The 57,538-nt window shown below is 67.9% G+C and carries 53 protein-coding genes and 1 tRNA gene (2 of these 54 cut by a window edge); 24 read left to right on the top strand and 30 right to left on the bottom strand.

Annotated features, from left to right (window positions below; genetic code table 11):
* Positions 1 to 293 carry the 3' end of an N-formylglutamate amidohydrolase gene (locus tag MF610_RS16180; RefSeq protein ID WP_242200307.1) on the top strand. The gene continues 526 nt to the left of window position 1, outside the view, so the window shows 293 of its 819 coding nt (coding positions 527–819); its start codon lies beyond the left edge, outside the window; its stop codon occupies positions 291 to 293.
* A 188-nt stretch (positions 294 to 481) separates the two neighbouring features.
* On the opposite strand, the gene MF610_RS16175 is transcribed toward MF610_RS16180, so the two are convergent.
* The 3 genes from MF610_RS16175 to MF610_RS16165 form a co-directional block, all read right to left on the bottom strand.
* Positions 482 to 1,015: a cytochrome b gene (locus MF610_RS16175; RefSeq protein ID WP_242200306.1), complete on the bottom strand. Its 534-nt coding sequence runs from the start codon at positions 1,013 to 1,015 to the stop codon at positions 482 to 484.
* A gap of 156 nt (positions 1,016 to 1,171) precedes the next feature.
* Positions 1,172 to 1,957, bottom strand: coding sequence for a SapC family protein (locus MF610_RS16170; RefSeq protein WP_242200305.1), 786 nt, complete (start codon positions 1,955 to 1,957; stop codon positions 1,172 to 1,174).
* Between the two features lie 81 nt (positions 1,958 to 2,038).
* Complete coding sequence (locus MF610_RS16165; protein WP_380870603.1) at positions 2,039 to 3,481, bottom strand: FAD-binding oxidoreductase; 1,443 nt, start codon at positions 3,479 to 3,481, stop codon at positions 2,039 to 2,041.
* A gap of 76 nt (positions 3,482 to 3,557) precedes the next feature.
* On the opposite strand from MF610_RS16165, the gene MF610_RS16160 reads away from it, so the two are divergent.
* The 4 genes from MF610_RS16160 (at position 3,558) to MF610_RS16145 (ending at position 7,303) form a co-directional block, all read left to right on the top strand.
* Positions 3,558 to 4,034, top strand: coding sequence for a hypothetical protein (locus MF610_RS16160; protein WP_242200304.1), 477 nt, complete (start codon positions 3,558 to 3,560; stop codon positions 4,032 to 4,034).
* A 135-nt stretch (positions 4,035 to 4,169) separates the two neighbouring features.
* The gene (locus MF610_RS16155; protein WP_242200303.1) at positions 4,170 to 5,624 is read left to right on the top strand and encodes a DEAD/DEAH box helicase; all 1,455 of its coding nucleotides are present in this window, start codon (positions 4,170 to 4,172) and stop codon (positions 5,622 to 5,624) included.
* 4 nt (positions 5,625 to 5,628) lie between these two features.
* A complete protein-coding gene (locus MF610_RS16150) occupies positions 5,629 to 5,835 on the top strand; it encodes a DUF1289 domain-containing protein (RefSeq protein WP_242200302.1) in 207 nt (68 codons plus the stop codon).
* Positions 5,836 to 6,088: 253 nt separating this feature from the next.
* Complete coding sequence (locus tag MF610_RS16145) at positions 6,089 to 7,303, top strand: SDR family oxidoreductase (protein ID WP_242200300.1); 1,215 nt, start codon at positions 6,089 to 6,091, stop codon at positions 7,301 to 7,303.
* A gap of 91 nt (positions 7,304 to 7,394) precedes the next feature.
* Here the strand turns inward: MF610_RS16145 and galA are convergent, their stop codons facing one another.
* Both galA and MF610_RS16135 read right to left on the bottom strand, forming a co-directional pair.
* Complete coding sequence (galA, locus tag MF610_RS16140; protein WP_242200298.1) at positions 7,395 to 10,292, bottom strand: beta-galactosidase GalA; 2,898 nt, start codon at positions 10,290 to 10,292, stop codon at positions 7,395 to 7,397.
* Complete coding sequence (locus MF610_RS16135) at positions 10,289 to 11,047, bottom strand: copper homeostasis protein CutC (RefSeq protein WP_242200295.1); 759 nt, start codon at positions 11,045 to 11,047, stop codon at positions 10,289 to 10,291. Before MF610_RS16135 ends, galA begins: the two co-directional genes overlap by 4 nt.
* 386 nt (positions 11,048 to 11,433) lie before the next feature.
* Here MF610_RS16135 and rplJ point away from each other — a divergent pair, with 386 nt between their 5' ends.
* Both rplJ and rplL read left to right on the top strand, forming a co-directional pair.
* The gene (rplJ, locus tag MF610_RS16130) at positions 11,434 to 11,949 is read left to right on the top strand and encodes a 50S ribosomal protein L10 (protein WP_242200418.1); all 516 of its coding nucleotides are present in this window, start codon (positions 11,434 to 11,436) and stop codon (positions 11,947 to 11,949) included.
* 48 nt (positions 11,950 to 11,997) lie between these two features.
* Positions 11,998 to 12,375 (top strand): 50S ribosomal protein L7/L12, encoded by a 378-nt coding sequence (rplL, locus tag MF610_RS16125; protein ID WP_055758810.1) that lies wholly within the window; start codon positions 11,998 to 12,000, stop codon positions 12,373 to 12,375.
* A 182-nt stretch (positions 12,376 to 12,557) separates the two neighbouring features.
* On the opposite strand, the gene MF610_RS16120 is transcribed toward rplL, so the two are convergent.
* The 3 genes from MF610_RS16120 to MF610_RS16110 all read right to left on the bottom strand — a co-directional run bounded on the left by MF610_RS16120 (position 12,558) and on the right by MF610_RS16110 (position 14,527).
* A complete protein-coding gene (locus MF610_RS16120) occupies positions 12,558 to 12,785 on the bottom strand; it encodes a helix-turn-helix domain-containing protein (RefSeq protein ID WP_242200291.1) in 228 nt (75 codons plus the stop codon).
* Complete coding sequence (locus tag MF610_RS16115; RefSeq protein ID WP_242200289.1) at positions 12,785 to 13,306, bottom strand: DUF2975 domain-containing protein; 522 nt, start codon at positions 13,304 to 13,306, stop codon at positions 12,785 to 12,787. Before MF610_RS16115 ends, MF610_RS16120 begins: the two co-directional genes overlap by 1 nt.
* Positions 13,307 to 13,378: 72 nt before the next feature.
* The gene (locus MF610_RS16110) at positions 13,379 to 14,527 is read right to left on the bottom strand and encodes a hypothetical protein (RefSeq protein WP_242200286.1); all 1,149 of its coding nucleotides are present in this window, start codon (positions 14,525 to 14,527) and stop codon (positions 13,379 to 13,381) included.
* A gap of 325 nt (positions 14,528 to 14,852) precedes the next feature.
* Here MF610_RS16110 and rpoB point away from each other — a divergent pair, with 325 nt between their 5' ends.
* The 4 genes from rpoB (at position 14,853) to MF610_RS16090 (ending at position 24,681) form a co-directional block, all read left to right on the top strand.
* The gene (gene rpoB / locus MF610_RS16105; RefSeq protein ID WP_242200284.1) at positions 14,853 to 18,998 is read left to right on the top strand and encodes a DNA-directed RNA polymerase subunit beta; all 4,146 of its coding nucleotides are present in this window, start codon (positions 14,853 to 14,855) and stop codon (positions 18,996 to 18,998) included.
* A 6-nt stretch (positions 18,999 to 19,004) separates the two neighbouring features.
* On the top strand, positions 19,005 to 19,244 hold the full coding sequence (locus MF610_RS16100) for a hypothetical protein (RefSeq protein ID WP_242200279.1): 240 nt from the start codon (positions 19,005 to 19,007) through the stop codon (positions 19,242 to 19,244).
* Between the two features lie 25 nt (positions 19,245 to 19,269).
* Complete coding sequence (gene rpoC, locus MF610_RS16095; RefSeq protein WP_242200277.1) at positions 19,270 to 23,550, top strand: DNA-directed RNA polymerase subunit beta'; 4,281 nt, start codon at positions 19,270 to 19,272, stop codon at positions 23,548 to 23,550.
* 354 nt (positions 23,551 to 23,904) lie between these two features.
* A complete protein-coding gene (locus tag MF610_RS16090; RefSeq protein ID WP_242200266.1) occupies positions 23,905 to 24,681 on the top strand; it encodes a formate/nitrite transporter family protein in 777 nt (258 codons plus the stop codon).
* A 494-nt stretch (positions 24,682 to 25,175) separates the two neighbouring features.
* On the opposite strand, the gene MF610_RS16085 is transcribed toward MF610_RS16090, so the two are convergent.
* The 3 genes from MF610_RS16085 to uvrB form a co-directional block, all read right to left on the bottom strand.
* Positions 25,176 to 25,691: a hypothetical protein gene (locus MF610_RS16085; RefSeq protein WP_242200264.1), complete on the bottom strand. Its 516-nt coding sequence runs from the start codon at positions 25,689 to 25,691 to the stop codon at positions 25,176 to 25,178.
* Positions 25,691 to 26,218 carry a hypothetical protein gene (locus MF610_RS16080; protein WP_242200262.1) on the bottom strand — a complete coding sequence of 176 codons (528 nt, stop codon included), beginning with the start codon at positions 26,216 to 26,218 and terminating at the stop codon, positions 25,691 to 25,693. The genes MF610_RS16085 and MF610_RS16080 overlap by 1 nt, the downstream gene beginning before the upstream one ends.
* A 214-nt stretch (positions 26,219 to 26,432) precedes the next feature.
* Positions 26,433 to 28,640 carry an excinuclease ABC subunit UvrB gene (gene uvrB / locus MF610_RS16075; protein ID WP_242200259.1) on the bottom strand — a complete coding sequence of 736 codons (2,208 nt, stop codon included), beginning with the start codon at positions 28,638 to 28,640 and terminating at the stop codon, positions 26,433 to 26,435.
* Between the two features lie 94 nt (positions 28,641 to 28,734).
* Here uvrB and MF610_RS16070 point away from each other — a divergent pair, with 94 nt between their 5' ends.
* Entirely contained in the window at positions 28,735 to 30,063 is a 1,329-nt protein-coding gene (locus tag MF610_RS16070; RefSeq protein WP_242200249.1) for an amidohydrolase, read from the top strand.
* A 314-nt stretch (positions 30,064 to 30,377) separates the two neighbouring features.
* Here MF610_RS16070 and glsA read toward each other — a convergent pair whose 3' ends face one another.
* From glsA to gspL, 5 genes are all read right to left on the bottom strand, one after another.
* Positions 30,378 to 31,295: a glutaminase A gene (gene glsA / locus MF610_RS16065; protein ID WP_242200238.1), complete on the bottom strand. Its 918-nt coding sequence runs from the start codon at positions 31,293 to 31,295 to the stop codon at positions 30,378 to 30,380.
* 90 nt (positions 31,296 to 31,385) lie between these two features.
* Positions 31,386 to 32,612 (bottom strand): type II secretion system F family protein, encoded by a 1,227-nt coding sequence (locus MF610_RS16060; protein WP_242200215.1) that lies wholly within the window; start codon positions 32,610 to 32,612, stop codon positions 31,386 to 31,388.
* 172 nt (positions 32,613 to 32,784) lie between these two features.
* Complete coding sequence (locus tag MF610_RS16055; RefSeq protein WP_380870601.1) at positions 32,785 to 34,266, bottom strand: GspE/PulE family protein; 1,482 nt, start codon at positions 34,264 to 34,266, stop codon at positions 32,785 to 32,787.
* Complete coding sequence (gene gspM, locus MF610_RS16050) at positions 34,263 to 34,760, bottom strand: type II secretion system protein GspM (protein ID WP_242200212.1); 498 nt, start codon at positions 34,758 to 34,760, stop codon at positions 34,263 to 34,265. Before gspM ends, MF610_RS16055 begins: the two co-directional genes overlap by 4 nt.
* On the bottom strand, positions 34,757 to 35,803 hold the full coding sequence (gene gspL, locus MF610_RS16045; RefSeq protein ID WP_339328542.1) for a type II secretion system protein GspL: 1,047 nt from the start codon (positions 35,801 to 35,803) through the stop codon (positions 34,757 to 34,759). Before gspL ends, gspM begins: the two co-directional genes overlap by 4 nt.
* A gap of 106 nt (positions 35,804 to 35,909) precedes the next feature.
* On the opposite strand from gspL, the gene gspG reads away from it, so the two are divergent.
* The 5 genes from gspG (at position 35,910) to gspD (ending at position 40,249) form a co-directional block, all read left to right on the top strand.
* Positions 35,910 to 36,362, top strand: coding sequence for a type II secretion system major pseudopilin GspG (gene gspG / locus MF610_RS16040; RefSeq protein WP_277924160.1), 453 nt, complete (start codon positions 35,910 to 35,912; stop codon positions 36,360 to 36,362).
* 104 nt (positions 36,363 to 36,466) lie between these two features.
* Positions 36,467 to 36,922: a prepilin-type N-terminal cleavage/methylation domain-containing protein gene (locus MF610_RS16035; RefSeq protein WP_277924159.1), complete on the top strand. Its 456-nt coding sequence runs from the start codon at positions 36,467 to 36,469 to the stop codon at positions 36,920 to 36,922.
* 95 nt (positions 36,923 to 37,017) lie between these two features.
* A complete protein-coding gene (gspI, locus tag MF610_RS16030; RefSeq protein ID WP_339328541.1) occupies positions 37,018 to 37,413 on the top strand; it encodes a type II secretion system minor pseudopilin GspI in 396 nt (131 codons plus the stop codon).
* Positions 37,410 to 38,186, top strand: coding sequence for a type II secretion system protein N (locus MF610_RS16025; RefSeq protein WP_242200176.1), 777 nt, complete (start codon positions 37,410 to 37,412; stop codon positions 38,184 to 38,186). The genes gspI and MF610_RS16025 overlap by 4 nt, the downstream gene beginning before the upstream one ends.
* An 11-nt stretch (positions 38,187 to 38,197) precedes the next feature.
* A complete protein-coding gene (gene gspD / locus MF610_RS16020; RefSeq protein WP_242200174.1) occupies positions 38,198 to 40,249 on the top strand; it encodes a type II secretion system secretin GspD in 2,052 nt (683 codons plus the stop codon).
* Between the two features lie 47 nt (positions 40,250 to 40,296).
* Here the strand turns inward: gspD and MF610_RS16015 are convergent, their stop codons facing one another.
* The 4 genes from MF610_RS16015 to MF610_RS16000 form a co-directional block, all read right to left on the bottom strand.
* On the bottom strand, positions 40,297 to 41,358 hold the full coding sequence (locus MF610_RS16015) for an alpha/beta hydrolase (RefSeq protein ID WP_242200161.1): 1,062 nt from the start codon (positions 41,356 to 41,358) through the stop codon (positions 40,297 to 40,299).
* 70 nt (positions 41,359 to 41,428) lie between these two features.
* The gene (locus MF610_RS16010) at positions 41,429 to 42,052 is read right to left on the bottom strand and encodes a hypothetical protein (protein WP_242200158.1); all 624 of its coding nucleotides are present in this window, start codon (positions 42,050 to 42,052) and stop codon (positions 41,429 to 41,431) included.
* Entirely contained in the window at positions 42,049 to 42,315 is a 267-nt protein-coding gene (locus MF610_RS16005; RefSeq protein ID WP_242200156.1) for a PadR family transcriptional regulator, read from the bottom strand. The genes MF610_RS16010 and MF610_RS16005 overlap by 4 nt, the downstream gene beginning before the upstream one ends.
* A gap of 340 nt (positions 42,316 to 42,655) precedes the next feature.
* Positions 42,656 to 45,127 (bottom strand): PhoX family protein, encoded by a 2,472-nt coding sequence (locus MF610_RS16000; RefSeq protein WP_242200146.1) that lies wholly within the window; start codon positions 45,125 to 45,127, stop codon positions 42,656 to 42,658.
* 170 nt (positions 45,128 to 45,297) lie between these two features.
* On the opposite strand from MF610_RS16000, the gene MF610_RS15995 reads away from it, so the two are divergent.
* From MF610_RS15995 to MF610_RS15985, 3 genes are read left to right on the top strand one after another with little or no spacing between them, the layout of a single operon-like run.
* Positions 45,298 to 45,843, top strand: coding sequence for a hypothetical protein (locus MF610_RS15995; protein ID WP_242200144.1), 546 nt, complete (start codon positions 45,298 to 45,300; stop codon positions 45,841 to 45,843).
* Positions 45,840 to 46,289, top strand: coding sequence for a hypothetical protein (locus tag MF610_RS15990; protein ID WP_242200142.1), 450 nt, complete (start codon positions 45,840 to 45,842; stop codon positions 46,287 to 46,289). The genes MF610_RS15995 and MF610_RS15990 overlap by 4 nt, the downstream gene beginning before the upstream one ends.
* On the top strand, positions 46,277 to 46,687 hold the full coding sequence (locus MF610_RS15985) for a hypothetical protein (protein WP_242200134.1): 411 nt from the start codon (positions 46,277 to 46,279) through the stop codon (positions 46,685 to 46,687). The genes MF610_RS15990 and MF610_RS15985 overlap by 13 nt, the downstream gene beginning before the upstream one ends.
* A gap of 3 nt (positions 46,688 to 46,690) precedes the next feature.
* Here the strand turns inward: MF610_RS15985 and MF610_RS15980 are convergent, their stop codons facing one another.
* The 7 genes from MF610_RS15980 to lepA all read right to left on the bottom strand — a co-directional run bounded on the left by MF610_RS15980 (position 46,691) and on the right by lepA (position 52,295).
* Entirely contained in the window at positions 46,691 to 47,401 is a 711-nt protein-coding gene (locus MF610_RS15980; protein WP_242200130.1) for a hypothetical protein, read from the bottom strand.
* Between the two features lie 32 nt (positions 47,402 to 47,433).
* Positions 47,434 to 48,054: an ATP-binding cassette domain-containing protein gene (locus MF610_RS15975; protein WP_242200126.1), complete on the bottom strand. Its 621-nt coding sequence runs from the start codon at positions 48,052 to 48,054 to the stop codon at positions 47,434 to 47,436.
* Positions 48,044 to 48,733: a molybdate ABC transporter permease subunit gene (modB, locus tag MF610_RS15970; protein ID WP_242200116.1), complete on the bottom strand. Its 690-nt coding sequence runs from the start codon at positions 48,731 to 48,733 to the stop codon at positions 48,044 to 48,046. The genes MF610_RS15975 and modB overlap by 11 nt, the downstream gene beginning before the upstream one ends.
* The gene (modA, locus tag MF610_RS15965) at positions 48,733 to 49,491 is read right to left on the bottom strand and encodes a molybdate ABC transporter substrate-binding protein (RefSeq protein WP_242200107.1); all 759 of its coding nucleotides are present in this window, start codon (positions 49,489 to 49,491) and stop codon (positions 48,733 to 48,735) included. The genes modB and modA overlap by 1 nt, the downstream gene beginning before the upstream one ends.
* A gap of 82 nt (positions 49,492 to 49,573) precedes the next feature.
* Positions 49,574 to 49,882, bottom strand: coding sequence for a phasin family protein (locus MF610_RS15960; RefSeq protein WP_242200101.1), 309 nt, complete (start codon positions 49,880 to 49,882; stop codon positions 49,574 to 49,576).
* A gap of 136 nt (positions 49,883 to 50,018) precedes the next feature.
* Positions 50,019 to 50,294, bottom strand: a complete 276-nt coding sequence (locus MF610_RS15955; RefSeq protein ID WP_242200099.1) for a hypothetical protein — start codon at positions 50,292 to 50,294, stop codon at positions 50,019 to 50,021.
* Between the two features lie 192 nt (positions 50,295 to 50,486).
* The gene (lepA, locus tag MF610_RS15950; RefSeq protein ID WP_242200097.1) at positions 50,487 to 52,295 is read right to left on the bottom strand and encodes a translation elongation factor 4; all 1,809 of its coding nucleotides are present in this window, start codon (positions 52,293 to 52,295) and stop codon (positions 50,487 to 50,489) included.
* 165 nt (positions 52,296 to 52,460) lie between these two features.
* Here lepA and MF610_RS15945 point away from each other — a divergent pair.
* From MF610_RS15945 to MF610_RS15930, 4 genes are all read left to right on the top strand, one after another.
* Positions 52,461 to 52,537: transfer RNA gene (locus MF610_RS15945), tRNA-Pro, on the top strand.
* 449 nt (positions 52,538 to 52,986) lie between these two features.
* On the top strand, positions 52,987 to 54,060 hold the full coding sequence (locus MF610_RS15940) for an extracellular catalytic domain type 1 short-chain-length polyhydroxyalkanoate depolymerase (RefSeq protein WP_242200094.1): 1,074 nt from the start codon (positions 52,987 to 52,989) through the stop codon (positions 54,058 to 54,060).
* A gap of 39 nt (positions 54,061 to 54,099) precedes the next feature.
* On the top strand, positions 54,100 to 54,483 hold the full coding sequence (locus MF610_RS15935) for a YraN family protein (RefSeq protein ID WP_242200092.1): 384 nt from the start codon (positions 54,100 to 54,102) through the stop codon (positions 54,481 to 54,483).
* Positions 54,484 to 54,602: 119 nt separating this feature from the next.
* Positions 54,603 to 54,827, top strand: coding sequence for a hypothetical protein (locus MF610_RS15930; protein WP_242200089.1), 225 nt, complete (start codon positions 54,603 to 54,605; stop codon positions 54,825 to 54,827).
* A 300-nt stretch (positions 54,828 to 55,127) separates the two neighbouring features.
* Here MF610_RS15930 and MF610_RS15925 read toward each other — a convergent pair whose 3' ends face one another.
* The 3 genes in view from MF610_RS15925 to MF610_RS15915 are tightly spaced (each overlapping or abutting the next) and all read right to left on the bottom strand, a layout consistent with a single transcriptional unit that may run on beyond the window.
* A complete protein-coding gene (locus tag MF610_RS15925) occupies positions 55,128 to 56,006 on the bottom strand; it encodes a type II secretion system minor pseudopilin (protein WP_242200085.1) in 879 nt (292 codons plus the stop codon).
* Entirely contained in the window at positions 56,003 to 56,536 is a 534-nt protein-coding gene (locus tag MF610_RS15920; protein ID WP_242200081.1) for a type II secretion system protein GspJ, read from the bottom strand. Before MF610_RS15920 ends, MF610_RS15925 begins: the two co-directional genes overlap by 4 nt.
* Positions 56,533 to 57,538, bottom strand: the 3' portion of a protein-coding gene (locus MF610_RS15915) for an ABC transporter substrate-binding protein (protein WP_242200078.1). The gene runs 14 nt beyond the window's last position; only the last 1,006 of its 1,020 coding nucleotides appear in the window; its start codon lies off the right edge, out of view; the stop codon is at positions 56,533 to 56,535. The genes MF610_RS15920 and MF610_RS15915 overlap by 4 nt, the downstream gene beginning before the upstream one ends.

Here is a 57,538-nt window from a genome sequence, read left to right as displayed (position 1 = left end):
GCCATAGCTGCGGTGCGCGCTTTACCGATCTGGCGGCACGGGTGCTGCGCGACACCGGCCTGCCGCTGGCGGTCAACCACCCCTATGCCGGCGGCCATATCCTGAACGCCCATGCGCGCCCCCGCGCCGGCATCCACGGCTTGCAGGTCGAGATCGATCGCAGCCTGTATCTCGACGCCGCGCTCGATCGTCCCGGACCGGGGCTCGATGCGACGATCCGGCGGGTCCGCACCCTGCTCGACGCGCTGACCGACGCAGTGCTGGGCGATACGCGCCGCATCGCAGCGGAATAGCCCCAAGAAAAAAGCCACCCCGTACGGATCGCACGGAGTGGCCAAGGTTCAGGGAGGAGGCGCGTGAAACGCGCCGCACGGTCCAACGAAAGGGGGGACATCGAACCGTGTAAGCATGATTTAGGGTGGGGGTCGGAGCCGTTCAAGGCCCATTTTGCATTTGACCGTGGCTTTATCGTCACGGCACTTCAGCGTACCGAACGGGCGCCCGGCAGCATGCGCGACAACACCCCGTCGCGCAGGATCAAATGATGCCGCAGCGCGGCGGCAACGTGCAGCGCGACCAGCCCCGCCATCGCGAAACCGACCACTTCGTGCACCTCGTGCCCCAGCCCGGCGACCGCGGGCGGGATCGGGAGATAGGGGATCGGAAACAGCCCGAACCATTCGAGCGGACGACGCGTCGTGCCCGACACCATCGCCCAGCCGCTGAGCGGTACAATCAGCAACAGTGCGTAGAACAGCAGATGCGTCGCCTTCGCGATCATCCGTTCCCATGCGGGCACCCCGGCCGGCAGCGGCGGCGGCGCATGGCCGATCCGCCAGCCGATCCGGCCGAGCGTCAGCACCAGGACGGTGACGCCGATCGCCTTGTGCGCCGCCATCGAACCGCCGACCAAACCGATCCACAGATTGACCAGCACGCACGCCGCGATCGTCCAGTGGAACAGGATCGCGCCGCGCGAATAACGCCGGGCGTGGATCGGCCGGGTGGCGTTCATGGGAAAGACTTCCTGAAAACTCGCGGAAGAGCGAGTTTTAGTACGGTGCCAGCCCGCTCCCCCACCCGGCCACCCACACGGTATCCTTGATGGGTGGTCGGGTGGGGGAGCGGGCTGGCACCGCAAAATGCGTGTTCACGCATTTTCAAACAACGATCAAAACGTCGGCACCGCGACCGGCTGCGGCTGGACCTTGCCCTGCTGCATCTGGCGCGCGAACACGTCGCGCATCAGCGACAGCGAGAACAGGTGGGCGAAGATCAGCGGCAGCATGCCCGACTGCTGCATCTTGCGCAGCTGGTCGCCGCGCAGTTCGTTCAGCTTTTCCTCGGACACCATCTGGAACCCGCGATAGATGAACGGCTGGTCGTTGCCTTCCTGCTGGATCGCGACTTCGCCATCCATCAGCAGGCCGAGGTCCTTGATCTCCTTCATGAACATGCCGGTGCGCTGGCCGGCCTGCTCGAACTGCTCGTTGAAGGCGAGGATCTGCTTGGTCACTTCGCTCGGCTGGTCGCCGTCGAACAGCGCCTCGCCATCCTCGAACGGGCCGATGACTTCCGACGTCGGGTCGAAGCACAGCGACAGGTCTTCCGAATCGGGACGCAGCCGGGCGAGCAGGTAGGGATAGCGGCGGATATAGGCCGGGATATAAAGCTCCGGCTCGATCAGCCGCCCTTCGTCGTCGAGGAAGGTGTTGGCACCTTCATTCAGGCCCATCAGCGCCAGCGGCACGGGATCGTCGCCGACCGAGAACACGATCGGCATGCGCCGCTGCACCAGCGGAAATTCCTCGACGGTGACGGGGATCGCATGCTGTCCGGTCAGGAACGGCGCACGATCGGTCGCGCGGACCTTCCAGTTCGCATGGGTCTGGCTCGAAAGCGGTTCGAGCTGGTTGTAGAACAACGGAAGCGATTGATTCTGCGGCGCGCTGGCCATTTCAGGGTCTCCAAATACTCATATTCGGCCCGGCCAACCTTGCCGGACGGCCGCCCCCCCGGGCGAACCTCGTGCCAACGTCTATGGATTGGCGCTGCGGGGTGCAAGCGCTACCAGCTTGCCCGGATTGAACAGGCCCAGCGGGTCGAGCCCGGCCTTCACCCCGCGCAACGCCGCCAGCCGCGCACGCGGGCCGAGCCGTTCGAGTTCGCCGAGCTTCATCTGGCCGATGCCATGTTCGGCGGAGATCGACCCGCCCGCCGCCGCCACCGCGTCGTGGACGAAGCGGGTGATGCCCGGCGCGTCGTCGGCATACCAGCGCGCCGGATCGGCACCCACGGGCGCGCGGACGTGGAAATGGACGTTGCCGTCGCCCAAATGGCCGAAGGCGGTGGCATGGGTGCCGGCAAAGCGCGCTTCGGCCGCCGCCGCCGCCTCCACCATGAAGCGCGGCATCGCCTCGACCGGCACCGAAATATCATGCTGCACCGCCGGCCCGGTCGATTTCTCCGCCGCCGACAGCGTGTCGCGCAGCCGCCAGAACGCCTCGGCCTGCGCCTCGCTGACCGCGATCACCGCGTCGGCGACCTGCCCCGCAGCGACACCCGCGCCCAGCAATTCCTCCAGCAGCTTGGGCGGCGACGATTCGCCGGGCCCCGCCACCGCCTCGATCAGCAAATGCCATGGGTGATCACCCGACAAGGGCGCGCGCGCACCGGGCAGATGCGCCACCGCCAGCGCCAGCGTATCGGCGGGGATGATCTCGAAACTCTCGATTCGGTCGGTCGCCGCCTGCATCGCGCGCAGCAGGTCGAGCCCCGCCTGCGGATCGGCGATCCCCGCCCATGCCACCGCGCGCTCGGCGATAGCGGGCACCAGCTTCAGCGTCGCGGCGGTGACGATGCCCAGCGTCCCCTCCGCTCCCACCAGCAGCTGCGTCAGGTCGTAGCCACGATTGTCCTTGGGCAGCACGGTCAGCCCGTCATGCACCGACCCGTCGGGCAGCACCGCTTCCACGCCCAGCACCAGCCGCCGCATATTGCCCCAGCGCAGCACCTGCGTACCGCCGGCGTTGGTCGACACCAGCCCGCCGATCGTGGCACTGCCCCGCGCGCCCAGCGTCAATGGGAAGCGCTGCCCGGCCTCCGCCGCCGCTTCATGCAGATGCTGCAGGATCACGCCGGCCTCGGCCACCGCCTGCCCCTCGTCCAGGTGCCGGATACGGTCCATCCGCCGCAGCGACAGCAGTACCGCCGATCCGTCAGCCGGCGGCGTCGCTCCGCCGACCATCGACGTATTGCCCCCCTGCGGCACCACGGCCACGCCATGCTCGCCCGCCAGCGCGACCAGCCCCGCCACCTGCGCGGTATCGCCCGGCTCGAACAGCGCCGCGCTGGCGCCGTGATAGCGGCCGCGCCAGTCGGTCAGCCACGGCGCGATCCGTTCGGCATCGGTGGTGACGATCCGGTCGCCCCATGCCCGGCGGGCATCGGCGACCATGGCGGCGACGGGGGGCGGCATCATCGGTTGCGGTTAGCATCGCGTGCCCCCTTGCCGCCAGTTCATCTGCGGTTAAATTTCACTCGAGGATGATGACCGCGTGACCGCCTTGCCGCTTTCCGCAACGACCATGGTGTTGCTCCTGCTCGCGCTGCCCGGCGCGGCGCAGCGGCGCGTGGCGGAGTCGCCGCCGGTCGCCACCGTCCGGACCGAAGTCCGCGTCCAGCGCGTCATCATCCGCGTGCCCCGCGCGCCGTTCGCCCCCGTCGCCTACAGCGCCCCGCGCGCGCTGCCGCCGATCCAGTGGGTCGAAAAACATACCGATCGCTGCCTGCCGGTCGAAAGTCTCGCCGCCGTCACCATCAACCGCACCGACAGCGTCGACCTGCTGCTCAACAGCGGCGGCCGGGTCCGCGCCCGGCTGGCCGACGATTGCGCCGCGCTCGATTTCTATGGCGGGCTCTATATCAAGCCCAGCAGCGATGGCCGGATGTGCGCCTCGCGCGACGTCATCCGCTCGCGCTCGGGCGGGCAGTGCCGCATCTCCGCGTTCCGCGCGCTCGTGCCCGCGCGCTAGATTCGATCCGCTCGCCTGGGAACGGTGCCGGCCCGCTCGTCCCCACGAAACCTTGACTTTTCCGGCATTTTTGGCGAGGGGGCGTCCGATATATCGGAGCGCGGGCCTGTTGCGTTCCTCAGCCATGGAATCGCAATGACCTTTGCCGATCTCGGCCTGTCCGACGAACTGCTGCGTTCCGTTACCGATTCGGGCTACACCGAACCGACCCCGATCCAGGCGGCGGCGATCCCGTCCGTCCTGATGATGCGCGATCTGGTCGCCATCGCCCAGACCGGCACCGGCAAGACCGCGTCGTTCGTGCTGCCGATGATCGACATCCTCGCCCATGGCCGCAGCCGTGCGCGCATGCCGCGCTCGCTGATCCTTGAACCGACGCGCGAACTCGCGGCGCAGGTCGCCGAGAATTTTGAGAAATACGGCGCCAACCACAAGCTGTCGATGGCGCTGCTGATCGGCGGCGTGTCGATGGGGGATCAGCTCGCGGCGCTGGAAAAGGGCGTCGACGTCCTGATCGCGACGCCGGGCCGGTTGATGGACCTGTTCACCCGCGGCAAGATCCTGCTGACCGGTTGTTCGATGCTGGTCATCGACGAAGCCGACCGGATGCTCGACATGGGGTTCATCCCCGATATCGAGGAAATCTGCACCAAGCTGCCGAAACAGCGCCAGACGTTGCTCTTCTCGGCGACCATGCCGCCGCCGATCAAGAAGCTGGCCGACAAGTTCCTCGACAATCCCAAGACGATCGAGGTGTCGCGCCCGGCATCGACCAACCTCAACATCACCCAGCATGTCGTGCCGGTGTCCGCCGCGAAAAAGCGCGACGTGCTGCGCCAGTTGCTGGCGACCGAAGAGGTCCGCAACGCGATCATCTTCTGCAACCGCAAGACGACCGTGCGCGAGCTGAACAAGAGCCTGCAGCGCGCGCGCTTCCGCTCGGCTGAAATCCATGGCGACATGGACCAGTCGTCGCGCATCGCCGAACTGGAGCGCTTCAAGTCGGGCGACGTCACGATCCTCGTCGCGTCCGACGTCGCCGCGCGCGGCCTGGACGTGAAGGGGGTCAGCCACGTCTTCAACTTCGACGCGCCGTGGCACCCGGACGATTACGTCCACCGCATCGGCCGCACCGGTCGCGGTGGCGCGACGGGCATCGCCTATACGCTGGTCACCCCCGACGATGCCGAGAACATCGCCAATATCGAAAAGCTGACCGGCCAGAAGATTCCGGTGCTCGACCTGGGCAACGCCCCGGCCGAACCCGCGCCCGAGGCCGAACCGGTCGAGGAAGCGCCGCGTCGCGGTCGCCGCCGCCCGGCCGCCGAGGCCGACGCCGCTGCGCCGGCCCAGCGCGAACGTGCGCCGCGTGCCGAGCGTGAGGAGCGTGCGCCCCGTACCGAACGCGAAGAGCGCGCTCCGCGTACCGACCGCGAGGATCGCCGCCCGCGCCGCGACCGCGACGATCGCTACGACCGGGACGAACGCCGCGACGAACGCCCCGCCCGCTATGTGCAGCAGGATGCGGTCGAGGACGGCGCGTGGAACGGCCCCGTCCCCGCCTTCCTGAACGTCCGCATCCCGCTCTGATCCGGTGAGCGACGACCCGTTCGAAACGGTCGCGCCGGTGGCGATCGAGAGCCCGTGCGTGCTGGTCTGTTCGATGGATACCGACACCGGCTGGTGCCTCGGCTGTGGCCGGACCCGTGACGAAATCGCACGCTGGACCGCGATCGATCCGGACGCCCGCCGCGCGGTGATGGCGCTGCTGCCGGAACGCATGGCCGTTCTGGAGCAATAGCGCAAAGCGGGTTCCGAGCAGGTTGGATCACCGGCACGGTGGCGATTTCGGTTCGGGACAAGGCGCGAGGAGGGCGCGATGCAGCGGCATCGTGACCGACGAGCAACGCGGTCCCGGATCGAAAGCGCCCCGCCGCGCCAGCGGTCGCCCGCAGGGCGATGACGGTGGTGCAACCTGTTCGGAACCCGCTCTACCGGACCCGTGGGGCACCCCGTGCGTTGAGCGCGCGATCGGTAACCCCCGGAGATTCGCCATGGCCCTCACGCTCAAGCCGCTATCCGAACAGACTATCGTCATCACCGGTGCCTCGTCGGGCATCGGCCTCGCCACCGCGCGCCGTGCCGCCCGTGCCGGCGCCCGCGTGCTGCTGGTGGCGCGCAACGAGGACGCGCTGCGCGAGGCGGTCGAGACGATCCGGCTGCGCGGCGGCAAGGCCGATCATCTCGCGATCGACGTCACCGCCGCCGATGCGCCCGAGCGAATCGGGGCCAAGGCGCGCGAGGTGTTCGGCGGGTTCGACACCTGGGTCAACGACGCCGCCGTGGCGCTCTATGCCCGGCTGAGCGAAACCAGCCTCGACGAACAGCGCCGCGTGTTCGACGTCGGCTATTTCGCGCTGGTCGCCGCCTCGCTCTATGCGGCGCGCGAACTGACCGCGCGCGGCGGCGGGGCGATCGTCAATATCGGCTCGATCCTGTCCGACCGCTCGGTACCGGTACAGGGCGCGTACAGCGCGATGAAGCATGCGGTGCAGGGCTTTACCGAGGCGTTTCGCATGGAATTGGAGGCCGAAGAGCGCCCGGTCTCGGTGACCCTCATCAAGCCCGCCGCGATCGACACCCCCTATCCCGAACATGCCCGCAACCGCATGGACCAGCCCGCGCGCGTGCCCCCGGTGGTCTACGACCCCGATCTGGTGGCCAAGGCGATCTGCTTCGCCGCCGAACATCCCAAGCGCGACCTGACCGTTGGCGGCACCGGCATGGCGATGACGAAGATGAGCAACCTGCTGCCGCGTAGCGCCGACCGGTTCATGGAAATGTTCTTCAAGGAAGAGGCGCAGACGACGACCACACCGGCGGCGCCGGGAACGAAGGACAATCTGTTCGAACCGCGCGCCGATGGCCGGACGCGGTCGAACCAGGATCATTATGTCCGCAAGCAGAGCCTCGCGCTCGAAGCGCAGATGCGGCCCTGGACCACGGCGGCGGTGCTGGGCGGGATCGGTGTCGCTGCCGGCATGCTGCTGTCGCTGCGTGGATCGACGCCGCGCCGCAAGCCGGAGGCGCCCAAGCTACTCCCCCCGCCGTTGGCGCATCAGGCCGACGGCACCGATTCGTCGGCATCGTTCGCCGCGGGCATTGCCGATGAAGGCACGATCCCCGGCGAACGCGACCGCTTCTCCGAACGGCCCGCGGGTGCCGTCGTCGCGCCGAACGCGGGCGAGATCAAGGTCGCGAACCCCTGATCCTTCGTCACCCCGGGCTTAACCCGGGGTGACGATTGCGGGCGGGGTTCTGGATCGCGAATAACGACCGTCGGCCCGAGCTATCCGCCCCCTATCGCGGCGCCAGCCGCACCGCCCCGGTCAGGCCGGACCGCGCGTTCGGCTCCGCTTCGACCAGTACCGCCACCGTCTTCGCCCCCGCCGGCACCGCTGCTTCCAGCGGCGCACCCGCGAAATCACGCTTCGCCGCGACCTGTCGCCCGTCGACATAGACGGTCGCCCGTCCCTCGATCCGCGTGAAGCTGAGCGTGCCGCCTTCCGCCACCACCCGCCGCCGTACCGGCAGGGTGGCGCGGTACAGGCGGAACGACGGCCCCGTCTCGGGCGTCGCCGCCGAACCGCTGCGGGTGAAGTCCCAGCTGTTATTGTCGTTGGGCGGCGGCGCCAGCGCCGGATCAGGGGCGGCGGCGAACGACTTCGACCGTCGCCAGCCGAGGATGAACGCGCCGGTCGGCGTCACCGCCACCTGCGCGCGCGGGCTCGCCGCCACCCGGTCGATCACCAGCCGCGCGGGACGCAAGCCTTCCGCACTCGCCGCGATCGCCACCTTGCCGCGCCCCTCACCCGCCTGCACCAGCATCTGCGCCAGCCCGTTGAACAGCGAGCGTTGCGGCGCCTTCTCGCTTTCATGGCTGTTGGGGTCGCCATTGCCAACGCCGATCAGCGTCGCGCCGTCGACAGTAAAGCGGGTCAGGCGGTTCTCCGTCGGGACATGCCGCCCCTGCGCATCGACCGCATCGATCGTGACCGGCACGACGTCCTCGTTATCCCCCAGCATTGCCGTACGCGCCGGGGTCAGCCGCAGCGCGACCGCCGGTCCCGCCGTCTCATGCGTCGCCCGCGCGACCTCGCGTCCGCCCTTCAGCGCGATCGCCTCCAGCTTCCCCGGTGCATAGGGGACGGTGAAGGCATTGCCCATGATCCGGTCGACCGCCTGCTCGCCGACCATCCGTCCGTTCAGCACGACGCGGACCCGTTCGGCGTTGCTCGTCACCAGCAGCGCGATCGGCTGGCCTTCGCGTCCCGGCCACGTCCAATGCGGCGCGACGCCGATCACCGGCTCGCTATCGATCCAGTGCGCGCGGTGAATGTCGTAGGCGGTCTTGGGGAAACCGCACAGGTCGAGGATGCCGAAGAAGCTGGCGATCGTCGGCCAGGTGAACGGCGTCGGCTCGCCATGATAATCGAACCCGGTCCACACGAACCCGCCGGCGATGAAGCGCCGTTTCGCGATCTCCGCCCATGCGTTCCGGTGCGTCGCGCCCCATGGCGCGGCTTCGGTATCCATCGACGACATCACATGCGCGGCCTTGTCGGTGGCATAGGCGCCGCGCGTCATGAACGCGCTGGTATCCTCCGACGAACTGCTGGGCTTGGCCGGGTTCAGCGCGTGGAACTTGTCGTAATCGCCCTGATAGTAATTGAACCCCATCACATCGACGACGCTCGACACGTTCTGGGGGTCGTAGAAGCTGCCGTTCATCGCCGCGGTGACCGGGCGGCTGTCGTCGAGCGCGTGGACGCGGGCGGCCATCCGTCGCACCATCTCGACCCCGGCTTCGGTGCCCTGCATCGGTTCCTCGTTGAAAACCGACCACAGGATGATGCTGGGATGGTTGCGATGCGCGCGGACAAGCCATTCCAGCTGCGCCATATTCTCCGGCGCCGGGTTGAATATCCGGTTCTCGTCCATGACGACGAACCCCATCCGATCACACAGCTGATAGAACTCTGGCGCCTGCGCGTTGTGCGAACAGCGGATGGCGTTGACGCCGGTGTCCTTCATCCGCTGCAGCCGCCACGCCAGCAGCGCGTCGGGCACCGCGACGCCGACCCCGGCATGGTCCTGATGCAGGCACACGCCCTTCAGCTTCACGGCCTTGTCGTTCAGGAAGAAGCCTTCGTTCGCGTCGAAGCGGATCGTGCGGAAACCGATGGCGACGCGCCGCTCATCCCCGCCACCCGGCGCATCGGTGGTGACGCGCACGGTGTAGAGCGTCGGTGCCTCGATCGACCAAAGCTGCGGATCGGCGACCGCCAGCGAGATCGCAACCTGCGCTTCGGCCAGCGGTTGCAGTTCGGCGGTTGCCCGTGCGCTGCCGACGACCTTGCCAGCGGGGTCGAGCAGGTCGACCATGACCGTCGCGGTCGCCGCCGTCCGCGCGATGCTCTCCAGCGTCACCGACACCGGCACCTGCCAACGCCCGTCGCTGCCCAGGCGCGGGTCGCAATGCACGCCGTCGGTCGCGATCGACACCGGCGACCGCTTCGCCAGCCAGACATGGCGGTAGAGCCCGGCGCCCTCGTACCACCAGCCCTCCATCGCGGTTGCATCCACCCGGATCGCGATGACGTTCAGTTCGTCGCCGAACCGCGCGAACGGGGTCAGGTCGATGGCGATCGCGTTGTAGCCGGAGAAGTTGCGCGCCACGACGCTGCCGTTGATCCAGATCGTCGCGGCGGTGGCGATCGCGCTGAAATGCAGCTCCAGCTTCTTCCCCCGGTCTTCGGACGCGAGCCGCAGCGTGCGGCGGTACCAGCCGATCCCGCGCGGGCGATAGCCCTGCGACACGTTCGCCGTCTCGACGAAGCCCTGCGCCGACGCCCAGTCGTGCGGCACGGTAACCGTTGCCCAGTCGCTGTCGTCATATTCCATCGCCGCCGCGCCGCGGGCGTTGCCCGCCTTCGCATTGGTATAGGTTTCGTCGTGCGTCACCGGCAGTGGGAAGACGATGTCGCCTTCGTGGAACAGCCAGCCATTGGATAGCAGGATACGCGACGGGTCCTCGACCGGCAGGCGTTCGGGCAGGCCGGGACGCGGTGACAGGCCGTGGAGCAGTCCGCTCGGAACCGCACGCTTCGGAGCAGACAGCGCGGGCAGCGCGGTGACGGCCAGCGTGCCGGCGGTGCCGGTCAGCAGGGCGCGGCGGCCCATCGGCGGGAAGGTCATCGGTTCGTCCCCTCGGTATCGATCGCGTTGCGCAGCGCGCGCACGGTGGCGGCATCGGTTCGGGCCGGTCCCGGCCCGGCAAAGCCCAGCGCGGTCACGCGGGGATCGTCCTGCACCAGCGGCGTGCCCGCCGATGCATGGACTTCGCGGGCACCGGTCATCGCCAGCAGCCCCGCGACATTCCCGGGGCGCACGCCCGACCCCGGCATCACCACGATCCGCTCGCCCGCGCACGCCTGCATCGCGGCGATCGTCCCGGCACCATCGATCGCGCGCACCGCCCCGCCCGAGGTCAGGATGCGGTGAAAACCGAGCGCCACGGCGGGATCGACCGCAGCGACGGGATCGGGTAGCAGGTCGACCGCACGGTGCAGCGTCAGGTCGATATCGGCGCGGTCGCCGCGCACCGCATCGAGCCACGCCGTCGTCACCGGCAGATCGATCACGCCGCCGCGCACCGCGCCGAACACCAGCCCGTCGACCCCGGCGGCGATCAGGGCGCGCGCGTCGGCGATGGCGGTCGCCAAATCGGCATCGTCATAGGCGAAGTCGCCCGCCCGCGGCCGCACCATCGCATGGACCCGCACGCCCGCTGCCTTCGCCCGCTCTACCACCAGCGCCACCAGCCCGGCAGGCGGCGTCAATCCGCCGACCGCCAGCGCGCCGCACAGTTCGATCCGGTCGGCGCCGCCAGCGATCGCTGCTTCGCACCCGTTTACGCTGTCGATACAGATTTCCAGCGTCACCGCGCCCATGCCTGCTTCCTGCCTATTTTATATGACTAATGAAGCGTCATCGCGGCAGGTCAAGCCGCTTCGCATGCTTGACTCCGCGGACCCGTAACCGTAAGCGCCGCCCCAGCCGTCACGCGGGGGATTCGTCCTGCGCGCGACGTCCGTCCGAGACAGCAGGTGCGGGTTTCCCGCTTAATGTCCTGCCGAGACGGGGAATGTGTATTCCGCCCGATCGTGCCGAGGCACGTCGGGCCGGCCATGAAGCGACCCTGCGCATCGGTGCAGGGCTCCGCATGGCGACCATGCCCCTCACGGACTTTCGCCCCGGTCGTCGCAACCTGCGACGGGCGGATTGTTCGCGGGCGTTTCCGGTTCTGCCGGGACACGCCCCAGTAAAGGAGAACGGCATGGATCGCACTCAGAAGAGTGAAGCCGTCGCCGAGCTGAACCGCACCTTCAACGAGGTCGGCGTGGTGGTCGTCACCCGCAACCTCGGCATGACCGTCGCCCAGTCGACGGCCCTGCGCAACAAGATGCGGGAAGCCGGCGCGAGCTACAAGGTCTCGAAGAACCGTCTTGCCCGGATCGCAGCCGAAGGCACGCCGTACGCGGTGCTGTCGGACCTGCTGACCGGCCCGACGGCGCTGGCGACGTCGACCGATCCCGTCGCTGCGGCGCGGGTCATCAACGACTTCGCCAAGACGAACGACAAGCTCGAGATCGTCGGCGGCGCCATGGGCGGCCAGATCCTCGACGCGAACGGCGTGAAGGCTCTGGCCTCGCTGCCCTCGCTCGACGAACTGCGCGCCAAGCTGGTCGGCCTCATCGTTGCCCCGGCAACGAAGATCGCCACCATCACACAGGCACCCGCGGCCCAGATCGCGCGCGTGCTGTCGGCATATGCGGAGAAGGAAGCCGCCTGATTTGGCGCTTCCCACCTACACAACCCTATCTGATTTACGGAGAATATCATGGCTGACCTGAACGCGATCGTCGAACAGCTGAGCGCGCTGACCGTCCTCGAAGCGGCTGAACTGTCGAAGCTGCTCGAAGAAAAGTGGGGCGTTTCGGCCGCTGCTGCCGTTGCTGCCGCTCCGGCCGCTGGCGGTGGCGCCGCTGCCCCGGCTGCTGAAGAGCAGACCGAGTTCGACGTGATCCTCACCGGCGACGGTGGCAAGAAGATCAACGTCATCAAGGAAGTCCGCGCCATCACCGGCCTGGGCCTGACCGAAGCCAAGGCGCTCGTCGAAGGCGCACCGAAGGCCGTCAAGGAAGGCGTCAACAAGGACGAGGCCGCCAAGATCAAGGCGCAGCTCGAAGGCGCCGGCGCGACCGTCGAAGTCAAGTAAGCCGCAGATGGGACAGCGGACCCCATGGGTCCGCTATCTCCATCAAGGCCGGCCGGCGGGCCAACGGCCCGACCGACGGGATGGGACTTGCTCCCATCCCGGCTCGACCGAAAAAAGAAGGGGGCAGTCCACACCGGACCGCCCCCTTTTTTTTCATGCGCCGATCATCGTGCGCCGCCGGGTCAGTCCTCGTCCTCTTCGACCTCGCCCGGCCCGTGGACGAGGATATCGCCCGGCTGGCATTCCAGCACGCGGCAGATCGCGTCGAGCGTCGTGAAGCGGATCGCGCGCGCCTTGCCGGTCTTCAGGATCGACAAATTGGCCAGCGTGATGTCGACCGCCTGCGCCAGTTCGGTCAGCGTCATGCGCCGCGCCTGCAGCACTTCGTCTAGGCGGACGAGCACCGCCATCAGACCGTTCCCTCGAGGTCCTCGCGCAGCGCCGCGCCCTCGGCGAACACGCGTGCCAGGACGAAGGCGACCAGCACCGACAGCCATCCGCCGATCGAGATCGACGATCCGTCGACCCGCACGCCCATGCCGGCAAAATTTGGGATGATGAGCAGCAACGGCACGTCGAGCAGTTGAATGGCAAGCAGCGCCCAGCCGATCGCCCGCACCCGCCGCGCATTGGGCGAGGCGAAGGTCTCGCCGGCCAGCACGGTACCGATCACCGCGATCAGCCGCGAGAAGATGATGTGCGCCGGCACCGCCGCGGCGACCCCCAGCAGCAGCAGCGCGCGGATGCCGGTGACGACGCGCTCGACATCGACCGCCGGATATTTGCCGACGATCCGCGCCGCCAGCATGTCGTGCAGCGGGAAGCTCACCAGCGCCGCGATGACGAACGCCGCGGCGAAGGCGATGTTGAGGACCAGCAGGACGCGCAGAACGACGACGGTGAATCGCAATATCCGGTCTCGCCGTCCCATGCCGCTCCCCTCCTCGCTTGTCCGAACGCTAGGCCGTATATCGATAATCGACAATAGCCTCTGCCACCCCCCTTATGTTCGGCGGACCTGGCCGTGCAATCGTACGTCCAGACGATCGACCATGCGGTCGCCGCGATCGATGAAGATCGGGGCGAGCTTGCCCTGCGGTGCGGCCGGGCCGACCATGAAGGCGGCGGTGGTGCGCGATTCGCGGCCGTCGGCCCAGCGATAGCGCGCATCGATCGCGATCATCGGCACGAAGAACGAACGGTCGTTGGCGGTGACGACATTCACCGCCGGGCGCGGCAAGGTCATCGTCGCTTCCAGATGCCGCCGCTCGCCCGCGCCCAGCGCGAACGGGTCGAGCCCGCGTTTTTCGCTGTCCGAGAAGAAGGCGGCGATCTGTTCGTCCTGCCGGGCGTTGGCGGTGATCAGCAGGGTCGCGATGCGGACCTCGTCGACCGGCGTCGATGCCGGGTTGCCGACGGTCAGGTCGAAATCCAGCAGCGCGCGGTCGCCCTCGGTCCCGACACGCAGCGGGGCGAGCTGGAATTCGAGGAACGGGCCGGCGGTGGGCGCGATGGCCGCCGGCGGTGCGGGCGGCGTCGGCGCGACCGGTGCGGGGGGCGGCGCGACGACCGGCGGCGGCTCGGGCGCCACCACGACCGGCGCCATCGGTTCGGGCGCGACCGCTTCGGTCATGATCGGTTCGGCGGTCCGGCGGCGGCGGCCGAGCAGGAAGGCGACGACGCTCGCCACCGCGATACCGCCGAGGAACCACACCCACCAGGGCAGCGCATCGCTTTGTGCGACCGGCGCAACCTCGGCCGGGGTCGCCGAGACGACGGGCGTCGGCGAAGCGATCGGCGACGGCGTGGCGTCGGGCACCGGCAGGACCGGCGGCCCGACATAGGTCGGCTCGGCCGCGGGTGGCGCGGCCTCCACCACCGGGGCGGGCGTCGGCGACGGAGCCGGGCGCGGCGCAGGGGTCGCGCGCGGAGTCGGCGTGGCCGTCGGGCGCGGGGCCGGCGTGACGCGCGGGGTCGGGGCTGCTGTCGGAGTCGCACGCGGCGTTGCGCTGGGCGTCGGTGCCGGGGTCGGCAGCGCCTGCGGCGTAATGTCGTAGATCGGGATCGAACCGTCGGGCGTGGTCTGCTGCTGGGCGGCGGCGGGCACGGCGAGGGTCGCGACGATCGCCGCGAGCGGAAGCTGAAACTGCATGATTGTCCTCAACCGGGCTTTTGTGGCCGACGTTAGTCTGCCGAACACGCTATCACGACCAAGCGTGGTACAATCAAGATGGATCGAACGCGCCCTACCGCTGCGTTGACAGGCCCTGCTGCGGCTTCTATATGACCGGCCTGCTTCAGGACCGGGAAAGAATGCGTCGTCGCGCAACGCATTGCATGCATAGGCCTGTCGCCATTCCAGGACGCTCGATCAGCTGCGGCCCATCATGGGTGACGCGGCTTTCGTCGTCCCGATCGCACGCCAGCCCGGTGGCAACCGGGCAAGAGATTTGACTGCAAGCGAGGCCCACGACTCCATGGCGACCAAGGCAACCGCAACCGGCACGCACAAGCGCCGCATCCGCAAGGTGTTCGGCGACATCCACGAAGTGGTGCAGATGCCGAACCTGATCGAGGTTCAGCGCGAGAGCTACGAACAGTTCCTGCGGTCCGATCCGTCGATCGGTTACGTGTCGGGCCTCGAAAAGACGCTGCGGTCGGTGTTCCCGATCCGCGACTTCGCCGGCACCGCCGAGCTCGACTTCGTCACCTACGAACTGGAAGACCCCAAGTTCGACGTGGAAGAATGCCGTCAGCGCGGCATCACCTATGCGGCGCCGATGCGCGTCACGCTGCGTCTGATCGTGTTCGAGGTGGACGCCGATACCGAGGCCCGCTCGGTCCTCGATATCAAGGAGCAGGACGTGTACATGGGCGACATGCCGCTCATGACCGAGAACGGCACCTTCTTCATCAACGGCACCGAGCGCGTGATCGTGTCGCAGATGCACCGCTCGCCGGGCGTGCTGTTCGATCACGACCGCGGCAAGACCCACGCCAGTGGCAAGTATCTCTTTGCTGCCCGCGTGATCCCGTATCGCGGGTCGTGGCTCGATTTCGAATTCGACGCCAAGGATATCGTGAATGTCCGCATCGACCGCAAGCGCAAGCTGCCGGTCACGTCGCTGCTCTATGCGCTGGGCATGACGGGCGAGGACATTCTCAACCACTTCTACAACCGCGTGACCTTCGTCCGCGGCGAAGGCGGCTGGCGCATTCCGTACGCGCCGGAAAACTGGCGTGGTCAGAAGCCGTCGTTCGACATCGTCGATGCGAACACCGGCGAAGTCGTGTTCCCGGCCGGCACCAAGATTTCGCCGCGCCTCGCCAACAAGGCGGGCAAGGACGGCCTGACGGACCTGCTGATCCCTACGGAAGAAATCTTCGGCCGCTACAGCGCCTATGACCTGATCAACGAGACGACCGGCCAGATCTATATCGAAGCCGGCGACGAAGTGTCGGCTGAGAACCTCGAACTGCTCGACCAGGCAGGCATCGAGCGGATCGAGCTGCTCGATATCGACCATGTCTCGACCGGTCCGTGGATTCGCAACACGCTGAACGTCGACAAGGCCGAGGAGCGCGAACAGGCGCTGTCGGACATCTATCGCGTGATGCGCCCCGGCGAACCGCCGACGCTGGAAACCGCCGAAGCGCTGTTCGCCGGCCTGTTCTTCGATCCGGAGCGCTACGACCTGTCGGCGGTCGGCCGCGTGAAGCTCAACATGCGCCTCGACCTCGACGCGCCGGACACGGTGACCACGCTGCGCAGCGAGGACATCCTGTCGGTCGTCAAGACGCTGGTCGACCTGAAGGACGGCAAGGGCGAAGTCGACGATATCGACAATCTCGGCAACCGTCGCGTGCGTTCGGTCGGCGAGCTGCTGGAGAACCAGTATCGCGTCGGGCTGTTGCGCATGGAGCGTGCGGTCAAGGAGCGCATGTCGTCGGTCGACGTCTCGACCGTCATGCCGAACGACCTGATCAACGCGAAGCCGGCGGTTGCCGCCGTTCGCGAGTTCTTCGGTTCGTCGCAGCTGTCGCAGTTCATGGACCAGACCAACCCGCTGTCCGAAGTGACGCACAAGCGTCGCGTCTCGGCACTTGGGCCGGGCGGTCTGACCCGTGAGCGCGCCGGCTTCGAAGTCCGCGACGTTCACCCGACCCACTATGGCCGTATCTGCCCGATCGAAACGCCGGAAGGCCCGAACATCGGTCTTATCAACAGCCTCGCGACGTTCAGCCGCGTCAACAAGTACGGCTTCATCGAAACGCCCTATCGTCGCATCATCGACGGCAAGGTGTCGAACGACGTCGTGTACCTGTCGGCGATGGAAGAGCAGAAGCACACCGTCGCGCAGGCGTCGGCAGCGCTGAACGAAGACGGCAGCTTCGCCGAGGAACTGGTGTCGGCCCGTCAGGCCGGCGAATTCCTGATGGCGCTGCCCGAAAACGTCACGCTGATGGACGTCAGCCCCAAGCAGCTGGTGTCGGTCGCGGCGTCGCTCATTCCGTTCCTGGAAAACGATGACGCCAACCGCGCGCTGATGGGCTCGAACATGCAGCGTCAGGCGGTGCCGCTGGTGAAGGCGGAAGCGCCGTTCGTCGGCACCGGCATGGAAGAGACCGTGGCGCGCGATTCGGGCGCGGCGATCTCGGCCAAGCGTGCGGGCGTGGTCGATCAGGTCGATGCGGCCCGCATCGTGATCCGTGCGACCGGCGAGGTCGATGCGACCGAGAGCGGCGTCGACATCTATACGCTGATGAAGTTCCAGCGTTCGAACCAGTCGACGTGCATCAACCAGCGTCCGCTGGTGAAGGTGGGCGACGTGATCCGCGCGGGCGAGGTCATTGCCGACGGTCCGTCGACCGAGTTCGGCGAACTGGCGCTGGGCCGCAACGCGCTCGTCGCGTTCATGCCGTGGAACGGGTACAATTATGAGGATTCGATCCTCATCAGCGAGCGGATCGTGAAGGACGACGTGTTCACGTCGATCCATATCGACGAGTTCGAAGTGATGGCCCGCGACACGAAGCTCGGGCCGGAAGACATCACCCGCGACATTCCGAACGTGGGTGAAGAAGCGCTGCGCAACCTCGACGAGGCGGGCATCGTGTATATCGGTGCCGAGGTCGAACCGGGCGACATTCTCGCCGGCAAGATCACGCCGAAGGGCGAATCACCGATGACGCCGGAGGAAAAGCTCCTCCGCGCGATCTTCGGTGAAAAGGCCAGCGACGTGCGCGACACCTCGCTCCGCCTGCCGCCGGGCGTGTCGGGAACGGTCGTCGACGTCCGCGTCTTCAACCGTCACGGCATCGACAAGGACGAGCGCGCGATGGCGATCGAGCGCGAAGAGATCGAGCGCCTCAAGAAGGACTCGGACGACGAGCGCGGGATCCTCAACCGTGCGACCTGGTCGCGCCTGCGCGAGATGCTCGAAGGGCAGACCGCGACGGCCGCGCCCAAGGGCGTGAAGAAGGGCGTGGTCATCGACCGCGACCTGCTCGACAGCGTCGAGAAGCACGAGTGGTGGCGGTTCGCCGTCGCCGACGATGCGGCGCAGTCGAACCTCGAAGCGGTCAAGGCGCAGTATGACGAGGCGGTAAAGCGGATCACCGACAAGTTTCACGATCGCCGTGAGAAGCTGGAGCGCGGTGACGAGCTGCCGCCGGGCGTGCTGAAGATGGTCAAGGTGTTCGTCGCGGTGAAGCGCAAGCTGCAGCCGGGCGACAAGATGGCCGGCCGTCACGGCAACAAGGGCGTCATCTCGCGCATCCTGCCGCAGGAAGACATGCCGTTCCTCGAGGACGGTACCCCAGTCGACCTGGTGCTAAACCCGCTGGGCGTGCCGTCGCGCATGAACGTCGGGCAGATCTTCGAGACGCACCTCGGCTGGGCCGCCCGCAACCTGGGTATGGAAGTCGCACGGTCGCTGCGCGACTGGCGCGAGGCCAATCCGGACGCGGTCGGCGGCGAGATGCCCTCGGCGGTCAAGGACCGGTTGAAGGCGATCTACGGCGATCACTATGCCGAGGATATCGACAGCCGTTCGAACGAGCAGCTGGCCGAACTGGTCCAGAACATCAGCACGGGCGTGCCGATGGGCACCCCGGTGTTCGACGGCGCGCGCGAAAGCGACGTGTCGGACATGCTGGAACTGGCCGGGCTGCACAGCTCGGGTCAGTCGGTGCTGTTCGACGGCCGGACCGGCGATCAGTTCGACCGGATGGTCACCGTGGGCATCATCTACATGCTCAAGCTGCACCACCTGGTCGACGACAAGATCCACGCGCGTTCGATCGGACCGTACTCGCTCGTCACCCAGCAGCCGCTGGGTGGTAAGGCGCAGTTCGGTGGCCAGCGCTTCGGGGAAATGGAAGTGTGGGCGCTCCAGGCATACGGCGCCGCCTACACGCTCCAGGAAATGCTGACGGTGAAGTCCGACGACGTGGTCGGCCGCACCAAGGTCTATGAAGCGATCGTCAAGGGCGACGACACCTTCGAGGCCGGCATCCCCGAGAGCTTCAACGTGCTGGTCAAGGAAATGCGTTCGCTCGGCCTCAACATCGAGTTGAGCAGCATCGAAGAGAACGACGGCCTGGCCGAGGCGGCGGAGTAAGCGGCATTGGCGACCTATTCCTATATCTGTGCCAGCGATTTGAATCGCGACGGATTGGGATTGGAGCTTTGGCGCGGCGGCGAAATGATCGGTGAGGTTTTCCGATGGGACAATTCCTTCGATAAGGTGGAACATCCCATCGGAAAACTGACCATTTCGCTTTGGGGGAAGGATGTTCCCCTGCCCGTCGTCGATGACTGGATCGAACATGCCAAACGTCGCCTGACCGACTACCCGCTCGAATAATTACTCCTCTCAGAGGAATCGCAAAATGAACGAACTGACCAATTTCGCGAACCCGGTGGCCAAGCCGGAGACCTTCGACCAGATCCAGATCGGCATCGCCTCACCGGAGCGTATCCGCTCGTGGTCGTTCGGCGAGATCAAGAAGCCCGAGACGATCAACTATCGCACGTTCAAGCCGGAACGTGACGGCCTGTTCTGCGCGCGCATCTTCGGTCCGATCAAGGATTACGAATGCCTGTGCGGCAAGTACAAGCGCATGAAGTACAAGGGCATCGTCTGCGAAAAGTGCGGTGTCGAAGTCACGGTGTCGAAGGTCCGCCGTGAGCGGATGGGCCATATCGAACTGGCCGCGCCGGTCGCGCACATCTGGTTCCTGAAGTCGCTGCCGTCGCGCATCGGCCTGCTGCTCGACATGCAGTTGAAGCAGCTCGAGCGCGTGCTGTACTTCGAGAGCTACATCGTGATCGAGCCGGGCCTGACCGCGCTCGAAAAGTATCAGCTCCTCACCGAGGACGAACTGCTCGACGCGCAGGACCAGTATGGCGAGGACGCGTTCTCGGCCGGGATCGGCGCCGAAGCGGTCAAGCAGATGCTGATCGACCTCGACCTCGAGGGCGAAAAGCGCGATCTGCTCGAAGAGCTGGCCGTCACGAAGTCGGAACTGAAGCCCAAGAAGATCATCAAGCGGCTCAAGGTCGTCGAGAGCTTCCTGGAGTCGGGCAACCGTCCCGAGTGGATGATCCTCGACGTCGTGCCGGTCATTCCGCCCGAACTGCGTCCGCTGGTGCCACTGGACGGCGGTCGTTTCGCGACGTCGGATCTGAACGACCTGTATCGCCGCGTCATCAACCGCAACAACCGCCTGAAGCGGCTGATGGAACTGCGTGCGCCGGACATCATCGTCCGCAACGAAAAGCGCATGTTGCAGGAAGCGGTCGACGCGCTGTTCGACAATGGCCGTCGCGGCCGCACGATCACCGGCGCCAACAAGCGTCCGCTGAAGTCGCTGTCCGACATGCTCAAGGGCAAGCAGGGCCGCTTCCGTCAGAACCTGCTCGGCAAGCGCGTCGACTATTCGGGTCGTTCGGTCATCGTGACCGGCCCGGAGCTGAAGCTGCACCAGTGCGGCCTGCCGAAGAAGATGGCGCTCGAGCTGTTCAAGCCGTTCATCTACGCCCGCCTCGACGCCAAGGGCCTGAGCATGACGCTCAAGCAGGCGAAGAAGTGGGTCGAGAAGGAACGCAAGGAAGTCTGGGACATCCTCGACGAAGTCATTCGCGAGCACCCGGTCATGCTGAACCGCGCGCCGACGCTCCACCGTCTGGGCATTCAGGCGTTCGAGCCGGTGCTGATCGAAGGCAAGGCGATCCAGCTGCACCCGCTGGTCTGCTCGGCGTTCAACGCCGACTTCGACGGCGACCAGATGGCCGTCCACGTTCCGCTGAGCCTCGAAGCGCAGCTGGAAGCGCGCGTCCTGATGATGTCGACCAACAACATCCTGTCGCCCGCCAACGGCAAGCCGATCATCGTGCCGTCGCAGGACATGGTGCTGGGTCTCTATTACCTCTCGATGGAGAAGACGAACGAGCCGGGCGAAGGCATGCTGCTGGGCGACATGGCGGAGGTGCATCAGGCACTGCACGCCGGTGCCGTCACGCTGCATACCAAGATCGTCAGCCGCGTTCCGCAGACCGACGAGGACGGCAAGCAGTATCTCAAGCGCTATGAGACCACCCCAGGTCGCATGTTGCTGGGCGAAACCCTGCCGAAGAGCCACAAGGTGCCGTTCGAAACGGTCAACCGCCTGCTGACCAAGAAGGATGTCGGCGACGTCATCGACGAGGTGTATCGCCACACCGGTCAGAAGGAGACCGTGCTGTTCGCCGATGCGATCATGGCGCTGGGCTTCCGCCACGCGTTCCGTGCCGGCATCTCGTTCGGCAAGGACGACATGCTGATCGCGCCGGACAAGGATCGTCTGGTCGACGAGACGCGCGACCTCGTGAAGGACTTCGAGCAGCAGTATCAGGACGGCCTGATCACGCAGCAGGAGAAGTACAACAAGGTGATCGACGCCTGGAGCCGTTGCGGCGATCAGGTCGCGACCAGCATGATGGACGAGATCAAGGCGGTTCGCCGCTACGAGGAAGGTCCGGACAAGGGTCGCGAGAAGCCGATCAACTCGATCTACATGATGGCCCACTCGGGCGCCCGTGGTAGCCCCGCCCAGATCAAGCAGCTGGCGGGTATGCGCGGGCTGATGGCCAAGCCGTCGGGTGAGATCATCGAAACGCCGATCATCTCGAACTTCAAGGAAGGTCTGACCGTCCTCGAATACTTTAACTCGACCCACGGCGCCCGCAAGGGTCTGGCGGATACGGCGCTCAAGACGGCGAACTCGGGGTATCTGACCCGCCGTCTGGTCGACGTGTCGCAGGACTGCGTCATTATCATGGAAGACTGCGGTACCCAGCGTGCGCTGGAAATGCGGTCGATCATCGAAGGTGGTGCGACGATCGCGTCGCTCGGCGAACGCATCCTCGGCCGGACCACCGCAGAGGACGTGATCGATCCGAAGACCGGCGAAGTCGTGTTCCCGATCGGCACGCTGCTCGACGAAGCGATGATCACGCGGATCGAGGGTCTGGGGCTTCAGGCGATGAAGATCCGCAGCCCGCTGGTCTGCGAAGCCAAGGTCGGCGTCTGCGGCACCTGCTACGGCCGTGACCTCGCGCGCGGTACGCCGGTGAACATCGGCGAAGCGGTCGGCGTCATCGCGGCGCAGTCGATCGGCGAGCCGGGGACGCAGCTGACTATGCGTACCTTCCACATCGGTGGTGCGGCGCAGTTGAACGAACAGTCGAACCTCGAAGCGCCGGTCGACGGCACGGTCGAGTTCCGCGACCTGCGCCTGATCGAAGATCAGCGTGGCCGGCGCGTGGTGCTCAGCCGTTCGGGCGAAATCGCGATCATCGACATGGACGGCCGCGACCTGTCGGTCCACCGCATCCCCTACGGCGCGTACGTGCTGTTCGACGATGGCCACATCGTCTCGCAGGGCGACCGCATGGCGGAATGGGACCCGTTCACCGCGCCGGTCATCACCGAAACGGCCGGTACGGTGAAGTTCATCGACCTGATCGAGAACAAGACCGTCACCGAGCGTGTCGACGAAGCGACCGGTATCGCCCAGCGCGAGATCATTGAATATCGCGTCACGACCAAGTCGAAGGAGGATCTGCGTCCGCGCATGACCCTGCTCGATGCGAATTCGGGTGAAGCCGCGCGCTACATGCTGGCGCCGGGCGCGGTGCTGTCGGTCGAGGACGGTGCGAGCGTGCAGGCGGGTGACGTTCTCGCCCGTGTCGCCCGTGAATCGGCTAAGACCCGCGACATCACCGGCGGTCTGCCGCGCGTCGCCGAACTGTTCGAAGCGCGTATCCCGAAGGAAGCGGCGATCATCGCCAAGGTGTCGGGCCGCGTGATCTTCGGCAAGGACTACAAGGCGAAGCGCAAGATCGGCATCCAGCCCGAGGATGGCGGCGAGGTCGTCGAGTATCTGATCCCGAAGTCGAAGGTGATCGACGTTCAGGAAGGCGACTACGTCAAGCGCGGCGACAACCTGATCGGTGGTTCGCCGAACCCGCACGACATTCTGGAAACGCTCGGCATCGAGCCGCTGGCCGAATATCTGGTCAGCGAAATCCAGGGCGTCTATCGACTGCAGGGCGTGAAGATCAACGACAAGCACATCGAAACGATCGTTCGTCAGATGCTGCAGAAGGTCGAGATCACCGACGGTGGCGACACCACCCTGCTGGCCGGCGAACAGCTCGACCGTGACGAGATGGACGAAGCCAACGCCAAGCTGGAAGCAGGACAGGCCCCCGCACAGGGCAAGCCGGTGCTGCTCGGCATAACCAAGGCGTCGCTGCAGACCCGCAGCTTCATCTCGGCCGCATCGTTCCAGGAAACGACCCGCGTCCTCACCGAAGCGTCGGTGCAGGGCAAGATCGACAGCCTGAACGGCCTGAAGGAAAACGTCATCGTCGGCCGCCTGATCCCGGCGGGCACCGGTGCCGGCATGAACCGCCTGCGGGTCGCGGCATCGTCGCGCGATGCGGCGCTCCGTGCGCAGCAAAAGGCGCTTCAGGGCTTCATCGCGCCGAATTCGGCCGAGGAAGAACATGCCGCCGAACTGGCCCGTTCGCCCCGCGACGGTCAGGGTGCGAACGATCCGCTGGCCGATGTCGTGCCGTCGGGCACCGGCACCGACGCCGATGCGGGCGAATATCTAAACGACTGATCGTTCGGGTCTTCGCTGAACTGAACGAGCCGCCGTCCGGGCAACCGGGCGGCGGTTTCGTTTTGGGGGATGTGGGCGCGGCAAGCCTCACCCCAGCGAAGGCTTGGGTTTTCCGCGGCAGGCAAAGCGCGTTACGACCGGGAGATGCCAGCCTGCGCCGGGATGACGTGCGTTGAAGCGCGTGTTGGGGAGCGACCGGCGCGATCGGAAGCAGCGACCTCTACCGCCGCCCGCCACCTTTCCTCTCCACCAGATGCACGACGTCCCTATCGTCGATATCGCCCCGATCCTGCGATACGCGGAGCCGCCCGCCGATCGGATCGTTCTGATGCCAGAACAGGAAGGGGATTCGCCGTGGCACAGGACGATGCGACCGCCGACACGCTGGCCGACAGCGTCGATGACGCCATGCTGGCGAAAGCGCGCCCGCCGATCGGCGCGATGATGCTGCTGGGCATCGCGGCGGGCGCGCAGATCGGGTTCGGCGCGATCGGCTATCTGGTGGCGCAGGCGGGCATGGCGCCGGGCGGCGCGACGCAGCTGCTGTCGGGCGTCGCATTCTCGGTCGGGCTGATGCTGGTGATGGTGACGGGCACGCAGCTGTTCACCGGCAATACCATGCTGGTTCTGCCCGCGGCGCAGGACCGGCTGGGCGTGGGTGAGACGCTGCGCGACTGGACGGTCGTGTGGATCGCGAACCTGATCGGCAGCCTCGTCATCGCCGCGCTGTTCGTGGCGTCCGGCGCTCCGCAAGCGATCGACGGCGCGGTCGCCGCGGCCGCGCTCAAGACCGCCGATACCAAACTGGCCAAGGACTGGATCGAACTGCTCGCCTCGGGCGTGCTCGCCAATATGCTGGTGTGTCTGGCGGTCTGGATGGCGACCGGTGCGAAGACCGTCGCGGGCAAGATCGCCAGCGTGATCGGACCGGTCGCGCTGTTCGTCGCCGCCGGGTTCGAGCATTCGGTGGCGAACATGACGTTGCTGCCGATCGCATGGGGACTCGATCCCGCGGCGGTGCCGATGGGGGCGCTGCTCGGCAATCTGTTGCTGGCGACGGCGGGGAATATCGTCGGCGGGTCGCTGGTCGCGATCACGCTGGCGGCGGGGCATCGTACGCTGGCGACGTGACGCCTGCTGCCCTGCCCCCATACTACGCGCGTCATCCCAGCGAAGGCTGGGATCTTCCGGTGACAGCGCGGGACGGGAGCCGCTTGAGACCCCAGCCTTCGCTGGGGTGACGTTTACGATTCACTGGGCCAGCAACCGCCAACCCCAGACATGAAAGAGGCCGCCGGGGTCTCTCGACGCCCGGCGACCTCAAGCATGGTCAGCGGCCGGAAGCTCCAGCTCGGGAGACCATGCGAACCGCATGTGCCAGGATCACGGCGTTGACTGGGGGAGGATACCCCCCGCACGCGACCCTATCGGCGTTTAGCGGTGCGTCTCCCGAACGAACTGAACCGAACCCACTGCTGAACCATGAGACATCGGATCACCTCCTTTCGCTAGTTAAAGCCGTTACGCCCCGAACGGTGCGCACCCTGAATCTGGGGTATCTCGCGACTACCTGCAAGACTTGAAATACACGGTGTTTCCGTCATACTCGACAGTCCGTGCGGCGTTCAGCGCCCCGCCGGGCGACATCCCCGCACCACCGCACCGATCGCCTTGTCGCCGGGCACCCTCAGCACCGGCCCCGTGCCCGTGGCGACGCCGATCGCATCGGCCTTCGCCAGCGCGTCGAGAAACGTCTGTCCGGTCGTCACCGCCGTTTCCAGCGCGCCGTCGACCACCTGCGCCGGGAAGGTCGCGGCGGCATTGTCGGTGAACAGGGCGATCGCATCGCCCTCCGCCACGCCGCGCGACAACAGGATACGCCGCGCCGCGCGGTCGCAGCGGACCGCGAAGGCGATCCGCCCCTCGGCAGTATAGACCGCCGCACCGGGCTTCGCCGACCAACTGCCGGCCAGCGGGACCGCGCCGTCGAGTTCGGGCGTCGGCAACTGTCCGGGCCGAAGCGGTCGCGGCGAAGGCGTCGGTGACGGCGTCGGTTGCGCGCCGGGCTTCGGCGCGGGCGGCGGCGGCGGCTCGCTCGAACACCCGGCCAGCGCCAGCAGCACGACGAGCGCCCGGCGCATCAGCGGCGGCAATCCTCGGTCACGCGCAGCACTTCGGCCCAGGCGGGCAGCACCAGCCGCCCGACCGGCGTACCCTCGACCACGAAGCGCCCGCGGCTGAACCCGATCGCGTCGAGCAACCGGTCGCTGGCGGGCAGCGCGACGCCGACCCCGCCCGCCATCGGCTGCACGGTCAGGCCGCGCTGCGTGCTGGTGGTGCGGACGGTCACCGTGCCGGCGACCGGCCGCGGCGTGGCGAAGGTCATCGTTACTTGGCCGCCGGCACGGTTGCAGGTCAGCGTCGCGACCGGCGCCACACCGCGCGTCCCGTAGGTCGCGGCCGACCCGTTGCTCAAACCCCGATACTGCCAGTCGCCGGGGGTACGCGGCAGGTCGCGCCAGTCGCCGCTGACGGGGGCGACGGGGATCGGCCGGACCGGCACCGGCCGCTGCACCGGCGCCGGCACCTCTTCGGTCGCGGGCGGCGCACCGGGCGGCACGCATCCGGCAAGCAGGACGACGGTGGCGAGGGGGAACAGGATACGCATGCCCGCCCTTATGGGCGATGCGGCCGGTTGCCTCAACCGTGGATGGGGTGGGTCGTGCGTTCGGGGCCTGCCGTCGCGCCATCACCCGTAGATCGTCATTCCCGCGCAGGCGGGAATCCATATATGCCGACGCTTCGGCAGGAGTCGCAACGATAGCGTGTATGGCTCCCGCCTGCGCGAGAGCGACGCAGTGGTTGGGCGAGGCCGCCCGCCCCTACCCCTTGCGCCGCCCGCCGCCACCGGCCATCCGCATCGCCTTCTGCTTGCCGTAGCGCGTCTTGCGCGTGCCGGGCTTGCCCTCGTTCGACCGGCCCATGATCGGCGCCTTGTGCTCGCTCGCCGGCAGGCCGAGTTCCTCGTTCTCGAGACTGCGGATCTCGTCGCGCAGCCGCCCGGCGGTTTCGAACTCCAGGTTCGCCGCCGCTTCACGCATCTGCTTTTCGAGGGCTTCGATATACGACCGCAGGTTGTGGCCGACCATGTGGCGCGGGCCGTCGTCGTCGATCTCCACCGTCACCTGATCGCGTGAGGCGACGTCGGCGATGATGTCGCCGATCTGGCGCTTGATCGTCGTCGGGGTGATGCCGTGCAGTTCGTTATATTCGCGCTGCTTTTCGCGACGGCGGTCGGTTTCGGCGATGGCGCGCTCCATGCTGCCGGTCATGCGGTCGGCATAGAGGATCACCCGCCCGTCGACGTTGCGCGCGGCGCGGCCGATCGTCTGGATCAGCGAGGTTTCGGAGCGCAGAAACCCTTCCTTGTCGGCGTCGAGGATCGCGACCAGCCCGCATTCGGGAATGTCGAGACCTTCGCGCAGCAGGTTGATGCCGACCAGCACGTCATAGACGCCCATGCGCAGGTCGCGGATCAGTTCGATGCGCTCCAGCGTCTCGACGTCGGAGTGCATGTAGCGCACCTTCAGGCCGGCCTCGTGCATGAACTCGGTCAGATCCTCGGCCATCCGCTTGGTCAGCGTCGTGACCAGCGTGCGATAGCCGTTCTTCGCCGTCTCCTTCGCCTCGTGGATCAGGTCGTCAACCTGTTCCTCGACGGGCCGGATCGTGATCGGCGGATCGATCAGACCGGTCGGGCGGATGACCTGTTCGCTGAACACGCCGCCGGTCTGCTCCATCTCCCAGCTGCCCGGCGTCGCCGACACGCACACCGTCTGCGGCCGCATCGCGTCCCATTCGTTGAAGCGTAAGGGGCGGTTGTCGATCGCGCTGGGCAGGCGGAAGCCATATTCGGCCAGCGTGATCTTGCGGCGGTGATCGCCGCGCGACATGCCGTTGATCTGGCCGATCGTCTGGTGGCTTTCATCGACGAACAGCAGCGCGTTTTCCGGCAGATATTCGAACAACGTGGGCGGCGGCTCGCCGGGCAAACGCCCGGTCAGGAAGCGGCTGTAATTCTCGATTCCCGCGCACGAACCGGTGGCGGCGATCATCTCGAGGTCGAAATTGGTGCGCTGTTCCAGCCGCTGCGCCTCCAGCAGCTTGCCCTCCATCACCAGTTCCTTCAACCGCTCGGCCAGCTCATGCTTGATCGCCTCCGCCGCCTGTTTCAGCGTCGGGCCGGGCGTCACATAGTGCGAGTTCGCATAGACGCGGATCGAGTTGAGATTGGCGATCTTCTTGCCGGTCAGCGGGTCGAACTCGGTAATCTCCTCGATATCGTCGCCGAAGAAGGTGATCCGCCACGCACTGTCCTCATAATGCGACGGGAACAGTTCGAGGCTGTCGCCGCGCACCCGGAAATTGCCACGCTGGAACGCGGCGTCGTTGCGCTTGTATTGCAGCGCGACCAGCTTGCGCACGATCTCGCGCTGGTCGACGACATCACCCTTCTTCAAATCGAAGATCATCGCTGAGTAAGTTTCGACCGATCCGATACCGTAGAGACACGACACCGACGCGACGATGATGACGTCGTCGCGCTCCAGCAGCGACCGGGTGGCCGAATGGCGCATCCGGTCGATCGCCTCGTTGGTCGAGCTTTCCTTCTCGATATAGGTGTCGGAGCGCGGCACATAGGCTTCGGGCTGGTAATAGTCGTAATAGCTGACGAAATATTCGACGGCATTGTCGGGGAAGAACGACTTCATTTCCCCGTACAACTGCGCCGCCAGAATCTTGTTGGGCGCGAGGATCAGCGCCGGGCGCTGCAATTCCTCGATCGTCTTGGCCATGGTGAAGGTCTTGCCCGAGCCGGTGACGCCGAGCAGCACCTGATCCTTCTCGCCCGCCCGCGCCGCCGCGACCAGTTCGCGGATCGCGGTCGGCTGGTCACCGGCGGGCTGGTAATCGGACTTGATCACGAACCGCTTGCCCGCATCCACTTTCTCCGGGCGTGCCGGGCGGTGGGGGATGAAGGTCTGCCCGGTTTCCGGTTCGGACAGGTCGGTGCGGATCATGATCGCCATGGGGCAGAATATGGGTGACGCGGAACGGGACGGCAACATCGACCCTCGACAGTTCTGCGAAAGCGGATAGCTTAGGCTGCAAAGGGGAATTTCGATGCGCAAACTGATCGCCACCGCCGCCTGCCTGCTGGCCGCCACGCCCGCCATGGCCGAACCCGACTGGGCGAGCGCCGTCCGCACCGATTACAAGGCGTCGCTGGGAAGCATGTGGGACTGGTTCCACCGCAATCCGGAATTGTCGTTCAAGGAGGTGAAGACCGCCGAACGCATGGCGACCGAGTTGCGCAAGGTGCCCGGCATGCAGGTGACCACCGGGGTCGGCGGCACCGGCGTTGTCGGCGTGTTGAAGAACGGCGCCGGCCCGACCGTACTGGTCCGCGCCGACATGGACGGCCTGCCGGTAGAGGAGAAATCGGGCCTGCCGAATGCCAGCAAGGCGCGGCAGGTCGGCGTCGATGGCGTGGAGGCCCCGGTGATGCACGCCTGCGGCCATGACACCCACATCACCGCGATGGTCGGCACCGCCCGCCGGCTGGCGGCTCTGAAGGAGCGGTGGAAAGGCACGATCGTCTTCATCGTCCAGCCCGCCGAGGAACGCGTCGGCGGGGCGAAGGCGATGCTGGCCGACGGCCTCTACAGCCGCTTCCCCAAGCCCGACTACGCGCTCGCCTTCCACGTCGCCGCCGGGCTTCCCGCCGGCATGGTGTCGGCCTCGGAGGGCATCCAGTATTCGTCGTCGGATTCGGTCGATATCGACGTCCCCGGCATCGGCGCGCACGGGGCCAGCCCGCATGCCGGCAAGGACCCGGTCTATATGGCGTCGCAACTGGTGATCGCCCTGCAGGGCCTGATCAGCCGCGAACGCCAGCCGCTCGACCCCGGCGTCATCACCGTCGGCTCGTTCCATGCCGGCCTCAAGCACAACATCATCAGCGACATGGCCAAACTGCAGGTCACCGTCCGCGCCAATGACGAGGGGACGCGCAAGCAGCTGCTCGACGGCATCCAGCGCGTGACGACCGGCATCGGCACGCTGAACGGCATGCCCGCCGACAGGATGCCGACCGCCAAGGTGATCGAGGGCACGCCGACCACGATCAACGACGCCCCCCTCGCCCGCCGGCTGAACGCGGTGATGGCGGCGACGCTGGGGCCGAAGAACGTCGTGCCGTTCGAACAGACCGGTATGGGGGCGGAAGACTTCGCCTATCTGGTCCAGCCGGACTCCAGGGTGAAGGGCTATTATTTCGCGGTCGGCGGTACGCCGATGGCGGACATCAATGCGGCGAAGAATGGCGGTCCGCCGGTCCCGTCGCACCACTCGCCCCTGTTCAAGGTCGCGCCCGAGCCGTCGATCGTGACGGGGACGATCGCGATGACGGCGGCGGTGCTGGACCTATTGGGGCCGGCACCGGGGAACTAACCCCCGCCCCACCCAATCCCGTTCGGTTCGAGCAGCTTCGAGCTTGTCGAGAAGCGTCCGTCGAGAACTCCGGCGCTTGCGGCACCCCCTTCTCGACTACGGTTCTCGACAAGCTCGAACCTACGCCCGAAGCAAACGGGGGGGGGTGGCGGGGCGGACGGGCGGAAGCGTAAAAGCAGACGTTCATGCTGAGTAGGGGCTGAGCGAATTCGAAGACCCGTATCGAAGCACCGTTAGCGGTCCTTCGATACGCCATTTCGACAGGCTCAATGGCTACTCAGGACGAACGGATGGTGAGTTGAGCAGAACGGGGTTTACCCGAACACCGACCAATCCGCCTTGTCCGCCAGCAACTCCAGCGCCCGCACGCCCAGGATCGAATTCCCCTGCCCATCGAGATTGTTCGACCACACCGCGATCGACGCGACCTGCGGCACGATGGCAAGGATGCCGCCCCCCACGCCGCTCTTGGCCGGCAGCCCGACGCGATAGGCGAAGTCGCCCGACCCGTCATATTGCCCGCTGGTCGTCATCAGCGACAGCAACCGCCGCATCCGCTTGGCGCGCTTATCGTCCTCGGCATCGCCACTACGCGCGGTACGGGTCAGGAACAGCCCGGCCTTCGCCAGCGACTGCGCGCTCAATTCGATCGCGCATTGATGGACATAGGCCTCCATCACCTCGTCGATGTCGCAGTGCAGATTGCCGTGATGCTTGGCGAAGCTCATCATCGCGCGATTGAGGTCGCCGCCCTTGCGCCCGCTTTCCAGCACATCGTCGTTCAGGATGACGTCGCTTAACCCCGCCTGTTCGCGCACGAACTCGACCACCGCCCGCGCGGATGCATCGTCGCCCTTATGCTCGACCAGGATGTCGCACACCACCAGCGCCCCGGCGTTGATGAACGGGTTGCGCGGCACGCCCTTATTGCGTTCGAGGTCGACGATCGAGTTGAACGGATCGCCCGATGGCTCGCGTCCGACGCGCTTGAACACCTTGTCGCCGCACGCCTCCAGCGCCAGTTCCAGCGCGAAGACCTTCGAGATGCTCTGCAGCGGAAAGCGGATATGCGAATAGCCGCCATGGAACAGCCCGCCATCCGCCGACGCCACCGCCATCCCGAACCAGTCGGGCGGATAGTCATGGCCGGCCTCCGCCGCTGCCTCGATTGCGGCAGCGTTGGCGGTGATCTCCTCCGTCACCTCGGCAACGATGCGGGCGAGGTCGGTCATGGCACTTCCTTGTAAAAATACGGACGACAGCAGTAACACGCACCCACCGTCGATGCGAACCGCACCCCCTCGCAGGCGATGATACGGTCTTTAGATCGTCACCAGATTGTTCAGATTGATGATCGGCAACAGGATCGCCAGCACCATCATCAGCACCAGCCCCCCCATCAGCAGCAGCACCATCGGCTCGACCAGCGCCACAAGCGTCGCGACCAGCGCGTCGAGTTCGCGTTCCAGTTCCCCCGACGCGCGGTCGAGCGCGGGAGCCAACCGCCCCGACGTCTCGCCCGAGGCGACGATCGCGACCAGCATCGACGGAAAGATTTCCGCTTCCGCCATCGCCGCGCGCAGCGACAGTCCCTCGCGCACCCGCGCCGCGACGGTCAGCGCCTTGTCGCGCACGAAGCGGTTGGGGGTGACGGCGGCGGCGGCGTGGAGCGCCTCGACCAGCGGCACCGCGCTGCCGACCAGCGTCGCGAGGCTCCCGGCAAAGCGCGCGGCATTATGCTGGCGGCTGAACCGGCGGAACGGCGCCCGCGTCGCCAGCCGCCGGTCAACCGCCAGCCGGTTGCGCGGCACCTTCAACCACCGCGCGCCGACGACGAACACCACCAGCGCCGCCACCGCGACATACAGCCCATAGTTCTGAATGAACGCCGACAGCGCAATCAGCGCGCGCGTGAGGAACGGCAATTCCGCCCCGCGCGACACGAACACGCGGACGATATCGGGCACGACATAGACCATCAGCAGTACCATCATGCCGAAGCTGACGGTGGCCAGCAGCGCCGGATAGAGCAGCGCCAGCTGCATCTTCTGGCCATTGGCCTGTCGCGTCTCGACGAAATTGGCGAGGTGGTTGAGCACGTCGGGCAGCCGCCCCGACTGTTCCCCCGCCGCCACCGACGCGCGGTAGAATTCGGGAAACGCCTTCGGGTGCCGCGCCAACCCCTGCGCGAAACTGCGCCCGTCGAGGATCGCGGCGCGCACGTCGAGCAGCAGCGCGTTGACCGCGGCGTTGTCCGCCTGCTGCGCGACGATGCGCAGCGATTCCTCGATCGAGATGTCGGAGCCGACCAGCGTCGCGATCTGGCGGGTGAGCGTCGCCAGCGCCTTGGCCGATACGCCACGCCGGAACAGCCGGGGAAGCTGGATGCTGCCGAGCTTTGGGCCGCGTTCGGCGGCTTCCTCGACCGACAGCGGCAGTTCGCCGCGTTCGCGAAGGGCTGCGCGGGCGGCGGCGGGGCTGGAGGCTTCAATCACGCCCTTGACGGTCGCGCCGGTGCGGGAGGCTGCGCGGTAGGTGTAGGCGGTCACCTGCCCCCTCCCCTCAACGATACCGTTCGGTTCGAGCAGCTTCGAGCCTGTCGAGAAGCGTCCGTCGAGAACTCCTGCCCAGCGGAACCCCGTTCTCGATACGCGCTCTCGACAAGCTCGATCGCTACTCGAACCGAACGGATATGGATGTTGGAGGATGGGGGAAGAAACCTCACCCCTCGTCCCGCACGACCCGAGCGACCTCCTCGACGGTGGTCACCCCGGCCTTCACCTTCGCCACGCCATCATCCAGCAACGCCGGGTTATCCACCCTTGCCGCCTGCTCCAGCTCCGCCTCGGCAACGCCGTTATGGATCATCGCCTGCAACCGGTCGTCGACCGCGACGACCTCGTACAGCCCCGCCCGCCCGCGATACCCCTCGTGATGGCACGCCTCGCACCCGCCCTTGCGCCACAATTTTTTGCCCGGCTTGATCGCGCCGCCCAGCAGCACGCTATCCGCCTCGGTCGCCCGATCCTGCCACCGGCAGTGCGCGCACAACCGCCGCACCAACCGCTGCGCGACCAGCCCGACCAGCATCGGCGCCAGCAGGTAGCGTTCGACCCCCATGTCGATCAGCCGCGTGACCGATCCGATCGCGGTGTTGGTGTGCAGCGTCGACAGCACGAAATGCCCGGTCATCGACGATCGGACCGCGGTCTGCGCCGTTTCCTGATCGCGGATTTCGCCGACCATGATGACGTCGGGGTCCTGTCGCAGGATCGCCCGCAGCCCGCGCGCGAAGGTCATGTCGGTGCGCGGATTAACCTGCGTCTGGGCGATGCCGGCCAGCTCGTATTCGATCGGGTCCTCGACCGTCATCACGTTGCGGCGGCGATCGTTGAGGCGGGTCAGCGCGGTGTAGAGCGTCGTCGTCTTGCCCGACCCCGTCGGCCCGGTGACGAGCAACAGCCCGTGCGGCCGCTCCAGCAACCGCCCGAACACGGCTTCGTCACGCTCCGACATGCCGAGCCCCGCGAGGTCGAGCATCATGCCCCCGCGCTCGAGCAGGCGCAGCACCACCCGCTCGCCATGCTGGGTCGGCATGGTCGACACACGCGCATCGACGTCGTGCCCGCCGATGCGCAGCGTCACCCGCCCGTCCTGCGGCGTGCGGCGTTCGGCGATGTCGAGCTTGGCCATCACCTTGATCCGGCTGACCAGCAGCGGGGCGAGCGCGCGCGGCGGCTCGACGATGTCGCGCAGTACGCCGTCGATGCGGAAGCGGACGACGAGACGCTTTTCCTGCGTCTCGACATGGACGTCGGACGCGCCTTCCTTGATCGCTTCCAGCAGCAGCGCGTTGATCAGGCGGATGACCGGCGAATCATCGCGCGCGTCGAGCAGGTCGTCGACCGCCGCCGCGCTGTCGGCCAGCGCCGCGAGATCGGTTTCGGCTAGTTCGATATCGGCGGCGGTCGAGGCGCTGCCGCCATAGCTCGCCTGCAACGCCGCATCGAACCCGGCATCGTCGAGCGCGACGAACGGCACGCCGGGCGCTACCCGCTGCACCTCCAACATCGCATCCAGCGTCGCATCGGCGCGGTGGACGCACTCCATGCCGCCCTTGCCGAGGCGAATCAGCACGCCTCCTTTCCGCGCATAGCCATAGGGCAGGCGCACCAGTTCGGCGTGGAGCAGCGTATTGGTCACGGCTGGAACTCCACGGTCGCGTTGACCCGGCCCGATGCGGAGCCGCGCTGCATCGACACCCGCCGCACGCCGATCGTGCTGGTCGACGCGACCGATCCCAGCCACGTCACCACCGCCGGATAGGGCGCGTCGGTCAGAGTCGCGGTAATCGCGCCGTTGGCTTCAGCGATGGTCGGTTGCAACCCTGCCGTCGCCGCGGTCGAGCCGATGACCGATTGCGGTGGACCGGCGGCGATCGTCTGCGGCGCCGACTCCAGCCGGCCCGCAGCACGCACCCGCGCCATCAGCGTCTCGGCCTGGCGGATATCGGCGCGCGCCTGCGCCCGAGCCGCCTGCACCGGCTTGACCACGCCGTACACCAGCACGACCCCGGCCAGCAGCGCGCCAAGCGTCCCAACCAATACCCGCTCGCGCGTCGACAGCCCCTGCCACCACGCATCGAACCGGCCCAGCGCGCCCTCGATCCAGGCGTTGCGTTTCAGCAGCACGATCATGCCCCGCGCGCCACGATGCGCAGGGTCCCGCCCGGTGCGGCCACGACCTGCGCCGCGACGCCAGCGGCGGACAGCGCCGCGCGGACCCGGTCGGCCATGCCGGTCTCGGGCGATTCGCACTCGATCGTCAGCGCATTGCCTTCAAAGGTCATCGTCCGCACCACCAATACCGGCCCGATCGGGCTGAGCGCCCCGGCGACGCGCGACAGCAGCGGGACGAAGCGATTGGTACCGGTCGGGCGCGGCAGCAGGTCGGCGACGCGCACCATGAAGTCGTCGCCCCCGGTCGGCACCGACGGCGCGGTGGTCGCGACCAGCTGTTGCAGCGCATCGTGCCGCCGCTCCGCGATCCGTTGCAGCATCAGCGTATCCGCCACCGCGATCACGCCATGCGCCAGCGCGGCGAGCCCCAAAATCATCGCGACCTTGCGCGTGGTGCTCGGCCACGCGGTATGCCGGCGGGCATAGGCTCCCTGCCGCAGGTCGATCGGCGCAGCGGCAACCCGGTCGGCAAGCGTCCCGAGCGGAAACGCCGCGCCGTCGCCTGCCATCGCTTCGGGCAACGGATCGCCCGACGCCTGTACTTTCGGACGCCCGGCCGCTTCCCATGCCGGCACCAGCATCGCCAGCGGCAGCGCGAATCCGGTACCGTCGGCGGCACGCACCAGCGCACGGCCGCTGCCCATATCGACGCTCCACCCCTCGACGGGGGCGGGCAGCACCAGAGCATCGGGTACGAACGCTGCCGTACCGATCCCGGCGGCGTCGGCGATCGCGATCCATTCCGCCATCACGCTGTGCCGCACGACCGCGACCAGATAGCGCCGCTCGCCCACCGCGTCGCCCAGCGCCAGATGCACCGCATCGATCGGATCGGCGATCCGGTCCTCCACCGCGAACGGCAGCGCCGCCAGCCGTTTCGCCCGCGTCGGCAGCGGCAGATCGACCGCCAACAGCAGGACCGATTCGGACGGCACGAGCAAGGTTGTTGCCGGAACCGCGCCATCGACTAAGATAGCCGTGCCGCCCGCGACAGCCCACACGCCGGCGGCCGGACCGGCGGGGGCGGGTTCGATTGTCACGATGGCTTCATCATGTGGACGCATTGGGGCGTGGATGCGCATCTTATTCCGAAAGTTTCGTGACACCTTGGCCGCGAACCCCGCCGCCCGCAAGGTTTCTGTCCCCGACAATCAGGCCGGCCTGACATTGGTCGAAATGATCGTCGTGCTTGCGATCATCGCGCTGGTCGCGGCGCTGATCGTGCCCAACGTCATCAACCGCCCCGATCAGGCGCGGGTGACGACCGCCGGCACCGACATCAAGTCGATCTCCGCCGCGCTGAAAATGTACCGGCTCGACAATGGTGACTATCCCTCGACCACCCAGGGATTGAAGGCATTGGTGGAAAAGCCGACCCAGCCGCCGGTCCCCGGCGCCTATCCGCCCGACGGCTATCTGTCGCAGATGCCGCAGGACCCGTGGGGCAATCCGTACGTCTACGAATCGACCGGCGGTCGCTTCGCGATCAAATCGCTCGGCAAGGACGGCAAGCCCGGCGGCGAAGGGCTGGACGCCGATATCGACGGGACGGCGCGCTGAGTCAGGCCGATACTCGTCACCCCCGCGCAGGCGGGGGTCCATATACGCCGACGCCGCGAGTCCATCGCGAACATCGGCGGCAACGGATTCCCGCCTGCGCGGGAATGACGAAGGACCATGCCCAATCCGGCATGACCCTGATCGAGATGCTGATCGTCCTCGCCATCATCGGCGTGGCGGCGGGTGCGGTCAGCCTCGGCATCGGCAGCGCCACCCGTGCGCCCAATGTCGAGGCGGAGGCGCGGCGCCTCGCCAACCGGCTACAGGCGGCGGCGGACGACGCGATGCTCGGCGACCAGCTGATTGCGCTGACCACCGACACCCATGGCTATGGCTTCGCCCGCGTCGGCCCGCGCGGCCTCACGCCGATCACCGACGACGCGCTGGCGTTCCACACGCTGCCCGGCGGGATGGTGATGGCGCTCGACACCGCGCCGCCGGTGATCCTCGGCGTCGACGGCACCGGCCAGCCGCTGGGCGCGACGGTTAGCGGCGGCGACCAGACGTGGCGGGTGCAGTATGACGGCGTGACCGCCCGCGCGACAAAGGTGACCTCATGATCCTCCCCGGCGCGGGGAGGGGGACCATGCGCAGCATGGTGGAGGGGGGTATCCCCGTACGCAACCGTTGCGTTGCGAGGCGATCCCCCTCCACCATCCGCTGCGCGGACGGTCCCCCTCCCCGTGCCGGGGAGGAATGTCACGATGCCGGCTTTTCTTTGATCGAGGCGATGGTGGCGCTGGCGGTATTGGCGATCGCCACGGTAGGGCTGATCGGCGCGGTCGAGCAGCACATCGATTCGACCCGTGGCGTCGAGAGGCGCGCGATCGCGATGTGGGTCGCCGAAAACCGGCTGGCCGATCTGGAAGTGGGGACGCCGGAGGCGAATGGGGAGCAGGTGGACATGCTGGGGCGCAGCTGGAGCGTGGCGGTGAGCCGGACCGCGACCAGCGATCCCGTGCTCGACCGGGTGACGATCACCGTCGCTCCGGCCGGCGAAACCGCGCCGCTCGCCAGGCTCGACGGCTTCCTGCGCAAGGACGCGGCATGATCGTCGTCGAACGTTTGCGCGTCCGCGACCGCTGGGTCGACTGGCTCGCCGCCGCCGCGATCGTCTCGGTCGCGGTGGCGCTGGCCGGGCTCGTCTGGCGGCTGGCCGGCCATGCCGATACCGGCGCGATCACCGTGCCCTCCGAAGCGCGCGCCCGCGCGGTCACCGTCGACAGCGGCCCGGCGGTCGCCTGGGCCCCCTTCGGCAGCCCGACCGCCGCCGACGCCACCGCCCCCACCGGCATCCAGGCGGTGTTGAAGGGCGTGGTCTTCGCCCGCCCCGCCGAACTGTCGATCTCGTTCGTCGCGATCGGCAACGAAGCGGCCAAGCCGTACAAGGTCGGCGACGCCATCGCCGGGGCGCAGGTGACGGAAATCCGCCGCGACCGCATCATCCTGAACAATGGCGGGCGGCTCGAATATCTCGCCTTCCCCGATCCGTTCGGACAGGCGACCCCGACCCCCGGACAGTCCGCCCCGCCCCCTGCCCAGCCGATGGCACCTCCCGCCGCCCCGGCCACCCCGCCCCCGCCCAACGCGCAGGCGGTGCTGTCGCGCCTGAACGCCACGCCGGTCGCGGGCGGCTATGCCATCGGCGCCAACGCCCCGCCCGGCATGCGATCGGGCGATGTCGTCCAGTCGGTCAACGGCGCCGCCATGACCGACCAGTCGGCGGTCAACGCCGCCATCGCCAGCGCCGCCGCGTCGGGGCAGGCCCAGGTCACCATCCTTCGCGACGGCAAGCCGATCACCGTCTCCATTCCCATCCGTTAGGGTTTCCTCCCGTGCGCCATCGCTTCGCCTCCGCCTTCCTCGCCCTCAGCCTCGCCGCGACCAGCCTGTCGCCGGTGACCGCGCAGACGCAGCCCGCCGACATCGTCGTCAACATGCGCGGCGTGGAGATCGCCGACGTCGCCGACCAGATCAGCCGCATCACCGGCCGCACGCTGATCCTCGACCCGACGGTCAAGGGGCAGGTGACCGTCACCTCCGCCGAACCGCTGTCGCCCGGCGGGGTGTGGGAGCTGTTCCAGTCGGTGCTGCGCGCCAACGGCTTCGCCGCGGTCCGCTCCGGATCGGCATGGCGCATCATTCCGCAGGCGAATGCGGTGCGCGACGGCGGCGTGCGTGGACGCGGCGTCGGCGGGCAGGAACTGACAACGCGCATGGTCCGCCTGTCGAACGTCCCCTCGGCCGATGCCGCGCGGATCGTGCGGCCGCTGGTCGCCAGCTTCGGCAGCGTCGAGCCGCTCACACAACCCAATGCGATCGTCGTCACTGACTATGCCGACAATGTCCGTCGGATCGAGGCGCTGGCCCGCTCGCTGGACGGCGGCGGCGGATCGACCTTCGCCACCATCAACCTGACCAACGGCAACGCCGCCGATATCGCCACCGCGATGCAGGCGGTGCTGGGCGAAGGCGGCGCGCGCGTCGCGGGCGATCCGCGCAGCAACACCATCCTCGTGCGCGGCACGCCCGCCGGCGTCGCGGAAGCACGCCGCATCGCCCAGTCGCTCGACGCGCGCGGCGGCGCCGCGCAAATGTCGACCCGCGTCTTCCGCCTGAACTATGCCGATTCCGAAAGCGTGACCGAGGTGCTGCGCGGCATCCTCGGCCAGCAACAGTCGGCGACCAACCCGGTCGCGCGCAGCCTGTCGACCGTCAGCCAGCGCAACAATGCCGGTCAGGCGCTGTCGGGCCTGATCGCCAATGGCGGCGCGAACGCGGGCGCACTGGCCGGTGCCGCGGGCGGCCTCGGCGGCGCCACCGGCGCCGGCGGCAGCATCAGCACGGTGGGCCAGAACCAGCAGGCGACCCCGGCGCAGGGCTTCACCACCCCCGACATCACCGTCCAGCCCGCCCCCGACATCAACGCCGTCGTCGTGCGCGGCACGCCGACCGCCATCGCCCAGATCGAACGGCTGATCCCCGACCTCGACGTCCGCCGCCCACAGGTGCTGATCGAAGCGGCGATCGCCGAGATCACCGGCGACGATGCGGAGCGGCTGGCGGTGCAGATCGGCACGGCTGGCGTCGCGCTGACGCAGGTCAGCGGGGCGGCGACCTCGTTCGAAACTGCCGGCAGTTCGCTCGGCGGCATCCTGAATCTTTTGGGCGTCCCCGCCGGACGACTCCTCGGCAACGGCCTGACCGCCAATATCGGCATCGGCAACGACTTCTCGATCCTGTTGCAGGCGCTCAGCACCTCGCAAAAGGCGAACCTGCTCTCGACGCCGCAGATCACCGTGCTCGACAACAAGCTCGGCGAATTCGTCGTGGCGCAGGAGGTACCCTTCGTCACCGGATCGATCCTGACCGGCAACGGCACCGCCAATCCCTATACCACCATCGAACGCAAGGACGTCGGCATTACTTTGCGCGTCCTGCCGCGGATCAACGCCGGCGACACGATCCGGTTGGAAGTCAGCCAGGAAGCATCGTCGATCGCCCCGACCCAGGTCAGCGGCGCCGCCGACATCATTACCAACAAGCGTTCGGCCAACACCACCGTCCTTGCCGACAATGGCCAGACGATCGTGCTGGGCGGCCTGACCAGCGACGATTACCAGCGGCTGCGCAGCCAGGTGCCGATCCTCGGCAGCATCCCCATCGTCGGTGAGCTGTTCAAGGGCCGGCAGGAAACCCGCCAGAAGCGCACGCTGTTCGTCTTCCTCAAACCCACCATCCTGCGCGACGGCGCCGACGCGGCGGCGGCGGCGCGCAACCGCTACGACCGGCTGCGGCAGGAGGAAGTTTTGCAGGGCGACAAGCGCAGCCTGCTCCTCAATCCCCCCGCCCCGCGCCTGACGATGGAGATCGATGGGATTTATTGAACAGCCTCACCGTCCCCCCGGGCTTGACCCGGGGTGACGAAAACGGGTCAGCTTTTCCCAACGCCCAACCGCGCCGTTAGCCACCGCTCGACCAGATCGATCGTATCGGGATCGGACAACGGCCACCCGCGATATTCCCGCGCGCCCGTTTCGGTCGTCACCAACGGCTTGAACGCATGTTCCACCTTCGGCATCCGCACGACCGTCGCGTCGGGATTCCCCTCCAATGCGGTCAGCGCAGCAGGCATCGCCAACCGGGTGCTCACCACATGGTCGCCCGCGGCATAGACCGCCAGCACCGGCGCCGCGATCCGCCGCAGCACGTCGCCCGCGCCGACCGTGTAGAGCGACGACGTCGCCGGATCGCTGAGCGTCTTCGCCGCCCCCTCGCCCTGCATCCGCGTCCAGCCCGCTGCGACGAACGCATCGACCACCGCTGCACGGTCGCCCGCGACCAGCCCCGCCGCCGCCCCACCGGTCAGCCCGTCCAGATAGCGCCGCGTAGCGTCGATCACCGGCGACAGCGCCTCGGCCTTCATGCCCGACAGCGCCAATTGCTCGCGCATCGATTCGAGGAACAGCACGCCGCGCTCCCCCGCCGGTGCCGCCATCATCACCACCGCGACGATCGGCGGCGCAGCGACCGGCGGTTTGTCGACCGCCAGCGCCGGACCGATCACCCCGCCCTGACTGATCCCCAGCACCGCGATCCGCGCCGGATCGATCGCGTCGCCTCGCGTACGCAGATACGCCAGCACCGCCGCCGCATCGCGCTGCGCCACGTCCATCGCATCGAGGAACGTGCCGCTCGACGCACCGACGCCGCGCTTGTCGAAGCTCAGCGTCGCGATGCCGCGCGCCAGCAACCGCTTTTCCAGCAGCGGATAGATGCCATGCGGCGACGGCCCGCCCCCGCCCAGCAGCAGCACCACCGGCGCCCGCTTCACCCCCGGCGGCAGCTGCAGTTCCCCCGCCAGCGTGACACCGGGATCGGAAGCGATCTTCACCGCCTCGGTCCGGGTCGGCGGCAGCGTCTGGGCAGACAGCGGGACGAAGGGGCTACCGACCAGCAGGGCGAGCGGCAGCAGGCGTCGTGCATCGATCATCATCGGTCACTCCGTTGGAAAAGGTCGGCAATATCAGGGGTCGGTCACGCCACGCGGCGGCGGACCAATCGCGTCAGGCGCTGGACCAGACGGCAAGATCGTCGTGCCAGCGTACCGCCAGCCACAACAGCACCAGCTCGCCGCCGACGATCCCCAGCTGCGGCAGCGCGCACGGGTCGTAGAGGAACAGGATCGCCGAAAACGCGACCATCGTCGCCAGCATTGCCGCGCCGATCCGCGCCAACATCGCTACCCGGTCCCAGTCGCGCTCCAGCAGCGCCCAGGCGACCGCGACATGGCCGATCCCGACGACCCCGGTCAGCAGCGCCAGCAACGGCACCCCGCTGCGGTTGCCGACGTTGACCGCATGGGGCCAGCCACTGCCCAGCACCTGCGCGCCGACCGCCTCGAACGCCAGATAGGGAAAGCCCAGCGCGGCGCTCATCAGCAACAGCCCCGCCATCGGCACCAGCACGCCGACCGCCAGCACATGGATCGCCAGCGCGAACCGGCCGTCCGCCTCCGCCACCATCGTCCGCGCGGCGCTCCACAGGCATCCGGCGGCAAAGCCCAGCCCCTCGCCCGCATCGGTCGCTTCGGCGAACTCCGCCCGCATCGCCTGCGCCCAGTCGCACCGCGCCGGACCCAGCCAGCGTGTCGCCAGCAGCAGCAGCGCGCGGGCGATGGCGTCCCTCATGCCGGCAGCCCCGCCCGATCGGCATCGGGCGCATCCTGCTCCGCCGCCAGCGCCAGCCCCGCGCCCGTCAGGCGATAGGCATGGCGCGGCGGGCGCCCCGGCTGGGTCGGCTCGCGCCACTCCGCCTCGACCAGCCCCTGATCGCCCATCCGCATCAACAGCGGGTATAGCGTGCCGGACAATAGCCCGGTTTCCTTCATCAGGTCATAACCGTGCCGCCACGCCGCCGGCTGCGCCGACAGCACCGCCAGCAGCGCGCGCATCTGTTTCGAAGGGCGTCGTTCGCGAACCATGCAGCAAATCAAACATATGTAGATTTTATAGTCAACGGGCGTGGATCGATCGCGATCGGTCTGGAGGAACGCTGCCATACCCCCACCGTCACCCCGGGCTTGATCCGGGCAGCGATCGTCCTGTGGTTCTCGCGCTTTCCTACACGCCGCGCCGCCGTCAGAGTACGTCCGTTGCCAGCTCGTCCCTGCCAGACCGACCGACCGTCCGCACGATACCAAACACCGCGAGTGTGAACTTAGTGAACTTTGAACGCGAAACGGGCGGCGGCCTTTCGACCACCGCCCGCCCGAACGCCGTCAAAGCAAAGACTTACAGCGCGACCACGCCGCCGTCGTTCTTGGTGATGACCACCGTGGCCGAACGCGGACGCGCGCCGGTGGTGGCCGCCGGCCAGTTGCTGGTCGGCGCGCTGAAGCTGCCGCCTTCGCCCGGGTGCTGGATGTTCACGAACAGCGACCGGCCGTCCGGGGTCGATTCGATGCCGGTGATCTCGCACTGGACCGGCCCGACCAGGAAGCGGCGCATGGTGGTGCCCGGCGCCTTGCCGATGCGGGTCGTCGCGGTGCTGGTCGCCGACACGCCGGTGTTGGTGATGGTGCGCGTGCCGCCATCGCCGACGCTCCCCGGCATCGCCGCCAGCATCATGCAGTTGGTGACGTCGGTATAGGCGCCGTCGTCGGTCTGGATCCACAGGATCGGCGTCACCTGCCCGCTGGCGTTGGACGGGTTGCCGAACCACAGGCCGTCGGGGCTGGAGAAGTCGTTGGTCGCGTCGAGGCCCGACAGGTTGATGTTGGTCGGGTCGAGGTCGGATCCCGCGCCGAACGCATAGACGTCCCACGTGAACCGCGTCGCTTCGGTCGTGTCGCCGGCTTCGCGCAGGCGGATGATGTGGCCGTTGGCATTGCCGGTCGAGCGCGAGGTGCTGTTGACCTTCGGATCGATATACGAGCGCGGGTTGGCGGCATCGACTTGTGCCGGCGCGCGCGACGAGTTGTTGGTCAGCGTGCAGTACATCTCGCCGGTCGCCGGATTGACCGCGGTCCATTCGGGGCGGTCCATCCGCGTCGCGCCGACCGCGTCGCCCGCGAGGCGGCAATGCGTCAGCACATCGGCCTGATCCGCGAACGGATAGAGCGCGTTGGACGCGTTCAGGCCATTCTGCCCGAACACCAGCGCGATCCAATCGCCCGACCCGTCGGCATTGAACTTGGCGACGTACAGCGTGCCGGCGTCGAGATACTTGTCACCGATCGCAAGGCGGTTGGTCGCGGTGGCATCGGCGGTCGACCACGCCGTATTCGACACGAACTTGTAGATATATTCGTTCTGCGCGTCGTCGCCCATGTAGAAGGCGGGCTTGACCCCCGCGATGGCGCGGCCGGGGCAGCAGCCTTCGTGGTTCATCCGGCCGAGCGCGGTGCGCTTGCGCGGTGTCGAGGTCGGGTCATAGGGATCGATCTCGACGCACCAGCCATACTGGTTCGGTTCGTTGCGGAAATCGCCGGTGCCGCTGACCGGCTTGGTCGGATCGATCGTCGCGTTGAACTTGCCGATCAGCGTCGCGCCGGCGGTCGCTTCGGCCGCCGTCGTCCAGCTATAGTTGCCGGTACGCTGCGACAGGCCGTAGCGGGTGAACGCCTGGGTCGACTTGGCGCCGATCAGCGCGGTGCGCTGCGCATTGTCGCCGCTGTCGCGCCGGAAATAGCCTGCCCAATTCTCTTCGCAGGTCATGTACGTGCTCCACGGCATATGGCCGTTGGCGCAGTTGTTGATCGTGCCGCGACCGGCGGTGCCATCGGTCGAAAAGGCGGTGAACAGCAGCGGGCTGCCCTTCACCGGACCGCTGAACGCCATCGGAGTGTACGGGGTGATGCGGCGGTTGAACGACGATGCCTTGACGTAGCTCCAGCCGGCCGACGCGCGGGTCACCTCGACCACCGACACGCCGTGGCATTCCATTTCCTTGACGACTTCGGACGTCAGGCGCGTGGCACCCGCCGTCACGCCGGCGACGTGCAGATACTGTTCCGAGATATTCTCGTGGTTCATCACCAGCAGGCCGCGCGTCGAATTGTTCGCGTCGGGGGTGTTGGCGCTGGCGGCGAGGCCGAAATAGCTCATGCCGTCATGATGGTCGCCGGCACGCGCGCCGTAATTGGTGTCGGTGCCGTTGTTGGCGAATTCGGGCGTCGACCCGTTCAGCGGATCGCCGAGGCGATACAGCACGCTGGCGGTATAGCCGGTCGGCACGGACACCACGTCGGCCAGGCTCTTGGCGACGGCGGTGAAGCCCAAGGTCGGCGGCGCGACCGCGACGGTGATGTCGCTGCTGCTCGCCGCGCCCTTGGCATCGGTCGCGGTATAGCGGAACACGAGGTTGGTGTTGGCCGACACCGCCGGCGCGATGAAGGTCGCGATGCCCGGCGTCGTGCTCGACAGCGCGACGGTCGGCCCCGACACCTGGGTAAAGGTCTGGCCGACGATCGCATTGTCGTCGGTGGCGGTGCCGGTCAGCGTGACGACGCGGCCCGCGCTGGTCGCGCCGCTCGACGTCGCGCCGACGACCGGCGGGGTGTTGTCGATCCCGGCAACCTTGTCGTCGCAGGCGGCGAGCAGCGCGCCGCCGAACACCGCGACCGCCGCGGTCGACGCACCGCCGCGCAGCGCCTGGCGCCGCGAGTACCGCTGGTCGACCAGGTCCTGCAGGCTGGGTCCGGTGCTCGGATTGGTTTCGATATCGCCATCGTCATAGCCGATGGTCAGGTCGGTTTTCGCCATGATTTTCCCCGCTTATTTCCGGACACCGGCCACGCCGGCACCCTCCCGGATCTTGCGTTGGCGCATCGCTGCGACACGGCGGTTGCGGATCGATGAAGATCGCGTGGCGAAACGACGACAGTTCGATGACGCGCTTGTCCGCGGGGCGATGCCGGGCGTAGGGAATGGCGATGGCCGCCGACCCCCGCCCCGCCAATGACAGCGCGCCGATCCGGCCCAGCCTGTTCGACCGCGCGGTGGATGCGGCCCGGCGCGAACGGCCGCCCGCCCCCCGCCCGCCCCGCGCTCCGATCGATCGCGCCGCTGCCCTGCTGGCGCTGGCGATCCTCGCCACGCCGCTCGTCACGCTGGCCGGCGCGACGCTGCTGACGGCGCGGGTGCGCGACGAAGCGGCGGTCCTCTCCCGCAGCGCCGCGCCGATCGTCGCGGATCGCCGGGCCGGGCAACAGGCGCGAGCGCTGCTTGGCGTGGCCTGGGGACAGCCGACGCTCGGCACCACGGTCGAGGCGATCGCGCGCGCGCTGCCACAGGACGCCGCGCTGCTGCGCGCCGAACGCAGCGCAGCGGGCACGGTGTCGGTCGAACTGCTGGCCCCCGATCCCGATCGCGTGCTGGCCGCGCTACGCCGCGATACCGTACTGGCCAGCCTGCGGGCGACGGCACAGGCACGCGCCGATGGCGATGGCCGGATGCGCATCACGCTGGAGCAACAATGACCCCGCGCCTGCCGCTGATCGCGCTGGGGGTCGCTGCGCTGCTCGCCATTCCGACCCATGCCGCACTCCGCGACCTCGCCGCCGCGCGCGCCGATCGCGACGCCGCGCGGACCGACGCCGCCACCCCCGCTACCGGCATCGCCGCCGCGACCGCAACCTTCCCGGCGGACAGCGCCGCCGACGCCCGCACCCGACTGGCCGCGCGGGTCCGCGCCAATGCGGCGCATGGCGGGGTGCTGGTCGAAACGCTCGACCCCGATGCCGCCGCGCCCGCGTCGCTCGCGGTGCTGACGCTGCGCGCATCGGGCAGCGAAAAGGCGGTGCTGGCCTTTGCCGACGCATTGGAACGCGGCCGGCCGACGGTACGCTTGGCGAACTGGCGCCTGACCGCCGCGCCCGGCGGCGTCCGCCTCGACGCCCGGCTGGTGGCGCCATGGCGGGGCTGAGTTTGCGCGATCACGCGCTGATCGCGGTCGCCGCGCTGGTCGCGCTGGCGGTGCCGCCGTGGCTGCTCCGCGAGCCTCCGCACGGCGACGCTACGACCGTTGCACCGGCAGCGCTCGCCGCGCCGCCGACGCCCGCACCGTTACGCGCCGCCTTCGCCCGCACGCTCTTCGCCGCGCCCGCCACCGACGCGCTACCCGACGACGCGCCGCAACTGCTCGGCGTGGTCGGACGGCTCGGCCGCGACGCCGTGGCGCTCGTCCGCGGCGCGGAGGGCACCCGCACCCTCTCCCCCGGCGACAGCATCGATGGCTGGCAACTGCGCAGCCTCGCCATCGATGCCGCCTATTTCACCCGCGGCGGCCAGAGCGCGCGCGTACCGATGCCCGGCGGCGAATAGCCGTCACTGATAGGTGGTGCGCACTCGCGTCTCATGGCCCAGCTTCCGGTCGGACAGCGGCGGGGAATAGGATGTCCGCCGCGACGACAGCGGCAGCGAGCGTGCAGCGTCGGGCCCGGGACCGATCGCGACGGCGCTGGCCAGCCGTTGCTCGGCCCGGTGATAGAATTGGAAATCGCGGCTCCCACAGCCGCCCTTCGCATCGAACTTCTTGATCAGCGGCATCGACATTTCCGACGCCTGCACCCGCGCCATCGCCACCGCGACCCGGCACTGCATCCGCAGGTCGCCCAGCCGCCGATCCTCGACGCTGGTCCCCGCCGACAGGATCATCGGGCGCAGCGCCATGCTGTGCGGACGGGCCGGCGCGGTCAGGAACCAGCGGCCTTTCGGCACCGCGTCCAGCGCGACCCGCCCGTCGCCATCGACACGCACCGGCAACCGATCGCCCGCCGCGTTGGTCAGTTCGAGCTGCATTCCGTCGGCGCGCACCCGCGACGTCCCGCGCCAGAATTCGAAGCGCAGCACCCCCTGCGGCGACAGGGTGGTCCGGTCCCGCGCAAAGCGTTCCAGCGCCGCGCGCAGGATCTTGCCGTCGATCCGCAGCGGCTTGCGTCCGGTCACGACGATTTCCGATCCGCCTTCATCGACGTCCTGCGCCATGGCCGGTACCGTCGCCACCGTCATCGCCACCGCTGCCCACGCCGTCCGCATCGCCGCCCTTCCCATCGCCACCGGCCCAAAGCCTACATCGCGACGATCCGCGTTGCCAGCCGGTCCGCTTCCGCCGCGTCATGGGTGACGTACAGGATCGGCAGGCGCAGCGCGTCGCGCAGCCGCTCGATCGTCGCCATCACCTCTTCGCGCCGCGCCCGGTCGAGCGAGGCCAGCGGTTCGTCCATCAACAGAAACCGCGCGCCCGACAGCAGCGCTCGTCCGATCGCCACCCGCTTCGCCTCGCCGCCCGACAGCGTCACCGGCCAGCGATCCAGCAGTCCGCGGAGCCCCAGTAGCTCGACGATATCGTCATAGCCGATCGGCGCTTCGCCCCGCCCCATGCCATAGCGCAGATTGGCCGCGACCCGGCGGTGCGGGAACAGCCGGGGCTCCTGAAACACATAGCCGCAGCAGCGCTCGGCGACCGGCATATCGATCCCCGCCGCCGCATCGAACAGTGTCCGCCCGCCGACGCGGACATGGCCGGCCGCAGGACGCAGCAGCCCGGCGACCATGTTAAGCACGCTCGACTTGCCCACGCCCGACGGGCCGAACAGCACGGTCAGCCCCGCATCGCGCCCGTCATTGGGCACCAGCGCGCCGACCACCGCCTCGCCCAGCCGCACCGTGACCGCGATATCAAAGGACATGGACGTTCCGCCCGCCGCGTCGCGCCAGCCATTCGGACACGACCAGCGCCGCCAGCGACAGCGCGACCGACATGCCGGCAAGCCGCACCACGCTCGCCTCGCCGCCCGGCACCTGCAACGCGCTGTAGATGGCGAGCGGCAGCGTCGCCGTCTCGCCCGGCACGTTCGATACGAAGGTGATCGTCGCGCCGAATTCGCCCAGCGCCCGCGCGAACCCCAGCACCATCCCCGCCAGCACGCCGGGCAGGCTGAGCGGCGCGGTCACGCTCCAGAACACGCGCGCCCGGCTGGCGCCGAGTGTCCGCGCCACACTCTCCAGCTTGCGATCGACGCCCTCGATCGACAGGCGGATGGCGCGCACCATCAACGGCAGGGCCATCACCGCCGCCGCGATCGCCGCCCCGCTCCATCGGAACAGCACACTGACCCCGAACCACGCTTCCAGCCAGCGGCCGACCGGTCCGTTGGGCGCGAAGGCGAGCAGCAGCAGCCATCCGGTCACCACCGGCGGCAGCACGAGGGGCAAATGGACGATTCCGTCGAGCAGCACCCGCCCCGGAAAACGCCCGCGCGCCAACGCCCATGCCAGCGCATAGGCCACCGGCAGCGCCGCCAGCATCGCCACGCCGCCGATCTTCAACGACAGCAGGACGATCGCCCATTCGGCGCTATCGGGCATCAGCGCGGCGTGAATCCGTATCTGACGAAGATCGCGCGGCCAGCCGGGCTGACGAGGAACCGGCGGAAGCGTTCGCCATCGACATTCTGCGACGCCTTCAACCGCGCGATCGGATAGACGATCGACGGGTGGCTGGCGGCGGGAAAGACCCCGACGACGCGGACCTTCGCCGACGCCTTCGCATCGGTCGCATAGACGATGCCGAGCGGCGCGGCGCCGCGTTCGACCAGCGCCAGCGCGGCGCGGACATTCTCGGCGCGCACCACCGACGGCGCCACCACATCCCAGCCGCGCAGCCGGGTCAGCGCCGCCTTGCCATAGCGGCCGGCGGGTACCGCATCGGGATCGGCCATCGCCAGCCGCCCACCGTTCAGCGCCGCGCGCAGGTCGACGCCCGGCCGCAACGCCACGCGTGCCGTGCTGTCGGCCGGCGCGATCAGCACCAGCCGGTTGCCGAGCAGGTTCACCCGGCTGCCCTTGGCCAGCAGCCCCCGGCGGTCCAGATCGTCCATCCATTCGACATCGGCCGATACGAACAGGTCGGCGGGCGCTCCCGCCGCCGCCTGCCGCGCCAGTGCCGAACTGGCGGCGAACGATAGCGTCGGGCGCACACGCCCCTGCTTCGCCCACGCATCGGCGGCGGCATTCATCGATTCCTGCAGACTCGCGGCGGCCAGCACGATCGGCGGGCGCGGCTGCGCGGTCGTGGGCGCTGCCAGTAACAGGGTCGCCAACAGCAGCACTATCCGCCGGATCATTCTATTCCCCATCGCTGTACGGCGCAGCCCGCCATCGACCGCGGCATGACGACGCGGTCGATGGCGGTCAATAGGACGGCGTTCAGCCGCGCCCGGTCATCTGTCCGACGGCGTTGCGGCCGAACTGGGCGATCATCTCACCGACTTCGCGCGCCTGCGCCATCGATCGGGTGCCTTGGTCGCGCAGATAGTCGGACTGGATGCGCATCACGTCGTTCAGGTCGCTCGCCTGCGCCGCGGCCCGCATCGCGCGGAATGCTTCCTGCGTGTTCGCTTCCGCCTGCGACAGGATGGTCAGGCCGAGCTGCGATCCGTTCTCGGTCATCGCCGTGCCGGCGGCACGCATCCGTTCGGTGGCTTCGGCGGCGGGGTTCGAATCGGTTTCGGCCATTAACTGCTCCTGTTATGCGCAGATTCTCCCGAATCGCATGACGCTCGGACCGCATGGAAGTTCCTGCTCCCCGACACTCGAATCGCCGCTTCGTCACTCCATGCCGCCGTAACCAATCCAATTGCGGTCGAATCTGTCAGTTTGCTGACTGGGCTGAAAAAATATTTTCGCCTCGTCGCGCCACGCCTACCGTACATCGCAGCTGCGAACGCAAGCCGGTAGTTTCGTCCCATTCCGGAACATCTCCCTCGACATCACCGATTTTGCGACGCAGCAATTCCAGTTCGCCGACCGAACGATCATCTGAAATCGCTACGGTTTTTGCGGCTCCAGACGATTTCACAGATTTGCAATCGTCGTTTTTTTGGGACAGTCTGCCGCAATAGAAGAACAGGAGGGTGAGAGGATGCACATCAAATATTCGGGTCGTACCACCATTGCCACCCTCGTCGGCATGACCGCGCTGGGTTGGGCCGGTGTTGCGCTGACGGTGCAGATGGTGCTGCACGCCATCGCCTGACGTTTGCGGATCACGCGGCACTAAAAAGGGCCGGCGCTGCCACAGCGCCGGCCCTTTCCATGTTTGCTCGGCGCCGCGGGCGCGTCAGTTGTCGTCGCCCATCCTGAGCGCGGCGATGAACGCTTCCTGCGGGATGCTGACCGACCCGTATTCGCGCATCTTCGCCTTGCCCTTCTTCTGCTTGTCGAGCAGCTTGCGCTTGCGGCTGGCGTCGCCGCCATAGCATTTCGCGGTCACGTCCTTGCGCATCGCGCTGATCGTCTCGCGCGCGATCACCTTGCCGCCGATCGCCGCCTGGATCGGGATCTTGAACAGGTGGCGCGGGATCAGTTCCTTCAACCGCTCGACCATGCCGCGCCCGCGCACCTCGGCCGTGCCGCGGTGGACGATCATCGACAGCGCATCGACCGGCTCCTCGTTGACGAGGATGCTCATCTTGACGAGGTCGCCTTCGCGATATCCGATCTGCTCGTAATCGAAGCTGGCATAGCCCTTCGACAGCGACTTCAACCGGTCGTAAAAGTCGAACACGACCTCGTTGAGCGGCAGCTCATAGGTCGCCTGCGCGCGCCCGCTGACATAGGTCAGGTTCATCTGGATACCGCGCCGGTCCTGGCACAGCTTCAATATGCCGCCCAGATATTCGTCGGGGACATAGATCGTCGCCTTGATCCACGGCTCGCTGATCGTCTTGATCTTGTTGACGTCGGGCATGTCGGCCGGGTTGTGCAGGTCGATCTCGGTAATGCCCGCCGGATCGGGATGGGTCAGCTCGATCTGGTACACCACCGACGGCGCGGTGGTGATCAGGTCGAGGTCATACTCGCGCGTCAACCGCTCCTGGATGATCTCCAGGTGCAGCAGTCCCAGGAACCCGCAGCGGAAGCCGAAGCCCAGCGCCGCCGAGCTTTCCATTTCGAAGGTGAAGCTGGCGTCGTTCAGCCGCAGCTTGCTGATCGACTCGCGCAGCTTGTCGAAATCGGCTGCATCGACCGGGAACAGGCCGCAGAACACCACCGACTGCACTTCCTTGAACCCGGGCAGTGCTTCGGCGGTCGGGCGCTTGGCATCGGTGATCGTGTCGCCGACCATCGTCTGCGCCACTTCCTTGATCTGCGCCGTGATGAAGCCGATCTCGCCGGGCCCCAGATCGGGCAGCTGCTCGATCTTCGGCCGGAACGCCCCCACCCGGTCGACCAGATGGGTCGTGTCGGCGTTCATGAATTTGATCTGCTGGCCCTTGCGGATCGATCCGTCGATCACGCGGATCAGGATGACGACGCCCAGATACGGGTCGTACCAGCTGTCGACCAGCATCGCCTTCAACGGCGCACTCGCATCGCCCTTCGGCGCGGGAATCTGCTCGACGATCGCGTCGAGGATTTCGTCGATGCCGATCCCGGCCTTCGCCGACGCCAGCACCGCGCGCGACGTGTCGAGCCCGATCAGGTCTTCGATCTCGGCCTTGACCTTGTCCGGTTCGGCGGCGGGCAGGTCGATCTTGTTGATTACGGGTATGATCTCATGATCATGCTCGATCGATTGATAGACGTTCGCCAGCGTCTGCGCCTCCACGCCCTGCGCCGCGTCGACCACCAGCAGTGCGCCTTCACACGCCGCCAGCGACCGCGACACTTCGTACGCAAAATCGACATGGCCCGGCGTGTCCATCAGGTTCAGGACATGGCCCTTCCATTCGAGGCGCACGGTCTGCGCCTTGATGGTGATGCCGCGTTCCTTCTCGATCTCCATATTGTCGAGCACCTGCGCCGACATCTCGCGCTCGGCGAGGCCGCCGGTGCGCTGGATCAGCCGGTCGGCCAGCGTCGACTTGCCATGGTCGATATGGGCGATGATCGAGAAATTACGCAGTTTGTCGAGCGGAGTGGCCACGGTCACACAATCGAAAAGAGGTGGGGTCGCCCGAGCCCCTAGCAGCTTCCCCGCCAAAGCCAAACAGGGTGCATACGAATCCCGCTTGCGGACCCCGAACCCTCCCGCTATAGGCGCGCCTCCAAGCAACGGCAGGCGCCTTTCGCAGCCCTGCCGATACTCCGTCGGGGAGTAGCTCAGCCTGGTAGAGCACTGCCTTCGGGAGGCAGGGGCCGGAGGTTCGAATCCTCTCTCCCCGACCATATGGACCCGCGCCGCCTATGCCGCGCCGCTCCACGATCGATAGACGTCCAACGTCCCCACACCATCGTCACCCCGGACTCGATACGGGGTACCGCTTCTTGCCTACGGTTCGGCAGAACGAGACGCCTTTACCAGCATTAATACCGTCGTGCAGGCAGGGGAGCCGGTCGCGACGGGTATCGGGAAGACCGCACTAGGGCGTCCCCCAACCAATGGCGTACCCCCGCGCAAGGGGGGGCCAGAGTAACGGCAGGACAACCTGTGCGGCCCTGCCCCCCCCTTCGCGGGGTACCGATCGGACGAAGATAATCTCACTCGCCCAACTACATGCACGCTCCCCTCCACCAATCGACCCTACTTCGCCCCACCCCTATTGTGCAGCGCAGCATCACCGCCATATCCTATTGCAATCGTCCCTCCGGACCCCGCGATTGAAGGCACCCGATTCATGGTTTCGCTCTCCGACACGCTGACCAACCTGTCGCGCATGCGCGCTGCAGGAACGGCCTCCGACGTTCCCGACCGGCTGCACGACCTGACTGGTTTCGCGCCCGATCCGGGCAATCTGCGCGCGCGGGTCCATGTGCCCGCCAACCTGCGTCCCGGCGCCGCGCTGGTCGTGGCGTTGCATGGCTGTACCCAGAATGCCGCGGTGTACGACCATGGTACCGGCTGGTCGACGCTGGCCGACGCGCAAGGCTTCGTCGTGCTGCTTCCTGAACAGCGCCGCGCCAACAACGCCAATCTGTGCTTCAACTGGTTCGAGGATGCCGACATCGCCCGGATCGGTGGCGAGGCGGAATCGATCGTCGCGATGATCGACGCCGTGGTGACGGAGCATGCGATCGATCCGGCGCGGGTCTTCGTCACCGGCCTGTCGGCCGGCGGGGCGATGACCGCGGTGCTGCTGGCGACCTGGCCCGAACGCTTCGCCGCGGGCGCGATCATCGGCGGCCTGCCCTATGGCACCGCGATCGGCGTCCGCGCCGCGCTGGAGCGGATGCGCGGACAGCCCGCCGCCGCGCGGGCGATCGCCCCGGCCACCCGCTTCCCCCGCGTCGCGATCTGGCACGGCACCGCCGACCCGACGGTGGTCGTCGCCAACAGCGATGCGCTGGTCGACCAATGGCGCGCCGTCCACGCGCTGCCCGCCGACCCGACCGAGCGCACCGGCGCCGCCAACTGGTCGCGCCGCGCGTGGCACGACGCCGCGGGCCGCCCGCTGGTCGAGGAATGGCGCATCGCCGGCATGGGCCACGGCGTGCCCGTCGACGGCCATAGCGGGATCGGTGCCGCCGGGCCGTTCATGCTCGACGTCGGCCTGTCGAGCACGCTGGAGATCGCGCGCAGTTGGGGCCTGACCGACGCCACGGCACCGGCGGCCGAAGCGAACCCCCGCCTTGAACGCATCACCCCGATCGCCGGCACCCGTCCGGGCGCGACCAGGCGCGAGCCCACCCCGGCCAGCGGCGTGCAGGCCACGATCGAAAACGCGCTACGCTCCGCCGGCCTGCTGCGCTGATCGCTTGCCGCCGTGCAGGCAGCGCGGCACAGTCGACAAGTGCGCACCCGCCCGCCCCGCCCCCGTTCGCGCGCCTCGCGCGTCGCCGCCGACGATGCCGGCCGCCGGGGCGAACGGATCGCCGGCTGGTGGCTGCGACTGAAAGGTTGGCGCATCCTCGCCCGTCGGGTCCGGACCAAGGCGGGTGAGGTCGACCTGATCGCACGGCGGGGCGATATCGTCGCCTTCGTCGAGGTGAAGACGAGAGCGACCGCCGCCGACCTCGACCACGCCATCGATGAACGCCGCCTCGCGCGGGTAGCGGCAGCGGCGGGACTACTCGCACCAACCTATGCCGAAGGGTGCGACGTCCGCATCGATGTCATCCTCCTCGCCCCGCGTACGCCCCCGCGTCATATCGAGAATGCGTGGATCGGGTATTGAGCCTGCCGGCACCCCGCCATCGGTTGCCGTCATCATAAAGCACGGATGATCCGTTCGAAATGCGGACTGACACGCCGCATGAACTGTGGCAGGCTCTACAACGTTGAAAGGAGTATGCCATGTTGATGCTGCTGCTTGCCGTGACGACCGACCCGCCGGCGCCGACGCCCACGCCTCCGCCCGTCAAATGCGAAACCATAACCTTTCATCTCGCTGCCAACACCGGCACTGCTCGCATCCGATCCTTGGTGGAAGAGCCGCTGGCGCGGCAGGAACGGGCGGTCGCCTATAGCGAGCAGGGATGTCTCAAACCGGTGACGGTGGCTGAAAACGTCGGCAAATAAAGGTCGATCCGCTATATCGGACCGTCACCCCAGCGAAGGCTGGAGTCTCCCGCGGCTCCTGCGGCTTGCTACCACCGGGAGATCCCAGCCTTCGCTGGGATGACGCGCGGCTCAGGCCGATGGGATCGACCCGGCACCCCCTTGCCCAGCCGGTCGTTTCCGCTTTCCTACAACCTCAACGCTAGCCAGACTGCGTGCCGGCCGCTTGCCGACCACGTTCTTTGACACCCCCGCTCAGCCCCAACACAAAGAGCGCGCAAAGCGTGGCGAGTGTGAACTTAGTGAACTTTGGCTACCCGCCTACCCGAACCCCGGCACCTCCGGCGGGATCGCGGCGTTGCGCCACCGCTCGACCGGCACCGCGACCGGTACCGTCACCGCCCCCTCCTTACGCTCGACCCGCTGGATCAGCGTCGCGCCCTGCTGCACCGTGCCGCCGATCGTCGCACGGGTGCGGACCCAATAATGGTCGGACTTGAACCGCGTGCCGCCGGGCGCGGTCACGTCCTCGCGCGCTAGATCGTCCTTCGACAGATAGCCCTGCCGGTTGCGCGTCGCGATCAGCCGCGCCGCCTTTTGCGGGTCGAACAGCACCGCCATCAGCTCGGGCGTCGCCGCGTTCAGGTTGATCGCGGTATCGCCCGGCAACGCAGTCACCATCCGCGCCAGCAGCTGCGCCTGTTCGGGCGGCAGGAACACCGCCAGCGGGCGCAGGTCCTGCACCGGCCCGCGTTCGCGGATCAGGGCGATCGCCGCCACCGCCTTTTCCTCCTCGATCCCCGCCGCGCCGGCGATGCGCAGGAACAGCAGCTGCGGGATCGGGTCCAGCTCGCGCCGCACCGAATTGACGTTGAAGCGCCCCTCGGCATCGGCGATGGCAAGGTCGAAGCGGCCGCCGTCGATCGCGATGCCGTTCTCGCTGATCGCGCCCCATGGCTCGCCGGGATAATCGGCCTCGAGCGCCACCTGCGCATCGCGTTGCAGCGCCGACAGTGCCGACAGCTCGCCGCCGCGCACGATCGCCAGCGCCCGCGACGCCTCGCGCGATCGGATCGAGCGGTCGAGCGCCACTTCCTCGCGGTTGATCATCAACAGGACCAGCCCGCTGGCGATCGCCACGAACATCAGCACGTTGACCAGGATCATGCCCTGTTCGCTTGTCCGTACGTCGCGGCTCATGTCGTCTTCGCCGGAATCGGCAGCGTGACGATCCGGCGCAGATTGCCGCCGCCCGGCCCGCCGACCTGCAATTCGACCACTACCGCGCGCGGCCAGTCGAGCGCGCGGTCGGGCGCGGGGGGCCAGCTGTCCAGCCAGCCGCCGTCAAAGTACCGCCAGCGCGCCCCCGTCACCTGATCCAGCACGAGCTGCGCCCGGCCATCGACCACCCGCTGCAACTGCCCATCGGCGATGCGGTAGCCGACGCCGATCGGCGGCCCGCCCACCCCCGGCGCGCTCCGCCGGAACCGCAGACCAGCAGCATCGCCGCCCATCGACCCCGGCGCGATCTGGTCGAGGTCGCTCGACACCACCACCATCGCGCGCTGCAGATCGGCGACCCGGTCCAGCCGCGCCTCGGTCCGCCCGTCGACCCCGATCACGCTGTCGACCAGCGCCAGCCCCGCGACGGCGATCAGCGCGAACAGCCCCAGCGAAATCATCAGTTCGAGCAGGGTGAACCCGTCCTCGCCGGGCGCGCGCGGCGTCATGCCCCGCGGCTCTCCGCCACCTTGTCGTACACGCCGTTGGTGGGGACGAGGATCGCGAAGTCGCGCGCGCAGCTGCCGTCGGAGCGGAAGCGCACCGGCCCGGTCACCCCGTCGAACCCGGCTTCGCGCAGCACGCCCTCGCGCGTCATCTGGTCGGCCTCGCGCAACGCCTTGGCGATCAGCGCGGCGTCGTTGCCCAGCGCCGCGATCGCCCCCGGTCGCCCGCCATTGCGCGCGGCATAGGCGGTGGCGAAGGTCGCGAACTTGGCCGGATCGGGGCTGGCGATCCACGCCCCCTCCAGCGCGGTCAGTGCCTCGGGCCGATAATCGAGCGTCTGCATCGTCGCCAGCAGCTGCATCCCCCGGTTCTTCAGCACCGGCGCGATCGCCACCGCCGAACCCGGCACGAATGCCGCATCGCCCTCGACGCCCGGCGGCAGCGTGCCCCCCGTCACCGGCACGATCGTCAGCCCCAGATCGGCCTCCGCCGCGCGCGCCGCCGCGACCGATGCCTGCGACCATGGCGTGCCGTCGTCGACCGCCACGATCCGCCGCACCCCGCGCGACCGGGCATAGCCGAGGATCGCCGCGGTCGCCTGTGCCGGGGTGATGCCGAACACGAACGCCCCGCCGCCGCGCGCCGCGGCATCGTTGGTCAGCGCGACGACCGGCACCTGCTGCCCCACCGCCGCCGCGACCGCGCGCGTCTCGGCGGCCGACAGCGGCCCCAGCACCAGCCCCGCACCGCGCTTCACCGCCGCCCGCGCCGCAGTCGCCGCACCCGCCGGGGTGCCGCCGGTGTCGATGACACTCAGCGCCGCCGCATCGGTTTCGGCAAGCATCGCCGCATTGCGTATGCTAAGGCCCAGCGCCGAACGGTCTCCGCTCAGCGGAACCAGCAACGCGGCGGAGCGCTTGCCCCGCTTGGCAGCCATCAGGGGGGACGCGACCGATGCCACCGACGACAGCAGCACCGCATCGCGAAGCAGTCCAAGCGTCGAG

The organism is Sphingomonas hankookensis, assembly GCF_022664465.1.
GTDB classification, from domain to species: domain Bacteria; phylum Pseudomonadota; class Alphaproteobacteria; order Sphingomonadales; family Sphingomonadaceae; genus Sphingomonas; species Sphingomonas hankookensis.
Note: the sequence above shows the minus strand (reverse complement) of the source record. Positions and strands in the feature narration are given on the sequence as shown.

Coding starts and splice junctions, on each gene's coding strand:
- uvrB (WP_242200259.1), bottom strand. CDS start 28,640: ATGGCGATCATGATCCGCACCGACCTGTCCGAACCGGAAACCGGGCAG.
- MF610_RS16070 (WP_242200249.1), top strand. CDS start 28,735: ATGCGCAAACTGATCGCCACCGCCGCCTGCCTGCTGGCCGCCACGCCC.
- rplL (WP_055758810.1), top strand. CDS start 11,998: ATGGCTGACCTGAACGCGATCGTCGAACAGCTGAGCGCGCTGACCGTC.
- MF610_RS15925 (WP_242200085.1), bottom strand. CDS start 56,006: ATGAGCCGCGACGTACGGACAAGCGAACAGGGCATGATCCTGGTCAAC.
- MF610_RS16005 (WP_242200156.1), bottom strand. CDS start 42,315: ATGCGCGCGCTGCTGGCGGTGCTGTCGGCGCAGCCGGCGGCGTGGCGG.
- MF610_RS15920 (WP_242200081.1), bottom strand. CDS start 56,536: ATGACGCCGCGCGCGCCCGGCGAGGACGGGTTCACCCTGCTCGAACTG.
- MF610_RS16025 (WP_242200176.1), top strand. CDS start 37,410: ATGATCGTCGTCGAACGTTTGCGCGTCCGCGACCGCTGGGTCGACTGG.
- MF610_RS16120 (WP_242200291.1), bottom strand. CDS start 12,785: ATGGCGGTGCTCGTCCGCCTAGACGAAGTGCTGCAGGCGCGGCGCATG.
- MF610_RS15930 (WP_242200089.1), top strand. CDS start 54,603: ATGTTGATGCTGCTGCTTGCCGTGACGACCGACCCGCCGGCGCCGACG.
- MF610_RS15985 (WP_242200134.1), top strand. CDS start 46,277: ATGGCGGGGCTGAGTTTGCGCGATCACGCGCTGATCGCGGTCGCCGCG.
- modA (WP_242200107.1), bottom strand. CDS start 49,491: ATGATCCGGCGGATAGTGCTGCTGTTGGCGACCCTGTTACTGGCAGCG.
- MF610_RS15975 (WP_242200126.1), bottom strand. CDS start 48,054: ATGTCCTTTGATATCGCGGTCACGGTGCGGCTGGGCGAGGCGGTGGTC.
- MF610_RS16000 (WP_242200146.1), bottom strand. CDS start 45,127: ATGGCGAAAACCGACCTGACCATCGGCTATGACGATGGCGATATCGAA.
- MF610_RS16155 (WP_242200303.1), top strand. CDS start 4,170: ATGACCTTTGCCGATCTCGGCCTGTCCGACGAACTGCTGCGTTCCGTT.
- MF610_RS16035 (WP_277924159.1), top strand. CDS start 36,467: ATGACGAAGGACCATGCCCAATCCGGCATGACCCTGATCGAGATGCTG.
- galA (WP_242200298.1), bottom strand. CDS start 10,292: ATGACCTTCCCGCCGATGGGCCGCCGCGCCCTGCTGACCGGCACCGCC.
- MF610_RS15980 (WP_242200130.1), bottom strand. CDS start 47,401: ATGCGGACGGCGTGGGCAGCGGTGGCGATGACGGTGGCGACGGTACCG.
- MF610_RS16135 (WP_242200295.1), bottom strand. CDS start 11,047: ATGGGCGCGGTGACGCTGGAAATCTGTATCGACAGCGTAAACGGGTGC.
- MF610_RS16085 (WP_242200264.1), bottom strand. CDS start 25,691: ATGCGCCGGGCGCTCGTCGTGCTGCTGGCGCTGGCCGGGTGTTCGAGC.
- MF610_RS16165 (WP_380870603.1), bottom strand. CDS start 3,481: ATGATGCCGCCCCCCGTCGCCGCCATGGTCGCCGATGCCCGCCGGGCA.
- MF610_RS16115 (WP_242200289.1), bottom strand. CDS start 13,306: ATGGGACGGCGAGACCGGATATTGCGATTCACCGTCGTCGTTCTGCGC.
- MF610_RS15990 (WP_242200142.1), top strand. CDS start 45,840: ATGACCCCGCGCCTGCCGCTGATCGCGCTGGGGGTCGCTGCGCTGCTC.
- MF610_RS15995 (WP_242200144.1), top strand. CDS start 45,298: ATGGCCGCCGACCCCCGCCCCGCCAATGACAGCGCGCCGATCCGGCCC.
- MF610_RS16145 (WP_242200300.1), top strand. CDS start 6,089: ATGGCCCTCACGCTCAAGCCGCTATCCGAACAGACTATCGTCATCACC.
- rplJ (WP_242200418.1), top strand. CDS start 11,434: ATGGATCGCACTCAGAAGAGTGAAGCCGTCGCCGAGCTGAACCGCACC.
- MF610_RS16170 (WP_242200305.1), bottom strand. CDS start 1,957: ATGGCCAGCGCGCCGCAGAATCAATCGCTTCCGTTGTTCTACAACCAG.
- MF610_RS16015 (WP_242200161.1), bottom strand. CDS start 41,358: ATGATGATCGATGCACGACGCCTGCTGCCGCTCGCCCTGCTGGTCGGT.
- rpoC (WP_242200277.1), top strand. CDS start 19,270: ATGAACGAACTGACCAATTTCGCGAACCCGGTGGCCAAGCCGGAGACC.
- MF610_RS15940 (WP_242200094.1), top strand. CDS start 52,987: ATGGTTTCGCTCTCCGACACGCTGACCAACCTGTCGCGCATGCGCGCT.
- modB (WP_242200116.1), bottom strand. CDS start 48,733: ATGCCCGATAGCGCCGAATGGGCGATCGTCCTGCTGTCGTTGAAGATC.
- MF610_RS16080 (WP_242200262.1), bottom strand. CDS start 26,218: ATGCGTATCCTGTTCCCCCTCGCCACCGTCGTCCTGCTTGCCGGATGC.
- glsA (WP_242200238.1), bottom strand. CDS start 31,295: ATGACCGACCTCGCCCGCATCGTTGCCGAGGTGACGGAGGAGATCACC.
- gspM (WP_242200212.1), bottom strand. CDS start 34,760: ATGATCGTGCTGCTGAAACGCAACGCCTGGATCGAGGGCGCGCTGGGC.
- MF610_RS16010 (WP_242200158.1), bottom strand. CDS start 42,052: ATGAGGGACGCCATCGCCCGCGCGCTGCTGCTGCTGGCGACACGCTGG.
- MF610_RS16175 (WP_242200306.1), bottom strand. CDS start 1,015: ATGAACGCCACCCGGCCGATCCACGCCCGGCGTTATTCGCGCGGCGCG.
- rpoB (WP_242200284.1), top strand. CDS start 14,853: ATGGCGACCAAGGCAACCGCAACCGGCACGCACAAGCGCCGCATCCGC.
- MF610_RS15960 (WP_242200101.1), bottom strand. CDS start 49,882: ATGGCCGAAACCGATTCGAACCCCGCCGCCGAAGCCACCGAACGGATG.
- MF610_RS16110 (WP_242200286.1), bottom strand. CDS start 14,527: ATGCAGTTTCAGCTTCCGCTCGCGGCGATCGTCGCGACCCTCGCCGTG.